Here is a 55,028-nt window from a genome sequence, read left to right on the forward strand (position 1 = left end):
GGAAAGCCGGCTCCCACGGGTTCCCCACCGTCCTCAAGTTCTGTGGGGTACCTGTGGGAGCCGGCTTGCCGGCGATAGGGCGGGCAGCCACTTCATACAATCGTTGCAGCCCCAATGCCCCCAATCCCCCATCTAGTCCAGCGCATCATCGAACTGCTCAAACGCTACCCCGGCATCATCGCGCTCGGCGGCTTCCTCTCCGGTATCGGCAGCTTCATCCTGGTCGACCGCCAGGCCGGCCTGGCCAGCTGGGTCGCCATCCTGATGCTGGTCAGCTGGATCTGGCTGATGCTGGAGAACACCCTGACCGGCCTGTTCGCCCGCACCTTCAAGCGCGAAATCCCGCAGCCGCTGCTGCGCTACGCGACGCAGATGATCCACCAGGAAAGCCTGTTCTTCGTCCTGCCGTTCTTCTTCATCACCACCACCTGGAACAGTAGCCAGCTGGTGTTCACCGGCCTGCTCGGCGCCGCCGGGCTGATCTCGATCGTCGACCCGCTGTACTACAAGTGGCTGGCCCCACGGCGCTGGCTGTTCCTGGCGTTTCATACCCTGACGCTGTTCGCGGCACTGCTGACCGCGCTGCCGATCATCCTGCACCTGACCACTGCGCAAAGCTTCAAGCTGGCGTTGATCGCGGCAATGGCGCTGTCGTTCCCGAGCCTGGTCAGCAGCTTCCCGGTCAATACCTGGCGCCGGGGCGTGGCGCTGGTGCTGGTGACCCTGGCGGTCGGTGGCGGTGGCTGGCTGCTGCGCTCCTGGGTGCCACCCGCCACCTTGTGGATGACCGAGGTGGCGGTGAGTACCGAAGTGTTGAATCGCCAGCCGGGCAAATCGCTGGATGAAATTGCCGCCAGCCGGATCCGCAGCAGCGGCTTGTATGCCTATACCGCCATCAACGCACCGCGGGGGCTCAACGAACGCATCTATCACGTGTGGCAGAAGGACGGCCAGGAGGTCGACCGCATTGCCCTGGATATTCATGGCGGGCGCAAGGAAGGTTATAGGGCCTGGACCCACAAGCAGAACTTCCCGCCCAACCCGGTCGGCAAGTGGCAGGTGCGAGTGCTGACCGAGGATGGTCAGGTGATCGGGGTGCTGCGGTTCGAGGTAATCGACGACGCAGCGGCGAAGTGAGCGAGAGGGGCTGCTTTGCAGCCCATCGCCGGCAAGCCGGCTCCTACAGGTACACCACAGTTCTCAAGGGCAGTGAGATACCTGTGGGAGCCGGCTTGCCGGCGATGGGGCCAAGACAGACTCGCTGCGCTATGATCAGCCTCTACGCCCCCCGCGCGCAGTCAGATGCATGGAGCCTATGACCACCCCCAGCGCCACCCTGGACACCACCTGCCAGCCAGCCTGCCTGCGTATCGCCGGTGACTGGACCCTGGCCCACTACGCCAGCCTCAGGCGCGACAGCGAGCAGCTGCGCGCGCAAGCCACCAGCGACGCCATCGCCGACCTCAGCCAACTGGGCAACCTGGACACTGCCGGCGCCTCGCTCTTGGCCGAGCTGCTGGGCGCCGAGCGCCTGTCGCACTGTACCGAAGACCTGCCCGAAGCCAGCCGCGCCCTGCTCAAGACGGTCTACTGCTCGGTGCAGGACTACTGCATCCCGGTCAAGGCACCCGAGCGCAATGTGCTGCTTCTGCTGCTGGAGCGCATCGGCAGTGCGGTCGACACGCTCTGGCAGGATTCCCTGCAGTTGCTCGGCTTCGTCGGCCTGATCCTGGAAACCCTGGTGCGCCGGCTGTTCCAGCCCCACCGCTGGCGCGTCACGCCGGTGGTCGCGCACATCGAGCAGACCGGCCTGGACGCCGCCCCCATCGTTGCCTTGCTGACCTTTCTGGTGGGCGCGGTGGTGGCCTTCCTCGGCGCCACGGTGCTGGCCGCGTTCGGCGCGACCATTTTCACCGTCGACCTGGTGGCGTTTTCGTTCCTGCGCGAATTCGCCGTGCTGCTGACCGCCATCCTCATGGCCGGCCGCACCGCCAGTGCCTTCACCGCGCAGATCGGCTCGATGAAGGCCAACGAAGAAATCGACGCCATCCGCACCCTTGGCCTGAACCCCATGGAGCTGCTGGTGGTGCCGCGGGTGCTGGCACTGCTGATATCACTGCCACTGCTGACCTTCGTCGCGATGATCTGCGGCATCGTTGGCGGCGCGGTGGTCTGCGCCCTGACCCTGGACATTTCGCCGGCGATGTTCCTCTCGCTGCTGCAGAGCGACATCGGCGTGCAGCACTTCCTCGTGGGCCTGGCCAAGGCGCCGTTCTTCGCCTTCCTGATCGCCGCCATCGGTTGCCTGGAAGGCTTCAAGGTCAGCGGCAGCGCCGAGTCGGTGGGCGCCCACACCACCTCCGCCGTGGTGCAATCGATCTTTGTGGTCATCGTGCTGGATGCCGTGGCCGCGCTGTTCTGCATGGAGATGGGCTGGTGAGCGGCCGGGAAGCAGTGATCGAAGCGCGCGGTATCTGCAACCGCTTCGGCAGCCAGAGCGTGCACGAACAGCTCGACCTGGACCTCTACCGTGGCGAGATCCTCGCCGTGGTGGGTGGTTCGGGCAGCGGCAAGTCGGTACTGCTGCGCAGCATCATCGGCCTGCGGCGGCCGAACGAAGGGCTGATCAAGGTGTTCGGCGAGGACCTCGCCAGCTTGCGCGACGAACAGCGCTCGCAGGTCGAGCGGCGCTTCGGCGTGCTGTTCCAGAAAGGCGCGCTGTTTTCCTCCCTGACCGTCACCGAGAACGTGGCCCTGCCATTGATCGAGCATGCCGGCCTGTCGCGCGACGATGCCGAGCACCTGGCCGGGGTCAAGCTGGCCCTGGCAGGTTTGCCGCTGTCGGCCGCCGACAAGTACCCGTCGTCACTGTCCGGCGGCATGATCAAGCGCGCAGCCCTGGCCCGGGCGCTGGCCCTGGACCCGGATATCCTGTTCCTCGACGAACCCACCGCCGGCCTCGACCCCATCGGTGCCGCCGCCTTCGACCAGTTGATCCTGACCTTGCGCGATGCCTTGGGCCTGAGCGTGTTCCTGATTACCCACGACCTGGACACCCTCTACACGATCACCGACCGCGTCGCCGTGCTGTCGCAGAAAAAAGTGCTGGTCGCCGGCCCCCTGGCCGAGGTCGAGCAAACCAACGACCCGTGGATTCACGAATACTTTCACGGCCCTCGCGGGCGAGCGGCCGAACACGCCGCCGCCAGCGCCGGGCAGGAGCGCTGAACGATGGAAACCCGAGCTCATCACGTTCTCATTGGCCTGGTCACCGTCGTGGTGGTCGTCGGTGCCATGCTGTTCGGTCTGTGGCTGACCAAGTCCAGCGTCGACGACGCGTTCAAGGACTATGAGGTGATCTTCAACGAGGCCGTCTCGGGCCTGTCCCGTGGCAGCCCGGTGCAATACAACGGCATCAAGGTCGGCGACGTGACCAGCCTGCGCCTGGACCCCAAGGACCCGCGCCGAGTGCTCGCCCGGGTGCGCCTGAGTGGCGACACCCCCGTCAAGGAAGACACGCAGGCCAAGCTGACCCTGGCTGGCGTCACCGGCAACTCGTTCATCCAGCTCAGCGGCGGTACCCCGCAAAGCCCGGAGCTCAAGAGCAAGAGTGGCAAGCTGCCGGTGATCGTCGCCTCGCCATCGCCGATCTCGCGACTGCTCAATGACAGCAGCGACCTGGTGACCAACATCAACCTGCTGCTGCACAACGCCAACGCGATGTTTTCGGAAAAAAACATCGAGCGCCTGAGCAACACGCTGGCCAACCTTGAGCAGACCACCGATGCCTTCGCCAACGAGAAGGGCGGTATCGGCGTTGCCATCGAACAACTGGCGCAGGTCGGCAAACAGGCCAATGCCACCCTGGCCGAGACCCAGGCATTGATGCGCAACGCCAACGGCCTGCTCGGTACCCAGGGCAAGCAGGCTATCGACAGCGCCGAACAGGCCATGCAGTCGTTGGCGCAAAGTACCGAAACCATCAACAGCTTGCTGCAGGACAACCGCCAGTCGATCGACGACGGTGCGCAAGGGCTCAACCAGCTGGCCCCGGCCATCCGCGAGCTGCGCGAGACCCTCAACTCGCTCAAGGGCATCTCCCGGCGCCTGGAGGCTGACCCGAGCGGCTACCTGCTTGGCCGCGACAACACCAAGGAGTTCCAACCATGAATCCGTCGCTGCGCCTGCTGGCCCTGACGGCTGCACTGAGCCTGGTCACCGCCTGCTCGATCCTGCCCAAGGGCGAGCCTGTGGACCTCTACCGGCTGCCAGTCAACCAGGCCAGCCGCCAGGCCACGCCGGTGGACTGGTCACTGCGCCTGAACAAACCGCTGGCCAGCGAGGTGCTGGCCGGCCCGCGCATCGCCGTGATTCCCCAGGGCGACGTGGTCAGCAGCTACAAGGGCGCGCGCTGGAGCGATCCAACGCCGTTGCTGGTACGTAACCGCCTGCTCGACGGTTTTCAGCGTGACGGCCGTGTACAGCGCCTGAGCGCCGACGACAGCAACCTGCAGGCCGACTACGAGCTGGTGGGTGAATTGCAGGCGTTCCAGAGCGAGTACCGCGCAGGCGGCACGCTGGAGGTGGTGATCCGTTATGACGCGCGCCTGGTGCAGGGGCGCAGCCAGCGCATTCTCGCCAGCAAGCGCTTCGAGGTGCATCAGCCGCTGGCCGACCAGCAGGTCGCTGCAGTGGTCGCAGGCTTTGGCGCGGCCAGCGACCAGCTAGCCGGGCAGGTAATCAACTGGACCGTTGCCCAGGGCACCCAGGCTCAGGCGAAGAACCAGTAGCAGATGCAGATGGCCGCAATCACCCCGGACAGCTCGGCCAGCAAGGCGCAGCCGACAGCGTGGCGCACACGCTGGATACCTACCGCGCCGAAGTAGACGGCCAGTACGTAGAAGGTGGTTTCGGTACTGCCCTGGATGGTCGCGGCCACCAGCGCCGGGAAGCTGTCCACGCCGTGGGTCTGCATGGTCTCGATCAACATCGCGCGCGCGGCACTGCCGGAGAACGGCTTGACCAAGGCCGTCGGCAGGCCCTCGACGAAACGTGTGTCCATGCCCAGCCAGTTCACGGCGTGGCGAATACCGTCCAACGCCAGCTCCAGGGCCCCGGAGGCCCGCAGTACGCCGACTGCCACCAGCATCGCCACCAGGTAGGGCAGCAGGCTCTTGGCCACGTCGAACCCTTCCTTGGCCCCTTCGACGAAGGCTTCATACACCTTCACCCCCCTCAGCGCGCCAATCACCAGGAACAGGATGATCACGCCAAACAGGGTGAGGTTGCCGAGGATCGACGACAGGCTGGCCAATGCGGCTGCCGACAGGGTGCCGAGGAACGCCATGAAACCGCCCAGCAGCAGCGCCCCCGGAATCATGTAGGCGAGCACCACCGGGTCCCACAGGCGCAAGCGCTGCATGACCGCCACCGACAGCAGGCCGACCAGGGTCGACACGCTGGTGGCCAACAGGATGGGCAGGAACACCAGCGTGGGGTCGGTGGCGCCTTGCTGCGCCCGGTACATGAAGATGGTCACCGGCAGCAAGGTCAGGGACGAGGCGTTGAGCACCAGGAACAGGATTTGCGCATTGCTTGCCGTGGTGCTGCTGGGGTTGAGCTCCTGCAGGGCGCGCATGGCCTTCAGGCCGATCGGCGTGGCGGCGTTGTCCAGGCCCAGGCCATTGGCCGCGAAGTTCATGGTGATCAACCCCAGGGCAGGGTGGCCGGGCGGCACCTCGGGCATCAGCCGGGCGAACAACGGGCCCAGCACCTTGGCCAGCCATTCGACGATGCCGGCTTTTTCGGCAATCTTGAGAAAGCCCAGCCACAGGGTCAGGGTGCCGAACAGCAGGATCATGACCTCCACCGACAGCTTGGCCATGGCGAAGATGCTCTCGACCATCGCGGCGAAGATATCGGCGTTGCCACCCACCAGCCATTGGGTCAGGGCGCAGACGGCCGCCACCAGGAAAAAGCCGAGCCAAAGGCCGTTGAGCATCCGTGTGTTCCCCCTGAAAAATGCCTGAATGATAACGGAGATTGCAGGCGAGGGCTGCGCCCTCGATTCGCGGGACAAGCCCGCTCCCACAAAGGTTCGGCGCACCTCTTGAGGCAGACGGAGATCCTGTGGGAGCGGGCTTGTCCCGCGAACAGGCCCTTACAGACAACAAAAAACCCCGACAGGTCGGGGTTTCTTGTTCAACAGATCAGTTTCAGCGCTTGGCGTGCTCGCCAACCACAGCCGCTTCCTGCTTGCCCGCCATCAGCGAGGCATAGTACTGCTCGCCCTTGGCAGCGTCGTACATGCCTTCCCAACGTGCGATCACCAGCGCGGCCAGGGCGTTGCCGATCACGTTCAGGGCGGTACGCGCCATGTCCATGATGCGGTCGACACCGGCGATGAAGGCCAGGCCTTCCAGCGGGATGCCTACGCTGCCCAGGGTCGCCAGCAGGACCACGAACGATACGCCCGGTACACCGGCGATACCTTTGGAGGTGACCATCAAGGTCAGCACCAGCAGCAGCTGCTGGCTCCAGGACAGGTCGATGCCGTACAGCTGGGCGATGAAGATCGCCGCGATGCTCTGGTACAGGGTCGAACCGTCGAGGTTGAACGAGTAGCCGGTCGGTACCACGAACGAGCAGATCGACTTCGGCGCACCGTACTTCTCCATCTTCTCGATCACGCGCGGCAGCACGGTCTCGGAGCTGGAGGTGGAGTAGGCGAGGATCAGCTCATCTTTCATGATGCGCATGATCTTGATCACCGAGAAGCCGAACAGGCGAGCCACCAGGCCCAGCACCATGAAGGCGAAGAAGGCGATGGCGAAGTACACCAGCAGCACCAGCTTGGCCAGCGGCAGCAGCGAGCTGAAGCCGAAGTTGGCGACGGTCACGGCGATCAGGGCGAAAACGCCGATCGGGGCGTAGTTCATGATCATGTGGGTGACCTTGAACATGGTCTCCGACACGCCCTGGAAGGTACGCACCAGCGGTTCGCGCAGGTCGGCCTGCAGGCTCGACAGACCGAGGCCGAACAATACCGAGAAGAAGATGATCGGCAGCATTTCGCCACGCATCAGCGCTGCGAAGATGTTCGACGGGATCAGGTTGAGCAACGTCTCGATGAAGGCATGCTCATGCTGCACTTCGGCCGCAGTGGCCTGGTACTTGGAGATGTCGACGGTCCCCAGGGTGCTCATGTCGATGCCGGCGCCCGGGTGGAACAGGTTGGCCATCACCAGGCCGACAACGATGGCGATGGTGGTCACCACCTCGAAATAAACGATGGTCTTCAGACCGATGCTGCCCAGTTTCTTCGCGTCGCCAACCCCGGCGATGCCCACGATCAGCGACGAAATCACGATCGGGACGACGATCATCTTGATCAGGCGAATGAAGATGTCACCGGCGGGCTGGAGAACGTTGCTGATCCACCATGCCTTTTCCGCACTGAAGTGGTTCAGCAGCGCGCCGATTGCAACGCCCAGGACCAGACCGATGACGATCTGCCAGGCGAGGCTCAGTTTTGCCTTCTTCATGTCTTTACCCTTTGTTCTAGTGGTCACGGGCACCGACCGGAAAAGCGCGTAACAGAGCCGTTGGCAACGTCACGGGCAGCATACAGCTTCCGTCCGGAGACCTCATGTAAGGACACCGCGAGCGAGCGACAGGGCGCTCGGGCCAGCGAAAAGGCGGCAACTATTGCGATGGGAAAGGATGAAATCTAATGCCGGAAGCGTATACCCCATACCGATTACGCATACTGATCTGCGTCAAAATGAGGCGTTTGCAAGTCATTGATTTATAACGTTCGGAATCCCGAACAAGACCAAACCGCCATTTTTAGGCAGATTTGGCAGGGTAGGAAAGGGGTTGGAGATGGCTTGTTCGACAATCCGAATGGCCAAAATGGCACTTGCTTAACTGAACGCACGTTCGAAAAAAAGTTGATGTACGGTCAAGACAAAATGTGTCCTGACAGCAAAAAGCGAAAAGTAGACACGAAAAAGAGATGGCGCCTCGGAAGCCAGGCCTGATTGCCATGGCGTGAAACACGCCTGGCCTGAAGCTTCCGATTCTGCCTTTTCCTGACCCGGCCCAATCCTGGAGGCACTCCCTGTACCCCTAGGCCACTCCGATCCTGCAACAATCAGAACAGCCCGGCCCCTTGGTCATGTGTCGCCCCTCCTCGGGGCGGCGCATCATAGAAGCGTGAAAGATAGAAAGGTTCCGCTTCTATTACATGACAGCGCGCGACCGCTCGTCGGTGACGCTCAATACCACTTCGGATCGCGCTTGAGTTGCTCCTGCAACATCGTCTTCATGCCTTCGTCCGGTTTACCCAGCCAACGGTACTGCGCGTGGCGGGTGGGCGACTTGTCACTGGGCAAGCCCTCGGGTACTTCAACGAGCATCCCGTAGGCATCGTCCTTGTCCCAACTGAACGCCACGATCAGGCGTTTGTAGGTGCAGTTTTCCTGGGATTCGCACAGTGGACCGACCAGGTACTTGTCGCCATCTTCAGTCACCGCCGACATTTGTTGCTCGGCGCTGCCCGTGAGGTTGATCACCCAGTCGGGCAGGCGTTCCTCGCCTTTGAGTGCGTCCTGCCAGGTTTCCTGGTACTCAGGGTCCGAGCCGAGCAGCTGATCGACTCGGACCTGGCCGTCATTGGCCGCCATGGCTCCCGCGCTACCCGTCAATACCAGGGCGGCAGCCAACGTCGTGCAAAGCTTCCTGCCCATCGTCAACCTCGACCACGTCCAAAGAAGAAGGAGGCTACGAACAGGACCAGGAAGACAATGAACAGGATCTTCGCGATACCCGTAGCGGCGCCAGCGATACCACCGAAGCCAAGTACGGCGGCGATGATGGCGATGATGAGGAAAGTGATAGCCCAGCTAAGCATGATGCTTCTCCTTTCTTTTTTGAGATCGATCCAGCCTGACCGTCAGAACACCCAGCGTTCCTGGGGCACGACATTTGCCACGGTGGCCGGCGAGGTATTGGCTGCTGGCAGCGGTTGGGCTGCCTTCACCAAGGTGTTGGCACGCGTTGCCTGAATGTGCGTCAGCAACGCGGTTTGCGCCGCGACCTGATCGGCCAGTCGGGCGGTCTGCCAGCTGTAGTAGAAGAGACCGGCAGCCAGCGTCAGCAGCATCGCCATCCCGAGTAACAGGATTTGGCGCAGGGGGAGTGCGACATTTTGCGAGCGGTTGACGGATTGGCGGTTCATGCCGGTTCTCCTGCTGTAATTTTTCTATTCAAACCTGAAGAGGTAATTGCAGCCTGCATGCCAGCCATTTAATTCAAATAAAATCCTTATGAATCAATAACTTAACCGAATCCCATATCACCCTTGAGGACGTATCCTGCACGATGGCACCTTTGTCGTCGTGCGAATTGCACGATTCAGCCCTCGACCTTGGTGGCCACTTTCAGCAGGTCAGCATCCACGCCACGCACCCCGATGATCTGCCGGGCAATCTCTACTGCGATGGTTTTCTGCTCACTGCTGAGCACCTCGCCTGACAGCCGCACCATGCCTTCTTCACTGGCCACCTTTATATTCAGGCCGTCCAGATTGCGGCTGAAGCGGAAGCTGTTCTGGATCTTGTCGATCACCCAGCTGTCACTGGGTTGTGGCCCTGTGGGCGCATCGACCGGGGTTTCCCGCGCCTTGGCCATGGCCACGGTATCCAGGCTGACCAGGTTGTTCACCAGGTGCACCCCATCGGTGCTCCGCGCCACCACCCCAGCCAACTCCTTGGCCTCGGTACTGTCGACCTTGCCGCGCAAGGTCACCACGCCATCGCTGCTTTGCACTTCGATGGCGGCCTTTTCCGTGATACGGCTCCACAGCAGCCGAGCGCGGATCACCGCGGCCAGGGTTTCATCCGTCAGGCGCTGGGCATAGGCACGCAGTTCGAGTGGGCGCTCGACCAGTGCGGCATTGACCCGCAGTTGGTTGTCGACCTGCTGGATGCCTCGGGTAGCCAGGGCCACCTGTTCGGCCAACTGGCGCTCGACCTCGTTTTCCACTTCACCCGAAAGGCGCGCCTGCGGCCCTTCGACCTCGACATCTATTCGAAACGGATTGAGCATCTGGTTGAGCGAAAGCGCCGTTTGCAACGAGCCCTGCAGGCGAGCGTCCTGGATCGGGTCGGCCATGGCCGAGGTGCAAATGGAGAGGAGGCTGACCGTCAGCGCGGCCATTCGGATGGAAAAGGGCATGACTGCACTCCTTTTATGGGCAAAATCCGTAAATCGTCGCAACCAATGTGCCAGCGCGTAGCTCTAAGGAAATCATCGATATATCAGTGATCAGGGCCGCTATTTGGCCATTGGCTAGCATGCAAAGGACAGAATCCTTCAGAATTGACCATGCAACTTGCCCGATTTTTCCCACACTAATTGAAGAGCTATCCTAAGGAGCGCAGGAAAATGGAATCAGCCCAGGACAACCAAGGCCGCATTCTGCTGGTGGACGATGAGTCCGCTATCCTGCGCACCTTCCGCTATTGCCTGGAAGACGAAGGCTACAGCGTGTCCACCGCCAACAGTGCCGCTCAGGCCGAAGCCTTGTTGCAGCGCCAGGTGTTCGACCTATGTTTCCTCGACCTGCGTCTGGGTGAGGACAACGGCCTGGATGTACTGGCGCAGATGCGTATCCAGGCACCCTGGATGCGCGTGGTGATCGTGACCGCGCACTCAGCGATCGATACCGCGGTCGATGCCATTCAGGCGGGGGCCGCCGATTACCTGGTCAAACCCTGCAGCCCCGACCAATTGCGCCTGGCCACCGCCAAGCAACTGGAAGTTCGCCAGTTGTCGGCACGCCTGGAAGCGCTGGAAGGCGAAGTACGCAAACCCAAGGACGGCCTCGACTCGCACAGCCCGGCCATGATGGCGGTGCTGGAAACTGCACGGCAGGTGGCCACCACCGACGCCAACATCCTCATCCTTGGCGAATCGGGCACCGGCAAGGGCGAGCTGGCCCGGGCCATTCATGGCTGGAGCAAACGGGCGCGCAAGGCCTGCGTGACCATCAACTGTCCATCGCTGAATGCCGAATTGATGGAGAGCGAGCTGTTCGGCCACACCCGTGGCGCCTTTACCGGTGCCAGCGAGAGCACCCTTGGGCGCGTCAGTCAGGCTGACGGCGGCACGCTGTTTCTCGACGAAATCGGCGATTTCCCACTGACCTTGCAGCCCAAGCTGCTGAGGTTCATTCAGGATAAAGAGTACGAGCGCGTCGGCGATCCGGTGACCCGCCGCGCCGATGTGCGCATCCTCGCCGCGACCAACCTGAACCTTGAAGAAATGGTGCGCGAAAGCCGTTTCCGCGAAGACCTGCTGTACCGCCTGAACGTCATCACCCTGCACCTGCCGCCGCTGCGCGAGCGCAGCGAGGACATCCTGACCCTGGCCGACCGCTTCCTGGCACGCTTCGTCAAAGAGTACTCACGCCCGGCCCGCGGTTTCAGCGACGAGGCCCGCGCGGCGCTGCTCAACTACCGCTGGCCCGGCAACATCCGCGAACTGCGCAACGTAATCGAGCGCGCCAGCATCATCTGCCCGCAGGAGCGCGTGGAGATCAGCCACCTGGGCATGGGCGAGCAACCTGCCAGCAATGCCCCCCGAGTGGGCGCGGCACTGAGCCTGGATGAGCTGGAGCGCGCCCACATCGGTGCGGTGCTGGCGACCAGCGACACGCTCGACCAGGCTGCCAAGACGTTGGGCATCGATGCCTCGACGCTGTATCGCAAACGCAAGCAGTACAACTTATGAGATGGCCCATGAAGCTGCGCACGCGGCTTTTCCTCAGTATCTCAGCGCTGGTCACCGTTGCCCTGCTGGGCTTGATGCTGGGCCTTGTCAGTGTGTTACAGATGGCCACGGTGCAGCAGCAGTCGGTGCGCGATACCACCCAAGCCCTGGAAACAGGCCTCAAGTTGCGGCAGAACCTGGGCGAACAACTGACGCTGATTCTCGATGAGGATACCGCCCCGGAAAACCTCCAGACATTGCAGGAGAGCTTTCAGAGCCTGCTGCATCAGGGGCTCGAACAAGGCGGAGAGCGCACCGGCTTCAGCAAGGCCAACAGCAACTACCAGGCCTTCCTCCAGGCTTACCGCGACAGCCCGACACCGGCACGCAGCATGGGTGTCGAGCAGCCACTGGGCGCCGCGTTCAATCAGGTTCGCACCGACCTGATCGATTCCCACAAGCAAGCCCTCGAACAGATCACCCGCAGTGAAGAACGCACGCGCGACCGCGCCTTGCTGGTCAGTGGCGTGCTCGGCCTGATGGGTTTGGTGGTGGTGATCCTGGGCTTCATCACCGCGCACAACATCGCCCGTCGCTTTGGCCAACCGATCGAAGCCTTGGCCAAGGCGGCCGACCAGCTTGGCCAAGGCAACTTCGACGTTACCTTGCCGGTGACCCAGGCCATCGAGCTCAACCAACTGACGCGTCGTTTCGGCTTGATGGCCGATGCCCTGCGCAAGCACCAGGCCACCAATGTCGATGAGCTGTTGGCCGGCCAACAGCGCCTGCAGGCGGTGCTCGACAGCATCGACGACGGTTTGCTGATCATCGACCGCCAAGGCCGCCTCGAACACCTCAACCCGGTTGCCCAGCGCCAGCTGGGCTGGAGTGACAGCCGCGTCGGCAGCGGCCTGGCCGAAGCCCTGCAGCGACCGGAACTGGAGCAACAGCTGCGCCAGGTGTTGCGCGGTGGCAGCCTGGATCGCCCACCTGACGACCTGAGCATCGAGGTCGATGAAGAGTCACGTCTGCTGACGTACAGCCTGACCCCCGTCAGCCATCCGCAAGGGCCGATTCTGGGGGCCGTGATGGTGTTGCATGACGTCACCGAACAACGCGCCTTCGAGCGTGTGCGCAGCGAGTTCGTGCTGCGCGCCTCGCATGAGCTGCGCACCCCGGTCACCGGCATGCACATGGCCTTTGGCTTGCTTCGCGAGCGCATCAAGTTCCCACCTGAAGCGCGCGAGAGCGACTTGCTGGAAACCATCGGCGAAGAAATGCAGCGCCTGACCCAGTTGATCAACGACCTGCTCAACTTCTCGCGTTATCAAAGCGGGCTGCAGAAGCTCGACCTCGCACCTTGCGCCATCGATGCGTTGCTCGAACGTGCCCAGTCACGCTTCAGCGAACCGGCCTCAGCCAAGCAGATCGAGCTGCTCAAGGAGCTGGATACGCCGCTGCCTCGCATACAAGCCGACATCGCCCAACTCGACCGCGTGCTCGACAACCTGCTGCACAACGCCATCCGCCACACCGCCAGCGGCGGGCGCATTCGCCTGCATGCGCGGCGGCATGCGGAGCGGGTGATCATCAGCGTCGAAGACAACGGCGAAGGCATTGCCTATGGCCAGCAGGGGCGGATCTTCGAGCCGTTCGTGCAGGTCGGGCGCAAGAAAGGCGGGGCAGGGCTGGGGTTGGCGTTGTGCAAGGAAATCGTCCAGCTGCATGGCGGGCGCATGGGGGTATTTTCGCGACCAGGGCAGGGCACGCAGTTCTACATGGCGCTGCCCGTCTAAGGCTCATCATCGATTCGCTGCCGCCTGACTTGCCGGCCGCGGGTCACCAGCTCGGCGAACTGCCGTGCATTCAACGGGTGGGCAAACAACCAGCCTTGGCCGTAGTTGACCCCTTCGCTGTTGAGCAGCACCGCCTGCGCCTCGCATTCGATACCTTCGGCGATCACCCGCAGATGGAGGTCATGGGCCATGCGGATAATGTGCGGTGCCACGCCACTGCTGGCCGCATCGTGCCCCAAGGCATCGATGAACGCCTTGTCGATCTTCAGGCAGTCGACCGGCAAGGTCTGCAGGTAGGCCAGGCTGCAGTAGCCGGTGCCGAAATCATCGATCAGTACCTGATGGCCTACAGCACGCAGTGCTTGCAGGTTGTCACGGGCCACGACCACATCGATCAGCCCGCGCTCGGTCACCTCGAAGGCGATCTGGCTGGCCGCGACCCGGTGCAGCGCCAACAACCGCGCCGCCACCCGGCCGATGCGCGGCGCCATCACATCGCAGGCGGCGAGGTTCACCGAAATGTACAGGTTGCGGTGCGAACGCAATAACTGCCCCAGCTGTTCCAGCACGCGCTGCAGGACAAAATCGGTGATCTGGCGGATCTGGCCGGTGTTCTCGGCCAGCGGAATGAACAAGTCCGGGCTGGTCAGCGTGCCATCAGGTCGCCGCCAGCGCACCAGCGCTTCGGCCCCCACACACCGCCGGCTGTCGAGTTCGATGATGGGTTGGTAGAGCACCTGCAACTCGCCGCGACGCAGCGCATTTTGCAGCTCCGAGCTCATCGAGCGACGCTGCAGGATCAGTTGCAGCACCAGCCACCCGATGCAACAGGCCGCCAGCACGCTGCCGGGGAACAACAGCCAGAGCATGCCGTTCATCCTCAGCGGCAGGCTGGCCCGGGGCGCGATCAGGACGAGCTGGTAGTCCGGTGATTTGGTCGGCATGCGATAGACCAGGCGGTCATGCAGTTCGAACAGCGAATTGCCGCTGGGTGGCGGCCAGCTGTTGGCAGGCGGCCAGACTTGCGGCGGGCCCAGCACCGGAATAGCACGCGTGCCATTGTCGAGCACTACCAACAGGCTGCCGCCGGGTGGCAGGTCGACCACATCGGTCAGGTGCCCGCGCGAAGTGGAAACCAGGAAATTGCCCCGCGCGAGCATCAGCGCGGCGAGGTTTTCGTTGGGCTCGGTGGTGGTGTTGAGCCAGTAGCTGTAGGTCGGGCCCTGGATATCCGGCGCCCGTGTGGGCACGAAGGCCCTGGCGCCGCCGCGATTGGAACAGGCGACATTGACGTCGACGTAGGCCGCCTCGTAGATGAAGCGTGAACCTAGCCCAACCTGTTGCAGCAACGCCAACATCGCCGGGCTGCAGCCTCGAAGCGGCTGCCCCTGCAGCTCATCGACACCCTCACGCAGCTGGCCGAACACCTGCTCCAGGCGATCGAGAAAGCGCTCGCCCTGGGCGTTCATCTGCGCGCTCTCGCTTTCCTTCATCTGCTGCAGGGCAATGCCGATGCTGGCAGTCAGCAATACTGCGGCGCTGGCTACCGCTGCCAAGGCAGCCAGCATCCAGGGTCGGTAGAAAAATTGGCGCAGTGCAGTTATTAGGGCCGACATGGGCAGCATCCGGTTGATATACAAGATATAGCAACTGAAGCGTGGATTAGCCTGGCCGTTGGGCGGAGGAATTACCGCATGCGGTTGAGCACCTGCAGCATCGCCGCCGTCTGCGCATCGGGCGTGCCATCGAAACGCTGCGGACGGAAGCGCATCTGGAAGGCGGCGATGACATGGCGCGTGGCCACATCCAGCTGCCCTGTCTGTTCAATAGCGTAGCCAAAGCGGGCCAGTTCTTGCTGATACCAGCCGATGGTTGGCGGGTTGACGTTGAAGTAGGCCTGCTGCCGGGCCACCGCGTTGGCGTCGGGCCAGATGCCAATCCCCGCTTCAGCCAGACGCTTCCAGGGGAACAGCGGCCCCGGGTCAAGCTTGCGCAACGGCGCAATGTCACTGTGACCGATGATGTGCCGCGGTTCGATGTTGTTGCGTTTGACGATGTCCTTGAGCAAGGCGATCAGCGACTGGATCTGCGCTTCGGTGTAGGGGTACCACACACGGCCATTGGGGGTGTCATCGAATCCTGGATTGACGATCTCGATACCGATGGAGCTGGAGTTCAGCCAGGTCCGGCCCTGCCACTGGCTTTCGCCGGCATGCCAGGCGCGACGGTTTTCGTCGATCAGCTGATAGACCGTGGCCGGGCCGTCGCCGATCAGGTAATGGGCGCTGACCTCACCGTGGGTGAGCAACTCCAGTGAGCGCTCCAGCGAGGCATTCGTGTAATGCAGAACGACGAACTGGATGCGGTCGTCCTGGTTGGCCGAGGGATGGCTGCGGTCGATGCGCAGGCCCGTGGAGCAGCCTGCCAGGACGATCAGCAGCAATGCAGAAAACAGCGCTTTCATAGGGGAAGCCAGGTGATGAGCCGGTAACGCATCAGCATAACGTATGCGCGCCCAGCCCACCCGCTCAGCTTTGTTCCACCCGATTGCGGCCTTGGCCCTTGGCCCGGTACAGCGCCGCATCGGCGCGCTTGAGTACCTGGTCGCCACGCTCGCCGGAACGGAAAGCGCTCAGGCCAATGGAGGTGGTGATGACCACGCGTTCGCCTTTGAAATGGAACGGGCAGGCCTCGATGGCGGCGCGCAGCACCTCGGTGACCTGGGCTGCAGCTGCAGGTGAGGTCTGCGGCAGCAGGACGACGAATTCCTCGCCACCGAACCGGGCGATGAAATCGCGAGCCCGTAGGCGCTTGCGCAACTGCTCGGCGACGATCTTCAACACCTTGTCGCCAGCCAAGTGCCCATAGTTGTCGTTGATGCGCTTGAAGTGATCCAGGTCGAGAATCGCCATCGCCAGATGTCCCCCCTTGTCCTGCCAATCGAGCATCTCGCGCTCGACCTGCTCGCTCCAGGCGGCGCGATTGGGCAGGCCGGTCAGCGGGTCGATCAGGGCCTTCTGGCGCTGCTCTTCCAAGTGCTCGCGATAGCCAAGGGCCTCCTGCTCCATGCTCGCGACCCGTTCGGCCAGGCCCTGCAGGCGTCCGGCCAGCTCCTGTTCGCGGCGGGCACGTACCTGCTGGTGGTCGTCCATGGTCGCCAGCAGGCCTTCCAGCCGGCTTTCCAGGATGTGCTTGAGGCTGCCCACATCGGCCGCCCCCTGCACGCTGCTGTGCAGGCCATCGACCTGCTCGCGCAGCTGGCTGTCCAGTTCGCGTGCGGCAGTACTGTTGTCGGCATGACCGGCGCTGGCTTCGTGCAAGTGACTCTGGAAACTTTCCAGGCGCTCGTTGAGCTGCTGCAGGTAGGTTTCGAATTCGTGCTGGCCGCTGTCGGTGATGGCCAGCATGAGCACGGCCAGGTCATCGAGCACCGGAATCAGTTCGTACCAGTTCAGCCCGCGCGCCACGCGCTCGCGCATCGCCAGGGCCTGAGCCTTGTGACGCTCCGGCAGGCTGAGGTCATCGAGCAGGCCGAGCAGCGTCTGCTCGATGTGCGCGGCAACCTGGCTGTAGGGCGGCTCGACGGCGTCCGGGAGCGAGTAGGGGCCATCTTCGCCGAAGGTTTGCTCAAGGCTCGCCAGATCTTCGGTCTCGGCTATCCGCTCTTGAGACGGTGCTGTCGATTCTGCAGATTCGCCAGCAACGGGCTCGACATCCGACACCTCAGGCGATGGCTGGCCTGGGTCAGTTTCCGGCGACGACACAAGCGGGCGCAGCTCGTCTGCATCGAGTGGCGGCAAGTCCACCAGAACGGGGCCATCAGGCAATGGCCGAGACGGTGTGTCGGCCTGTGCATCGGCTACCGGAGGCGCCGGTTCGCAAGCGTCCTTCGTCTCAGGGTCGCTGTCACGATTACCGAACAACCGCTGCAGGAACCCTGACCTGGCGTGTTCATCCGGCTTGCTCAGCGATGTCAGCGCGCGCCCCTGCAGCCCGCTGAGCTCACCCAGCAAGGGCGGCAATTCGCGCGACTGGCTGACGCCACCATCGAGTTTCTTCGCCAGCTTCTTCAGCGGGCGGGAAACATCACCGGGCAGCGGCAGGCCTTGAAGCTGGGTAACCAGCGCAGTCAGCGCATCGCTGACCTGGCTCATGCGCGTATCCCGGCGCTGCTCGGAGTCCAGCACGGCCTGTTCCAGGCGCGGGATCAAACCGGCAAGGCCGGCGTCCATGTTGTCGGTGCGGATGACTTCGCGCATTTCCTTCATGCATTCGTCGACAACCTTGTCGCTGCCCTCGGCGGCGAGGGAGCTGCGCACCAGGCCCCGACGCAGCAAATCGAGCCGGGCGGCCCAGCGGCGTTCGAGCTTTTCCTGCTGTTCGATGCTTTTGAGGTATTTTTCTTTCCAGCGCTCGGCTTCTTCGGTCATGCCTGGATCCGCGACGGGTGATGCATCTGTGGGACGTGAATACAGGCTGTCGGCGCGTACCTCGAACACTTGAGGGTGCAAGAGGCGTTAGCTGATCTAGCGCAAGACCGGCAGCGTATCCACAGTCAGTGCATCAGGCAATCGGATCTCCACGGCGACCGGGAGGTGGTCGGAAATCGGCTGCGCCAGCACCTCGACCCGCTCCAGGGTCAGGCTCGAGCTGAGCAGGATATGGTCCAGGCAGCGCTGCGGGCGCCAACTGGGGAAGGTCGCTTCGACCTGAGGGGCGATCAGGCCCAGGTCGCGCAAGGGGGAATGGTCGAGCAAGTCGGTGGCATGGGTATTCATGTCGCCCATGAGAATCTGATGGCGGTAGCCGCCGATCAGCTCACGAATGTAGGCCAGCTGCCGGGCGCGGGTCTTGGCGCCCAGCGCCAGGTGCATCATGACCACGATCAGCGCATCCTCACCTTCGCCGAAGCGCACCAGGATCGCGCCGCGACCCGATGGGCCGGGCAGGGGATGGTCTTCGAGCAGTTGTGGCTTGAGACGGCTGAGCACGCCGTTGCTGTGTTGGGCAAAGCGCCCGAGGTTGCGGTTGAGCTGCTGGTACCAGTAGGGGAAGGCGCCCAGATGGGCGAGGTGCTCCACCTGGTTGACGTAGCCCGAGCGCAGGCTGCCGCCATCGGCTTCCTGCAAGGCCACCAGGTCGAAGTCGTTGAGCAGGTCGCCAATCTTCTGCAAGTTGCCCGCCCGCCCGTTGTGCGGCAGCAGGTGCTGCCAGCTGCGGGTCAGGTAATGGCGGTAGCGCTCGGTACTGATGCCGACCTGGATGTTGAAACTGAGCAGCCGCAGGCGACCATCCTCGGGCAGGCCGGAAGCCTGCAGGTGATGCTCGTTGACCTGCGGCTGGTGCAGGCCAATGCCACGCGCGGATCTGAAACGGCGCATGGGTACGCCGCTTACTTAGCGGCGCGCTCCTTGGCGATCAGTTGGTCGGCGACGTTCAGCACGCCTTCCGGCCCTTGGGCGGTGCCAAGGTCAAAGCGGTATTTGCCGTTGACTACCATGCTTGGTACGCCGGTGATTTCGTACTTCTTCGCCAGTTCCTTGGCCTGGTTGACCTGGCCCTTGATGGCGAAGGAGTCGAAGGTGGCGAGGAACTTGTCCTTGTCGACGCCCTGGGTGGCCAGGAAGTCGGCCATGTCGTTCTTGTCAGTCAGGCGCTTGCGCTGGTTCTGGATGGCATCGAACACCGCCGCGTGAACCTTGTGCTCGACGCCCATGGCTTCAAGGGTCAGGAACATCTGGCCGTGGGCATCCCAGGGACCGCCGAACATGGCAGGCACGCGCTTGAAGTTGACGTCCTTGGGCAGTTTCTCAACCCATGGGTTGATCACCGGCTCGAAGGTATAGCAGTGAGGGCAGCCGTACCAGAACAGTTCGACCACTTCGATCTTGCCGGGGACGGATACCGGAACAGGGTTGCTCAGCTCGAGGTATTCCTTACCGGCCGTAATAGGCTCTGCGGCCTGGACGGCGGCCATACCGAACACGCTGGCAGCGACCAGCGCGGCGCTGAGAATCAGTTTACGCATGCTTTACTCCTGAGCAGTCATTGGTCGCCTCGACACGACCCGTTCTGAGACAAGTCGGGAAGGGCCCGAGTTCTGTAGTGTAACGGCAGCGGACAGAAAAAAGGGCGGTCCGCGCCGCCCTTTCATCTTTACCGTTGACGCATTAACCGAATGTTAATGCAGACCCTGGATGTAGCTGGACAAGGCCTCGATGTCTTTGTTGCTCAGCTTGCCGGCAATGGTGCGCATGGTCATCGCATCGCCATCGTTGGTGCGGTTGCCTTCGCGGAAGTCAGTGAGCTGCTTGGTCACATACTGCGAATGCTGGCCGCTCAGATGCGGGAAACCGGCCAGTGCGAGACCCGCGCCATTGGGCGAGTGGCAGCCGGTACAGGCAGGCATGCCTTTTTCCAGGTCACCCCCATTGAACAAGGCCTTGCCCCGCTCGACCAACTTGGGATCGGCAGCGCCGACGCTACCCTTCTGGCTGGAGAAATAGGCGGCAATATCGGCCATATCCTGGTCGCTGAAATTGGCCAGCATGCCGGTCATTTCCAGCACGGTACGCTTGCCCGACTTGATGTCGTGCAGCTGTTTTTCCAGGTAGCGCTGGCCCTGGCCGGCCAGTTTCGGGAAGTTCGGCGCCAGGCTGTTGCCGTCGGGGTTGTGGCAGGCTCCACAAACGGCCGTTTTGGCCTGGCCGGCGGCGGCATCGCCTTTGATGGGGTCCGCAGCAGTGGCTGCACCGGCGACACCCATGGTCAACAGCAGACTCACGACTAGTTTGTTCATCAGCTAATCCAACACGGCTAAGGGTGAAATGTTATGTATCGGGACTGCCGCTCATCCAAAGGATGACCAAACGGTAGTCCTCGGCACTGCAGTCCATGCACAATCCACGCGGCGGCATAGCCTTGAAACCCTGGGTAACATGCGTCTGGAGTAACTCCATGCCTTTCGCCAGCCTTGGCTCCCACGCTGCCCGGTCGCCCTTCTTGGGTGCCTGTGGCAACTGCCCGGCGTGACAGGCCGCACACGTGCGGTTGTACAACGCCTCGGGATCCTGTGTAGCCTGTGCGCTGAAAAACGGCAGGAACATACCGACAGCAAGCAGCCATTTCGCCATGCGAAACGACCTGACAGGGTTGGGGGACGCGCTGCGTTCTGATGCGCGAGCTATTGTTCGACACCCCATGCCCGTTCTCCTTCGCTGGGAGAATGAGCACACAAAAACTGGGGCATTATATACTTCCGCCATCCAAACGGAAACGACACCGCTTGCCGGCCTAGGCTTTGGCAACACCCACATCGGATATCCCATGCAAGTCAAGAACCCCATCCTCGGCCTCTGCCAGAAAGCCAAATTCGCCCTCAGCGCTGCCAAGGTCGAACAATGCCCGGACGATCAGGGTTACGAGGTGGCTTTCGCCGGCCGTTCCAACGCCGGCAAATCCAGTGCCCTCAATACCCTGACTCATGCCAGCCTGGCGCGTACCTCGAAAACTCCAGGGCGCACCCAGCTGTTGAATTTCTTCAGTCTGGACGATGAACGGCGTTTGGTCGACCTGCCGGGCTACGGATATGCAAAAGTCCCGATTCCGCTCAAGCAACACTGGCAGCGCCACCTGGAAGCCTACCTGGGCAGCCGCGAGTGCCTGCGCGGGGTGATCTTGATGATGGACGTGCGCCATCCCATGACCGACTTCGACAAGATGATGCTCGACTGGGCCAAGGCCAGCGGCATGCCGATGCACATCCTGCTGACCAAGGCCGACAAGCTGACCCACGGCGCGGCCAAGAACACGCTGCTCAAGGTGCAGTCGGAGATTCGCAAGGGTTGGGGGGATGGCGTGACCATCCAGCTGTTCTCGGCACCCAAGCGTTTGGGGCTGGAAGAGGCCTACAAAGTGCTGGCCGACTGGATGGAGCTGGAAGACAAACCAGTAGCCTGAGGTGGCTTCATCGCCGGCAAGCCGGCTCCCACAGGGTGGCCCCACCGACCTTGTGGGAGCCGGCTTGCCGGCGATAGGGCCAGCACCGCCTACCCAAATTCCGGGCAAAAAAAACCCCGGACTTCGTATGGGGAGGGGGAAGTTCGGGGTCCAAGTCCGGACCGCTAGGGCGGGGTCCGGGTATCTGCCAACACTTAACACAACATAGGAGCATCGAAGGGCTTCACCAGCCATTCAGTTACTCTGAGTTCCGCTTCACCCATTTAGTTCCGAAGCCCTGAAAACTATTTGCGATAGTTTCATGAAACTTCAGAACCAGTGGCATAGGGCCACTGCAGGATCCGCGTCACTACGCCGCAGATCCTACACAGCTTTCCCTGCTCAATCAGTGAGCTTCGTCCCAATTCGCGCCAATACCCACTTCGACCAGCAGCGGCACATCCAGTTGCGCGGCACTGCTCATGTGCCCACGAATTTCATCTTTCACCTGCTCGACCAGGTCTGCACGCACCTCCAGCACCAGTTCGTCGTGTACCTGCAGGATGACGCGCGCGTCCAGGCCGCTCTGGCTGAGCCAATTGTCGACGTTGACCATCGCCCGCTTGATGATATCGGCGGCGGTACCCTGCATCGGCGCGTTGATCGCGGTGCGCTCGGCGCCCTTGCGCAGGGCCGGGTTCTTGGCGTTGATGTCCGGCAAGTACAGGCGACGGCCGAACAGGGTCTCGACGAAACCTTGCTCCGCAGCCTGGGCGCGGGTGCGCTCCATATAGGCCAGCACGCCCGGATAGCGGGCGAAGTAACGGTCGATGTAGTCCTGCGACTGCTTGCGGTCGACGCCGATCTGCTTGGCCAGGCCGAAGGCGCTCATGCCGTAGATCAGGCCGAAGTTGATGGCCTTGGCGCTGCGACGCTGGTCGGTGGTGACCGCTTCCAGGGCCACGCCGAATACTTCCGCCGCGGTGGCACGGTGCACATCGAGGTCATTACGGAAGGCGTGCAGCAGGCCTTCATCCTTGGCCAGGTGGGCCATGATGCGCAGCTCGATCTGCGAATAGTCCGCCGCCAGCAGCTGGTAGCCCGGGCTGGCCACGAAGGCCTGGCGAATGCGCCGGCCCTCAGCGGTACGGATCGGGATGTTCTGCAGGTTCGGGTCGCTCGACGACAGACGACCGGTGGCCGCCACCGCCTGCTGGTACGAGGTGTGGATGCGCCCGGTGCGCGGGTTGATCTGGCCCGGCAGCTTGTCGGTGTAGGTACTCTTGAGCTTGCTCAGGCTGCGGTACTGCATCAGTACCTCAGGCAGCGGGTAGCCCTGCTCGGCCAACTCGTCGAGTACCGCTTCGGCGGTGGACGGCTGGCCTTTGGCGGTCTTGCTCAGCACTGGCATGCCCAGCTTGTCGTAGAGGATCGAGCCGAGCTGCTTGGGCGAACCGAGGTTGAACTCTTCACCGGCCAGCTCGTAGGCGCGACGCTCCAGGTCGGCCATTTTCACGCCCAGCTCACCGCTCTGCACCTGCAGCAAGGCGGCATCGACCAGCGCACCCTGGCGCTCGATCTTGGCCAGCACCGGCACCAGCGGCATCTCGATGTCCATCAGCACCGGCTGCACGCTCGGCGTCTTGGCCAGACGCGCCTGCAGCGCCTGGTGCAGGCGCAGGGTGATGTCGGCATCTTCGGCCGCGTAAGGGCCGGCCTTGTCCAGGTGGATCTGGTTGAAGGTCAGCTGCTTGGCGCCCTTGCCGGCGATGTCCTCGAACGAGATGGTCGCGTGGTCGAGGTACTTCTGCGCCAGGCTGTCCATGTCGTGACGGGTGGCGGTGGAGTTGAGCACGTAGGATTCGAGCATGGTGTCGTAGGCCACGCCGCGCATCTCGATGGCCGGAATGCCATTGGCCAGGATGTTGATGTCGTACTTGGCGTTCTGCCCGACCTTGGCCTTGGCCGGGTCTTCCAGCAGCGGTTTCAAGGCCAGCAGCACGGCTTCACGGTCCAGCTGAACGGGCGCTCCTTCGTAGTCGTGGGCCAGCGGCACATAGGCGGCTTCATGGGCTTGCACGGCGAAGGACAGGCCGACCAGCTGCGCCTTTTGCGCATCCAGGCTGGTGGTCTCGGTATCGAAAGCGAACAACGGCGCCTGGCGCAGTTTCTCCAGCCAGGCGTCGAAACGGGACTGGTCGAGGATGGTCTCGTACTTCGGCTCGACCTTGGCCGCAGGCTCCTCGACCGGCGCGATCTCAGCGCCAGCCTTGGCCGCGTCACGCTGAACATCAGCGACCCAGCTCTTGAACTCCATCTCGGTGTACAGCGCCAGCAAGGCTTCGCGGTCCGGCTCGCCACACACCAGCGCGTCCACTTCGATATCGAGCGGCACGTCGAGCTTGATGGTCGCCAGCTCATAGGACAGGAACGCCGCGTCGCGGTGCTCTTCCAGCTTGGCGGGCAGGGTCTTGGCGCCACGGATGGCCAGCGTCGGCACCTTGTCGAGGTTGGCGTAGAGGTCGCTGAGACCACCGCCGATACCGGTCAGCAGGCCTACTGCCGTCTTTTCACCAACGCCCGGTACGCCAGGAATGTTGTCGACCTTGTCGCCCATCAGGGCGAGGAAATCGATGATGTGTTCGGGACCAACGCCAAACTTCTCGTGCACGCCAGCGACGTCCAGCACGCTGCCGGTCATGGTATTGACCAGGGTAACGTGGCCGTCCACCAGCTGCGCCATGTCCTTGTCGCCGGTCGAGATGATCACTGGCCGGCCCTGGGCGGCACTGCTACGCGCCAAGGTACCGATCACGTCGTCGGCCTCCACGCCCTCCACGCACAGCAGCGGGTAGCCCAGTGCCTTGACGCTGGCGTGCAACGGCTCGACCTGGACCCGCAAGTCGTCCGGCATGCTCGGGCGGTTGGCCTTGTACTCGGCGAACATGGCATCGCGGAAGGTGCCGCCCTTGGCGTCGAACACCACCGCGAAGAGGCTGTCAGGGTATTGTTTGCGCAGGCTCTTGAGCATGTTCAGCACACCCTTGACCGCGCCGGTGGGCATGCCCTTGGAGGTGGTCAGCGGCGGCAGTGCGTGGAAAGCGCGGTAGAGGTAGGAGGAACCGTCCACCAGGACGAGAGGCGCTTGGCTCATGAGGAGAATCAACCTTTTCGGCGGGTCCGGGGCTAGAATAGCCGGATCAATGACGACAAAGGGACAAGGTTATCATGCGTACACTCAATCGCCTGTTAGTGCTCGGTCTGTTGGCAACCATGCCAGTCGTCACCCTGGCGGCGGACGACGCCCCCTCGGCCGATCCCGAGGTGACCATTCGCACGGAAGGCGATAAAACCATCCAGGAATACCGCCAGAACGGCTTCCTGTATGCGATCAAGATCACGCCGAAAAACGGCAAACCTTATTTTCTGGTACGCGCCGATGGCTCTGATGGCAATTTCATTCGTTCCGACCAGCCGGACATGCTGATTCCGTCCTGGAAGATCTTCGAGTGGTAATCTGACGCGTATCGTTCACATCAACCCGGCACTTCCCGGCGGAAGTGCCCGTATGGGCATCTTTTCATCATGTCAGTCTTCACCCCCGTGACCCGGCCTGAGCTGGAAACCTTTCTGGCGCCTTACGAGCTGGGCCGTCTACTCGACTTCCAGGGCATTGCCGCCGGCACCGAAAACAGCAATTTCTTCGTCAGCCTCGAACAGGGGGAGTTCGTCCTGACGCTGATCGAGCGCGGGCCCAGCGAGGACATGCCGTTCTTCATCGAACTGCTCGATACCCTGCACGCCGCCGACATGCCGGTGCCCTATGCCCTGCGTGATCGCGACGGCAACGGCCTGCGCGAGCTGTGCGGCAAGCCTGCCCTGCTGCAGCCACGGCTGTCGGGCAAGCACATCAAGGCGCCGAACAACCAGCACTGCGCCCAGGTCGGCGAGCTGCTGGCGCACATTCACCTGGCCACCCGCGACCGCGTGATCGAGCGCAAGACCGACCGCGGCCTGGACTGGATGCTGGCCTCCGGCGCCGAGCTGATGCCGCGCCTGACCCCCGAGCAAGTGGCGTTGCTGCAGCCGGCACTGGACGAAATCACTGCGCACAAGGCCCAGATCCTCGCCTTGCCGCGAGCCAACCTGCATGCCGACCTGTTCCGTGACAACGTGATGTTCGAAGGCACCCACCTGACCGGTGTGATCGACTTCTACAACGCCTGCTCCGGGCCGATGCTGTATGACATCGCCATCACCGTGAACGACTGGTGCCTGGATGAGCAAGGTGCGATCGATCTGCCACGCGCCCAGGCGCTGCTGGCGGCCTACGCGGTGTTGCGACCGTTCACGGCGGCCGAGGCCGAGCTGTGGCCGGAAATGCTGCGGGTAGGGTGTGTGCGCTTCTGGCTGTCGCGCCTGATAGCGGCGGAGTCGTTTGCCGGGATGGATGTGATGATCCATGACCCGAGCGAGTTTGAAGTGCGTCTGGCGCAGCGCCAGCAGGTGGCTTTGCACTTGCCGTTCGCCTTGTAACCGAGGCGACCCCTTCGCGGGACAAGCCCGCTCCCACAGGTTCTCCACGGCACTTGAGTGCTCCGCTGTACCTGTGGGAGCGGGCTTGTCCCGCGAAAGGGCCAGCACAACATTAAAGCTGCTCCAGGCACCCCGCCAGATCACCGCCCAGCTTCTCCAGCAAGCGCTCATACCCCTTGGCATCCACCGGGTCGGCGCCACCCAGTGCATCCAGCTCGGCCAACCGCACCGGCAGCCCCGCCGTCAGCGTCTCAGCCAGACGCGGCCGCAACGGCGGCTCGCTGAACACACACGTCTTGCCCACTTCCTGCAGGCGCTTGCGCATGGCGGCGACATGCTGCGCGCCAGGCTGCACCTCCGAGGCCACGCTGAACACACCGGTGTGCTTCAGCCCATAGGCCGACTCGAAGTAGTCGAACGCTTCGTGGAACACGAAGTAGGGCTTGTCGGCGATACCCGCCACACGCGCCTTGATGCGTGCATCCAAGCCGTCGAGACGCTCGCTGAACGCCTTCAGGTTGCTCTGGTAGCGCGCCGCGTTGGCCGGGTCCGCCGCCGCCATGTCCGCCGCCATCTTCGCCGCGATCACCCGCGCATTGGCCGATGACAGCCACAGGTGCGCATCCAGGCTGCCCGGGCGGTGATCGTGGTCATGCTCGTCGTGGCCGTCTTCCTCGTGGGACTGGCTGTCCTCGCCGAAGTGGCGCAGTTGCAGGCCTGTCAGCGACTGCACGGCGACCGTGGGCTTGCTGCGGCTGCCGAGCACCCGTGGCAGGAAGCTCTCCATGTCCGGGCCGATCCAGTACAGCAGGTCGGCATCGCCCACTCGCCGCACGTCCGAAGGGCGCAGTGCGTAGTGGTGCGGCGAGGCGCCGGGGGGCAGCAGCACGTCTGGGCTGCCCACGCCGTCCTGCACGGCGGCGGCAATCTGCTGCAAGGGCTTGATACTGGTCAGCACGCGCACGTCGGCCTGCGCCGAGCAGGCGATGAATGCGACAAAAAGCACAAGGAATCGGGACACGTTGAATACTCGACTCGTCAGAAACAGGTAACATAATAACGTCTCCATCCAGAACCGTCGCTGACCATGTCCATCACGCCGCTGGCTCACCGCCCCCACGATCACTCCCATTGCGTGCACAGCGCCCTGGCCGAAGCCGACGCCTTGTGCACCCGCCAAGGCCTGCGCCTGACCGCACTGCGTCGCCGTGTACTGGAACTGGTGTGGCAGAGCCACAAGCCGCTGGGCGCCTACGACATCCTCGCCGTGCTCAGCGAGCAGGACGGCCGCCGCGCCGCCCCGCCCACGGTGTACCGCGCACTCGATTTCCTCCTGGAAAACGGCCTCGTGCACCGCATCGCCTCGCTCAACGCCTTCATCGGCTGCAGCCACCCGGAACACGCGCACCATGGCCAGTTCCTGATCTGCCGCGTGTGCCACGTGGCCATCGAGCTGGAGCAGGACAGCATCAGCGACGCCATCGTCACCAGCGCCAAGGGCGTGGGCTTCACGGTCGAGACCCAGACGGTGGAAATCGTTGGCCTGTGCGGCAACTGCCGGGGCACAGCATGAGCGACGCCCTGATCCGCCTTGAGCAGGTCGGCGTCACCTTCGGCGGCGAGGCGGTGCTCGACAGCATCGACCTGTCGGTGGCACCCGGCCAGATCGTCACCCTGATCGGCCCCAACGGCGCCGGCAAGACCACCCTGGTGCGCGCCGTACTCGGGTTGCTCAAGCCGCACCGCGGCAAAGTGTGGCGCAAGCCGAAGCTGCGTATCGGCTACATGCCGCAGAAGATCCAGGTAGATGCCACGCTGCCGCTCTCGGTGCTGCGCTTTCTGCGCCTGGTGCCCGGCGTAGACCGCGCGGCAGCCCTGTCGGCGTTGCAGGAAGTCGGTGCCGAACAAGTGATCGACAGCCCGATCCAGACCATTTCCGGTGGTGAGATGCAGCGCGTGCTGCTGGCCCGAGCACTGCTGCGCGAACCCGAGCTGCTGGTGCTGGACGAGCCCGTGCAGGGCGTCGACGTGGTCGGCCAGACCGAGCTGTACAACCTCATCACCCGCCTGCGCGACCGCCACCGCTGCGGCGTGCTGATGGTTTCGCATGACCTGCACCTGGTGATGAGCGCCACCGACCAGGTGGTCTGCCTCAACCGTCACGTGTGCTGCTCGGGCCACCCCGAGCAGGTCAGCAACGACCCGGCCTTCGTCGAGCTGTTCGGCCAGAACGCCCCGAGCCTGGCCATCTATCACCACCACCATGACCACAGCCACGACCTGCACGGTTCAGTCGTTGCCCCTGGCGCCCATGTTCACGGAGAGCACTGCAAGCATGGCTGATTTTCTTCTCTACGCCTTGCTTGCGGGTCTTTCCCTGGCGCTGGTGGCGGGCCCGCTTGGCTCGTTCGTGGTGTGGCGGCGCATGGCCTATTTTGGCGACACCCTGTCCCATGCCGCGCTGCTGGGCGTGGCCCTGGGCTTCGTGCTGGACGTCAGCCCGGCGCTGGCGGTAACCGTCGGCTGCCTGTTGCTGGCCATCCTCCTGGTCACCCTGCAACAGCGCCAGCCGCTGGCCTCGGACACCCTGCTCGGCATCCTCGCGCCGAGTACCCTGTCGCTGGGCCTGGTGGTGCTGAGTTTCATGAAGGACGTGCGCATCGACCTGATGGCCTACCTGTTCGGTGACCTGCTGGCCATAAGCCCCGGCGACCTGGGCTGGATCCTTGGCGGCAGTGCGCTGGTCTTGCTGCTGCTGGCTGCATTGTGGCGGCCACTGCTGGCGATTACCGTGCATGAAGAACTGGCCATGGTCGAAGGCTTGCCGGTGGCCGGCCTGCGCATGGCGCTGATGTTGCTGATTGCCGTGGTGATTGCCGTGGCCATGAAGATCGTCGGTGTGCTGCTGATCACCTCACTGTTGATCATCCCGGCTGCCGCCGCGCAACGCCATGCCCGCTCGCCCGAACAGATGGCGCTGGGTGCCAGCCTGCTGGGCGTTGCAGCCGTTTGCGGGGGCCTTGCCATGTCCTGGTTCAAGGACACCCCCGCCGGCCCATCGATCGTGGTCTGCGCGGCGGTGCTATTCTTGCTGAGCCTGGCCCTGCCAAAACGCTGAAAACCGGGGTACACGAGCGTGTGCCCTGCAACTTTTTCGCGGGTAAGGGGTCTGTAAGACCTGTTTTCGAGCGTGCGCACCTGGGTGTAGACTTGCTCGCTTTTTGCGCAAATAGAGAGTCGCAGGAATGAAGCCGTTCGCATCCCGTTATCTGCTTGTTGCCGCGTTTTCCCTGTTCCTGGCCGCCTGTTCCAGTGCGCCTGTCGATCAGGCCGATGCACCTGCCCAAGCCGATGCCTGGCAGCAGCTGCAGCAGAATATCGCCAGCAATGAGCTGGCCACCGCCGAAGACCAGCTGGCTGCCCTGCAGGCCCAGTCGCCCGATGACGCGCGCCTGGAGCAGTACCAGCGCCAGCTGGCCGAGGCCTACCTCAAGCGCAGCCAGATCGTCCTGCAGAAGGGCGATGTCAACGCAGCGGCGACCGCCCTGGCCCGAGCCCGTGCGCTGATGCCGCAGGCACCGGCCGTCACGGGCGGTGATGCAGTCTCCCAGGCACGCAAGGCCGAGCTTGAGAAAGCCGAAGCGGCCTTGAAGGCGGCCGAAGCCAAGCCGAAGGCGCGGGTGATCGACCCGACTGCGCCGAGCACGGTGATTGCGCTGAAAACCACGGATATTGCCGCCATGCGCCGCCAGCTCGATGAAATTGCCAAGGACGTGGTGAATTACCAGTGCGAGGTGGTGTTCCAGGTGCCGCGTACCGAGGATGCGCCTTGGTTGAAAAACCTGCTGGAGAAGCGGGTGCACAAGATCGACAGCGGCTTCAAGCTGAAGCAGAAGCATGAGATTCAGCGCAAGTTGCCGGCTCAGGTGGTATTGGTCCCGCATCAGCAGTGATGTTGATGGCCTCATCGCCGGCAAGCCGGCTCCCACAGGTAACCGTGTGGGAGCCGGCTTGCCGGCGATGAAGACGACACCGATCAGGCAGGAATAGCCTCTGCCGCCGCCTCCCGCTCCCACACCCGATGCCCTTCGACCGCTTTGACAAAGGCCTCCACGGTGTTCTGGTCATCCCCCAGCAACAACCCCTTGTCCTCCTTCAGCCCCAGGCCGCCCACCAGTGCCTTGGCCTCCTTGGCCAGCAGCATCGCCTTCAGGTGCTTGTAGCCCTCCAGCAGGAAATGCTTGGCCACGCCACTGGCCGCCAACGCATCGATCGAACCCTGCCCACCCGGAACGACGATCCCGTCGAACATGATCGACGGCATCCCCTCGATCGACGCCGCCACCGGCAGTGCCTTGCCATCCGCCGTCTTCACGGGCGCCGAAGTCGGCCCCAGCAGCATGGGCCGCGCGCTTTGCGCCTCAAGCGCCTTCACTAGCGCATCGACACGCGAAGCATCCACACCATCGGCCACCACGACCGCGATCTTGCGTCCCTTGATGCCCACATCACCGGGGTGGTTCATCTGGCTCAAGGCCTTGGACTGCGCGGGTTTGCTGCCTTTTACCTGGACTGTGCCCTGCTTGGGCGCAGGCAGCCCGAGGTTGGCCGCCACCGCCGCCGCCAGCTTCAGGTCGATGTTGGCGAGGATCTCGTTCACCTCACGGATGCGAATCTCCTCACGCTCCACCTTGCCCAGCTCGAAGCTGTAGGCCTTGATGATGTGCTGCTGTTCGTTCGGACTCATGCTCTGGAAGAACAGCCGCGCCTGGGAAAAGTGATCGCCGAACGATTCGCTGCGCTGGCGGATCTTGTGCGCCTCGATGCGCTCCTGATAACTCTCGAAACCGCCATCCTGCGCGGCTGGCGGGGTTTCTTTCGGCCAGCCGCCGTCGATCGAATTGGGCTCGTAGGACGCACGACCCTTGTCGATGGTCATGCGGTGCATGGCATCGCGTTGGCTGCTGTGGTTCGGCGCCACCGGCCGGTTGATCGGGATTTCATGGAAGTTCGGCCCGCCCAGGCGACTGATCTGGGTATCGGTGTAGGAAAACAGCCGGCCCTGCAGCAAAGGGTCATTGCTGAAGTCGATGCCCGGCACGATGTGCCCGGGGCAGAAGGCGACCTGCTCGGTTTCAGCGAAGAAGTTGTCCGGGTTGCGGTTGAGCACCATCTTGCCCAGCAGCGTCACCGGCACCAGCTCTTCGGGAATGATCTTGGTGGGGTCGAGCAGGTCGAAGTCGAATTTATGCTCATCGGCCTCGGGGACAATCTGTACGCCCAACTCCCATTCGGGGTAGTCCCCTTTCTCGATCGCGTCCCACAGGTCGCGACGGTGGTAGTCGGTGTCCTTGCCCGCCAGCTTCTGGGCTTCGTCCCAGAGCACCGAGTGCACGCCCTGGCGCGGCTTCCAGTGGAACTTGACGAAGCTGGCCACGCCTTCGGCGTTGATCAGGCGGAAGGTGTGCACGCCAAAGCCTTCCATCATCCGCAGGCTGCGCGGAATGGCCCGGTCGGACATCGCCCAGATGACCATGTGCGCCGACTCCGGCACCAGCGAGACGAAGTCCCAGAAGGTGTCGTGGGCCGAGCCGCCGGTGGGCATTTCGTTGTGCGGCTCGGGTTTCACCGCGTGCACGAAGTCGGGGAACTTGATCGCATCCTGGATGAAGAACACCGGCATGTTGTTGCCGACCAGGTCGAAATTGCCTTCATCGGTGTAGAACTTCACCGCAAAGCCGCGCACATCGCGCACCGTATCACCCGAACCGCGCGGCCCCTGCACGGTGGAAAAGCGCACGAATACCGGGGTGATTTTCTCAGGGTCCTGCAGGAAACCGGCCTTGGTCAGCTCGGCGTGGTTGCCGTAGCTCTGGAAATAGCCATGGGCCCCGGTACCGCGGGCGTGGACGATGCGTTCGGGTATGCGCTCGTGGTCGAAGTGGGTGATCTTCTCGCGCATGATGAAGTCTTCGAGCAGCGACGGCCCCCGGGCCCCCGCCTTCAGGGTGTTCTGGTTATCGGCAACTTTCACCCCTTGGTTGGTACGCAGCGCCTGGCCGGTGGCATCGCTGCGAAAAGCCTCCAGGCTCTGCAATTTGGCATTGGTATTGGCCCGGTCAGGGGTCTGGGTGCCGGCGGCCTCACTGTGCTTGGGCGCGTCCGTTTTCTTGCTGGGCATGGTCGGCTCTCCTCATCAGTCTTCAGGCGTGCCCGTAGCGGGCTTGTTCCACTAGTGACTGGAAGGCTTTGCCGAGCGTTCAATCGGGATTACCAGTTGTCGCGTTATGCCCGATGGATTGGAGCATTACGAAATAAATGCTAAGAACAGCTATGGGAAAAGGCTAAAATGCGCCACCCCAGCTAACCGCTGACCCCAAATTCCATGCGCCCCACAAGGTTCGCTACGTGATCGAGTTCCAACATGTACACAAGACCTACCGCGTCGCCGGTAGGGAAATCCCCGCCCTGAATCCGACCAGCCTGACCATCGAAGACGGCCAGGTGTTCGGCCTGATCGGCCATTCCGGCGCTGGCAAAAGCACCATGCTGCGCCTGATCAACCGCCTGGAAGAGCCTTCCGGTGGCAAGATCATCGTCGACGGCGAAGACGTCACCGCGTTCAACGCCAACCAGCTGCGCGGCTTCCGCCAGCAGGTCGGGATGATCTTCCAGCACTTCAACCTGCTGGCCTCCAAGACCGTCGCCGACAACGTCGCCCTGCCGCTGACCCTGGCCGGCGAACTGTCGCGCCGCGAGATCGACCAGCGTGTCAGCGAGCTGTTGGCCCGCGTGGGCCTGCAAGACCACGCCAGGAAGTACCCGGCCCAGTTGTCTGGCGGCCAGAAGCAGCGCGTCGGCATTGCCCGCGCCCTGTCCACCAACCCGAAGATCCTGCTGTGCGACGAGGCCACCAGTGCCCTCGACCCGCAGACCACGGCGTCGGTCCTGCAACTGCTGGCCGAGATCAACCGTGAGCTGAAACTGACCATCGTGCTGATCACCCACGAAATGGATGTGATTCGCCGGGTCTGCGACCGCGTGGCCGTGATGGATGCCGGGCTGATCGTCGAGCAGGGCTCGGTGGCCGAAGTGTTCCTGCACCCGCAGCATCCGACCACCAAGCGTTTCGTCCAGGAAGACGAGCAGGTCGACGAAGGCGAACAACGCGACGACTTCGCCCATGTACCGGGCCGCATCATCCGCCTGACCTTCCAGGGCGATGCCACCTACGCGCCGCTGCTGGGCACCGTGGCCCGCGAAACCGGTGTGGACTACAGCATCCTCGCCGGGCGTATCGACCGCATCAAGGATGTGCCCTATGGGCAGCTGACCCTGGCCGTCACCGGCGGCGACATGGAAGCGGCGTTCGACCGCTTCAAGGCAGCTGACGTACATATGGAGGTACTGCGTTGATGGACGCCCTGAATTTCTTCGCCAACGTCGACTGGGCCGAAATCTGGCTGGCCACCGTCGATACCATGATCATGCTGTTCGGCTCGCTGTTCTTCACCGTACTGCTCGGCCTGCCGCTGGGCGTGCTGCTGTTCCTCTGCGGCCCGCGTCAGATGTTCGAGCAGAAGGGCGTGTATGCGCTGCTGTCGCTGATCGTCAACATCCTGCGCTCGCTGCCGTTCATCATCCTGCTGATCGTGATGATCCCGATCACCGTGCTGATCACCGGTACTTCGCTGGGTGTGGCCGGGGCCATCCCGCCGCTGGTGGTAGGTGCCACGCCGTTCTTCGCGCGCCTGGTGGAAACCGCCCTGCGTGAAGTGGACCGCGGCATCATCGAGGCCACCCAGTCGATGGGGGCCACCACCCGCCAGATCATCACCAACGCGCTGCTGCCAGAAGCCCGCCCGGGCATCTTCGCCGCCATCACCGTCACGGCCATTACCCTGGTGTCGTACACCGCGATGGCCGGTGTGGTCGGTGCCGGCGGCCTGGGCGACCTGGCCATCCGCTTCGGCTACCAGCGTTTCCAGACCGACGTCATGGTGGTCACCGTGGTGCTGTTGCTGATACTGGTTCAAGTCCTGCAGAGCGTGGGCGACAAACTGGTCGTGCATTTTTCCCGTAAGTAACCCCAATGGGGTCGGCCCGGCCGACCCGTTCGGGGGCCGTCGCGGCCCTCACAAGGAGTGATTCATGAAGAAGCTGCTTGCTGTTGCTGCCGCCGTTGCGGCCTTCTCGGTTCATGCCGGTGACCTGACCGTCGCCGCCACCCCGGTGCCGCACGCCGAGATCCTCAACTTCGTCAAACCTCAGCTGGAAAAAGAAGGTGTGAACCTGAAGGTGAAGGAATTCACCGACTACATCCAGCCGAACGTGCAAGTGGCCGAAAAGCGCCTGGACGCCAACTTCTTCCAGCACCAGCCGTACCTGGATGAGTTCAACAAGGCCAAGGGCACCCACCTGGTGAGCGTGGCCGGCGTGCACATCGAGCCGCTGGGCGTTTACTCGACCAAGATCAAGAAGCTCGACGAGCTGTCCTCCGGCGCCACCGTGGTCATTCCCAACGACGCCACCAACGGCGGCCGTGCCTTGCTGCTGCTGGACAAGGCCGGCGTGATCAAGCTCAAGGACAACAAGAACATCCTGTCGACCGTCAAAGACATTACCGGTAACGACAAGGGCTTGAAGTTCCGCGAGCTGGAAGCAGCCACCATCCCGCGCGTGCTGACCCAGGTCGATATCGCCCTGATCAACACCAACTATGCGCTGGAAGCCAAGCTGAACCCGGAGAAAGACGCGCTGGCCATCGAAGGCAGCGACTCGCCTTACGTGAACATCCTTGTTGCCCGCCCGGACAACAAGGACTCGGAAGACATGAAGAAACTGGCGGCAGCGCTGCACTCGCCAGAGGTGAAGCAGTTCATCGTCGAGAAGTACAAGGGCGCTGTCGTTCCGGCGTTCTAAGCCGCAGCATCGCGTTGCCCCCATCGCCGGCAAGCCGGCTCCCACAGGTACAGCGCAGTTCTCTGGCTGCGCACGATCTCTGTGGGAGCCGGCTTGCCGGCGATGCTTTTGAAGCCTGCATCAATCCCGCTTGACCAGCCCCGGCAGCTGCGCCACCAGCTTCTGGTTATTGAACGGCGCGCGAATGAACCCACGCTGACGCCCATCCGGCCCGACAACGGCCAGGTTGCCGCTGTGATCCACGGTATACCCAGGCTTGCTGGTATCGGCCGGAATGAACGGAATGCTCAAAGCATTGGCGAGCTTCTGGGTATCCTCGATCGACCCCGCCACCCCCACGAAATCCTTGTCGAAGTAGCCCAGGTACTGCTTGAGCTGGTTCGGCGTATCGCGATTCGGGTCCACGCTCACCAGCACCACCTGCAAACGGTCCACGGCCTCCTTCGGCAGCTCGCTCTTCACCTGGCGCAGCTGGGCCAAGGTGGTCGGGCAGATGTCCGGGCAGTAGGTGTAGCCGAAGAACAGCAGCGACCATTTGCCCTTGAGATCGTCCAGCTGCACCGGCTGGCCATCCTGGTTGGTCATGGTCACATCGGCCACCGTGCGGCTCTGCGGCAGGAGGATGATGCCGGCGTCGATCAGCTCGGTCGGGTTGGGCTGATCGTGGCCATTGAGCACCTTGTTGACGGTCAGGCCCAGGATCAGCGCGACGACGGCAACGAGGATGAAGACGGTTTTCTGGGTTCTGGTCATAGGCTCAGCAACAGGTAGTGATCAACGAGCAACGCGACGAACAGCGCGAACAGGTAGCCGATAGAGTACTTGAAGGTGCCGATCGCCGCGTGCGGCCGGCTGCCACGGTACAACACCCAGGCCCAGTGCAGGAAGCGCAGGCCCAGGGCGAGAGCACAGGCCAGGTAGAGCGGGCCGCTCATGTGGATGGCATAGGGCAGCAGGGTCACCGCCAACAGAATCAGGCTGTAGAGCAGGATATGCAGCTTGGTGTAGCGCTCGCCGTGGGTCACCGGCAGCATCGGGATATCGGCCTTGGCGTATTCGGCCTTGCGGTGCAGGGCCAGGGCCCAGAAGTGCGGGGGCGTCCAGGCGAAGATGATCAGCACCAGCAGCAATGGCTCGGCGCTGATATGCCCGCTCACCGCTACCCAGCCGAGCAACGGCGGGGCCGCCCCGGCCAGGCCGCCGATGACGATGTTCTGGGGAGTCGCCCGCTTGAGAAAGCCGGTGTAGAGCAGCGCATAACCGAGCAGCGAGGCCAGGGTGAGCCAGGCGGTGAGGGCATTGGTGAACACCAGCAGCAAGGCCATGCCCAGTAGCGCCAGGGCAAGCGCGAACAACAGCGCCGGCAGCGGCTCGACCCGCCCTTGGGCGACAGGGCGTTTGTGGGTGCGCGCCATCAGCGCGTCGATACGCCGGTCCACCACGTGGTTGACCACTGCCGCACCGCCCGCGCACAGGCCGATGCCCAGGTTGCCGAACAGCAGCACGTTCCAGCTCACGCCCGCCCGGGTCGCGAGCAGCATCCCCACCAGCGAGGTGATCAGCATCAGCAGCACGACCTTGGGCTTGGTCAGCTCCAGGTAGTCGCGCCAGCCGGCACGCCAGGCATTCAGAAGCGTCGCCACGAGCCGTTCCTCATGTGTTGGGAGATGGCCACGCCAGCGACTGGCCGCAGGCGCCAACCCTGGCCGACACCCATGCGCACCTTGTCGACCACGCGGATGCGGTAGTTGACCAGCACCATGCTCAGCAGCAACAGGGCGCCACCGGCGTTGTGCGCCACCGCCACGGCCAGCGGCAACTGGAACACCACGTTGCTGATGCCCAGGCCAACCTGCAGCGCCAAGGCGCACAGCACCAGGCGCGCCAGGCCTTGCAGGCCACAGCGATACAGCTTCCAGCTGAGCATCAGCAGCACGCAGGTGACCAGCAGGGCACCGAGGCGATGGCTGATATGGATGGCCGTGCGCGCATCGCTGTCCAGCTGCCCGCCCAGGTAGTTGGGGCCGACGTGCTGGGTCAGGTGGAAGCCGTTGCTGAAGTCCGCTGCCGGCCACCACTGGCCATGGCAAGTGGGCAAGTCGATGCAGGCGACCGCCGCATAGTTGGCACTGACCCAGCCGCCCAGGGCGATCTGGCCGATGACCACCAGCAACGCCAACGCAGCGATCCGGCGCAGGCTCAAGGGCAACTTCGGCAAGGGCGCAAAGGCCCGGGATAGACGCAGGGACAGCAGCAACAGCAGGCTCAGGGTGGTGAAGCCGCCGAGCAGATGCGCGGTGACCACCTGCGGCCACAGCTTCAGCGTCACCGTCCACATGCCGAACGCCGCCTGGGCCAGCACCACGCCCAGCAACAGCACGGGCAGGCGGTAGGGCTGACCGTCGCGGGCATGGCGCCGAACAGCCTGCAAGGCCAGCAGGGCAATCACCAGTGCCAGGGTCCCGGCGAAGTAGCGATGAACCATCTCGGCCCAGCCCTTGGCTTCTTCCACCGGGTGCTCGGGGAAGTGCAGCTCGGCATGGGCCAGCTGGGCATCGGTCTTGGGCACGCTGATGAAGCCATAGCAACCCGGCCAGTCGGGGCAGCCCAGGCCGGCATGGGTCAGGCGGGTGTAGGCACCGAGCAGGACGACCAGCAGTGCCAGCAGGGTGGCGAACACAGCAAGGCGAAATCCAGGTCTAGCCATGGCAGGCTCCTAGCCGATGTTGGACAGCTTGAGCAGGTGGCGCAGGTCGTCCAGCACATGTTTGCCATTGACCTTGCCGTCATAGCGCAGCACCAGGTTGCCGTGCGGGTCGACGATCCACAGCTGCGGACCGGGCTCGCCGACCTTCTGCACGTAGTGCGGGGCATCCAGTGGATAACGTTGCAGCTGCGGGTACTCCCGCCCCAGCAGCTCCTGGTAATCCGCGCTCAACGGCTGGGAAGCGGCCAGGGCATGGCTGGCGCGGCTGGCGTCACGGCCCAGGCCGACCTGGATCTGCCGCGCCAGGTACACCAGGCGCTGGCAATCCTCGGCACAGGCCTCGGGTGCAGCGACCAGCAGCTGCCAACGTGCGTCCTCGCCCGCGATACCGATATCGGCGCGTGTCTGGCCGTTGCCGACCATCGCCCCGTGATAGCTGCGCCCGTCCGGTACCCAGAACTTGAGCTTGTACATGCTGGTGGCCAGGATCATCGGCCCAAGCACCACCAGGAGGATCAGGATCAGCTGCAAACGCCCGCGGGCTCTGGGTTTGCCACGTTCAGGCGCGTCCAGTGGAGTGGTGGCGGCGGCCATGGTGATTCTCCTTTTTCTTGTTGTGCCAACCAAAGTAGAGGTAGAGCAGCACCAGGGCGCCGGCCAGGGCAAACCACTGCACGGCGTAGCCCAGGTGCTTTTCCGGGCCCATGGCGACGACCGGCCAGTCCAGGCGGTAGCTGGCCGGGCCGGGCTGCAGGCGCAGCTCATAGGCAAAGCCCTCGCGGTCGAGCTGCTGCCACAGCTGTTCGGGGTGTATGGCCGTCAGCAGGTGCGGCCACTGGCCGCCCGCCGGGTCGGGGTGCAACTGGAAGGTGCTGCCCGGCGCCACGTACACCGAGGCATCCAGGGCCAACGCCTGGCTGGGCGTGTCGAAATGCACCGGCACACGCCGGTCGGGCCACGCCAGCCAGCCACGGTTGACCAACAGCCACAGGCCGCTGGGCTGATCGTGGAACGGCTGCAGCAGCTCGACACCGGCCTGCCCGTCACGTATGCGGTTGTCCAGCAGCAGGCTGTGCTCGGCATCGAAACGGCCATACAGGTGGACCTGGCGGAAGGCCGGATCGCTGCTTTGCTGCAAGCTGGAAATGGCCAGCGGCGCATCAGCACTGCGCTGGGCGTAGGTAGCCAGGAGCGCGCGCTTCTCGTCGGCCCGGCCAAGCTGCCAGCAGCCCAGCGCAACCAACCCCGGTAGTAGCGCGAGCACCACCAGGGTTGGTATCCAGCCTGGGCGAAAGGGCCTCATCGAAGGCTCGTCGGGTCAGTCGCTATACTTGTATTCATCACTGCATTCCCCCGGAGTTGTCGCCATGCTCAAGGCCGCGATTGTCCTGCTGCTGTTGGCCACGGTTGCCAGCCTGTTCAGTGGCCTGGTGTTTCTGGTCAAGGACGATGAGAACTCGACCCGCCTGCTGAAGGCGCTGACCGTGCGTGTCACCTTGGCCAGCCTGACCATTGGCCTGGTGGCGTATGGCTTCATCAGTGGCCAGCTTGTCTCGCATGCTCCCTTCTGAATTCGTACTGACCCTATCGCCGGCAAGCCGACTCCCACAGGGTTCAGCGCCGCTCTTGAAAGCTGTGGTGAACATGTGGGAGCCAGCTTGCTGGCGATAGGGCCCTAAAGCACATACACAAAGATGAACAACCCCACCCACACCACATCGACGAAGTGCCAGTACCAGCTGGCCGCTTCGAAACCGAAGTGTTTCTCGGGGTTGAAATGCCCGCGCAGGATGCGCGCGAACATGACGATCAGGATGATCGTGCCCAGGGTCACGTGGGCACCGTGGAAGCCCGTGAGCATGAAGAACGTCGCGCCGTAGATCCCCGAACCGAGGGTCAGCCCCAGCTTGGTATAGGCCTCGTGGTACTCGTAGGCCTGCAACGTGATAAAGCTGATGCCCAGAATGATGGTCAGCGCCATCCACAGCTTCAGCGCACCGCGATGGTCACGGCGCAGGGCGTGGTGGGCGATGGTGATGGTCACGCTGGAGCTGACCAGCAGAATGGTGTTGATCAGCGGCAGGTGCCACGGGTCGATGACTTCCTTGGGCGGCGGGAACAGCTTGGGGTCTGGCGTGTGCAGCAGTGGCCAGGCGAATTCGAAGCTGGGCCAGAGCATGTGCGCGACCCCCTTGGCACCCTCGCCACCGAGCCACGGCCCGGCCAGCACGCGCACATAGAACAGCGCGCCGAAGAAGGCCATGAAGAACATCACTTCAGAGAAGATGAACCAGCTCATGCCCCAGCGGAACGAGCGGTCGAGCTGCGAGCTGTAGAGCCCGGCTCGGCTTTCCTTGACCACCGCCCCGAACCAGCCGAACAGCATGTAGACCAGGAACAGCGCACCGACGAAGAAGATCAGCGGCCCGTGGGAGTCGGGGTGGCCGGCCTTGAGGTCGTTGAACCAGGTACCCAGGCCGAACACGGTGATGAACATGCCGATGGTGGCGATGATCGGCCACTTGCTCTGCGCCGGAACATAGTAGTGCTCGTGACTTGCCATTGCTGTTCTCCTTCCCTTAACGGGCGCCCTGGACGTCCTGGGCCGCGTTGTGGGCGACCGGCGGGTGGCGAGCGGTGATGTCGAACAAGGTGTAGGCCAGTGTCAGGTGCTTCACGCTGGCCGGCAGGTCGCGGTCGACGATGAAGCGCACCGGCATTTCGATGCGTTCGCCGGGCTGCAGCACCTGCTGGGTAAAGCAGAAGCACTCGGTCTTGTGGAAGTACGCCGCGGCTTCGGCCGGGGTGATGCTCGGTATGGCCTGGGCACTCATGGGCCGGTCGGTCGGGTTGTGGGCGATGAAGATCATCTGGTTGACCGCCCCCGGGTTGACCTCGATCTGGTCGGCGGTGGAATAGAAGTCCCAGACCATGTCACCGGCATTGGTCGACATGAACTGCACCCGCACCGAACGCGTCGGGTCGCTGACCTGGCTGCCTTCGTATTGCCCACCGGTCTTGCCATTGATGCCGAAGGCCTTGCACATCACGTCGTAGATCGGCACCAGGGCGAAGCCGAAGGCGAACATCACCACCGTCAGCATCAGCAGGCGCAGCACCAGGCGTTTGAGCGGTTGGCCGGTCATGGCGGTTCCCTATTTCACTTCCGGTGGCGTCTGGAAGGTGTGGTAGGGCGCAGGCGAGGGGATCGACCACTCCAGGCCCTCGGCACCGTCCCACGGCTTGGCCGGTGCCGGCGCGCCGCCGCGGATGCACTTGATGACGATGAACAGGAAGAAGATCTGCGTGGCGCCGAACATGAAGGCACCGATCGACGACACCATGTTGAAGTCGGCGAACTGCAGGTTGTAGTCGGGGATGCGCCGTGGCATGCCGGCCAGGCCAACGAAATGCATGGGGAAGAAGGCCATGTTCATGCCGACGAACGACAGCCAGAAGTGCAGCTTGCCGAGGGTTTCGTCGTACATGTGCCCGGTCCACTTCGGCAGCCAGTAGTAGGCCGAGGCGAAGATGCCGAAGATCGCCCCCGGCACCAGCACGTAGTGGAAATGCGCCACCACGAAGTAGGTGTCGTGGTACTGGAAGTCGGCGGGAGCAATCGCCAGCATCAGCCCGGAGAAGCCACCGATGGTGAACAGGATGACAAAGGCGATGGCGAACAGCATCGGTGTCTCGAAGGTCAGCGAGCCTTCCCACATGGTGCTGACCCAGTTGAACACCTTCACCCCGGTGGGCACCGCAATCAGCATGGTGGCGTACATGAAGAACAGCTCACCGACCACCGGGATGCCGACCACGAACATGTGGTGGGCCCAGACGATGAACGACAGGAAGGCGATGGCCCCGGTGGCATAGACCATCGAGGTGTAGCCGAACAGTGGCTTGCGCGAAAACGCCGGGATGATCGAACTGACCGCGCCGAAGGCCGGCAGGATCATGATGTACACCTCGGGGTGGCCGAAGAACCAGAACACGTGCTGGAACAGCACCGGGTCGCCGCCGCCGGCGGCGCTGAAGAAACTGGTGCCGAAGTGGATGTCCATCAGCATCATGGTCACCACGCCGGCCAGCACCGGCATCACCGCAATGAGCAGGAACGCGGTGATCAGCCAGGTCCAGACGAACAATGGCATCTTCATCAATGTCATGCCGGGTGCGCGCAGGTTGAGGATGGTGGCGATCACGTTGATCGCGCCCATGATCGAGCTGATGCCCATCAGGTGAATGGCGAAGATGAAGAAGGTGACGCTGGCCGGTGCGTAGGTGGTCGACAGCGGCGCATAGAAGGTCCAGCCGAAGTTGGGCCCGCCGCCCGGGGTGAACAAGGTCGAAACCAGCAGCAGGAAGGCCGCCGGCAACAGCCAGAAACTGAAGTTGTTCATCCGCGGCAGGGCCATGTCCGGCGCGCCGATCATCAGCGGGATCATCCAGTTGGCCAGGCCGACGAAGGCCGGCATCACCGCGCCGAACACCATGATCAGGCCGTGCATGGTGGTCATCTGGTTGAAGAACTCAGGTTGCACGATCTGCAGCCCGGGCTGGAACAGTTCGGCGCGGATCACCATGGCGAACGAGCCGCCGAGCAGGAACATGATGAAGCTGAACCACAGGTACATCGTGCCGATGTCCTTGTGGTTGGTGGTCAGCACCCAGCGCATCAGGCCCTTGGCCGGGCCATGTGCGTGGTCATGGCCGTGGGCGTGGTCGTCGATCACTGCACTCATGTCCTGTCTCCTGCAATCCATTGATTGCCGCGAGTAACCCGGTTCATTGCGCTTCTGCCTGCTTGAGCGCCAGCACGTCCTTCGGCGTGACCATGTCGCCCTTGTTGTTGCCCCAGGCGTTGCGCTCGTAGGTGACCACGGCGGCGATGTCGACTTCCGACAGCTGCTTGCCGAATGCAGCCATGGCAGTGCCAGGCTTGCCATGGAAGACGATGCCCAGGTGGCCTTCCTTCGGCCCGGTAGCGATCTTCGAGCCCTTGAGCGCCGGGAACATCGGCGGCAGGCCCTGGCCTTCGGCCTGGTGACAGGCGACGCAGGTGGTGTGGTAGACCTTGTCGCCGCGCTCGACCAGCTCTTCGAGGGTCCATTCCTTGCTGGTCAGCTCCTTGAGCTTGGCCGCCTCGGCCTTGCGCTCGGCGAGCCAGGTGTCGTAGTCGGCCTTGGACTTGACCTCGACCACCACCGGCATGAAGCCGTGGTCCTTGCCGCACAGCTCGGTGCACTGGCCGCGGTAGATGCCGGGCTTCTCGATGCGCGTCCAGGCTTCGTTGACGAACCCCGGGATAGCGTCACGCTTGACCGCGAAGGCCGGTACCCACCAGGAATGGATCACGTCGGCGGCGGTCACCAGAAAGCGCACTTTCGCCCCCACCGGCAGCACCAGCGGCTGGTCGACTTCGAGCAGGTAATGTTCGTCCTTGGCGGCCTTGTTGTGGATCTGATCGGCAGGGGTAGCCAGGTTGCTGAAGAACTCCACGTCCTGGCCCAGGTATTTGTAGTGCCATTTCCACTGGTAGCCGGTGACCTGAATGTCGATATCCGACTCACTGGCGTCGTAGATGTCGATCAGGGTCTTGGTGGCGGGAATGGCCATGGCCACGAGAATCAGGAAGGGGACCACGGTCCAGAGGATTTCCACCCAGGTATGCTCGTGGAAATGCGCGGCCTGCTGGCCAGTGGAACGCCGGTGCAGGACCATGGACCAGAACATCGCGCCGAACACCACGACGCCGATGATCACGCAGATCCAGAAGATGGTCATGTGCAGGTCGAACACGGCGTTGGAGACTTCCGTCGCCCCTGGCGCCATGTTCACGGTCCAGGCGGCGTTGGCCTGACCGAAAACCGACCACAACAGAAGGCCCATCCAGACATGTGGATGTCGCATCATTGCGGGTTCCCCTTCTAGTTCTTGTTGTCCCGAAGGCGTGGCCTGCGGCAAGCGGGAACGGCGGTCAAGACTGCCTGACTTCGACGACCGAGCCCCCTGCGAAAGCAGACGGGCCTCATCAACGAATCACGTTCAACCCGAGTATAGACACCGACCAATGGCACGCAACGCGAGGGGAGAAATGAACTGCATGAAATTGTGAAATGACGCGCAAGCCGCGCGCTAGATAGGGTCTGGCATAATGGTGGCACTTGGTTATACCCAACAGCGCACACGTTTGCGAGATTTATAACAAATGAGTCTTAGGTATTCGGTATACCGAGCTAATTTAGTGTCTTCCGTTTGAAACGTCTTGTCCCTGGAGTTGTCATGAACATCGCTGCTGTACGCGAGCAAATTAGCCAAGCCCACGATCACGAAGGCCGTACCGGTCAACTGAAAGAGCGTCTCGAGCTGCAACTGCCACACCTGCACCCCTCGATCCAACTGCCTGAGCAGGACGCCCAGGGTACTTTGGCGCGCTTCGTCAGCGCTTACATCGACCAGGTTCCGGAGCTGATCGAGGCTGCCCATGAGGTGGCCCGCGAAGCCGGTATCGAGTCGCAGATCAAACCGGTTCTGAAGATCGCCGAGGCCTATTTCCTGCAACCACCGAGCGTGATGCAGGGGCAGGTTGGCCTAGACTGCCTGCTGGATGAAGCCTACCTGGCGCATCGCCTGGTGGAAGAAGTGAACGACCTGTACATCCGCCATTTCCAGCAGCCGCTGATTCCTTTCGATACCACCCTGGCCAACCTGATCGCGCATCAGCTGATCGGCGAGACCTTTGCCAACCAGCTGGATGAGGTTGTGCACCATTCGGTGGATGAGATGCTCAACGACGAAAGCTTTGCGGCAGAGTCGGTGGAGGCCTATCGCGAGGCCCTGTGCAGCCCGGAAACCGGCGCCGCCTGGAAGCGCTGGCCATGCCTGTCGCGCCAGCTGGGCGTGGAGCTGGGCCAGCCCGCCTGATTTCGACGTTGATGGTGTCTGAGCTGGCCTCTTCGCGGGACAAGCCCGCTCCCACAAGTACGGTGTTGCTCTGAAGAGCAGTACATAACCTGTGGGAGCGGGCTTGTCCCGCGAAGAGTCCAGCTCAGTCTACGAAAATGGTCGCAACTAGGCGCCAATCCCAGCAGAAGTGCGCATCCGCCCCTCGATCCGCCGCTTCAACCGCCGCTGCTCGATCACCAACCGCGACCCATGGGCGGCATTGCTCCGGCTCCAGTCCTCAAGCAATTCAAGGCAAGAGTGGTCGATATAGCTGAGGTTGCCCAACGGCACATGCAGCGTGGTCCCCGCCGGTACGGTATCCAGCACCTGGGTCAGCGCAGGCACCTTGAGGAACGTAGCAGCACCTCCCAGGCGCAGTTCCATATGCCCGGGCTGGTCCAGGCTCACCAGGTTGATCTTCAGGCGTGCCGCCTTGAAGGCCAGTTTCAGCAGCGTCAGGGCAAAGCCCAGCAGCACCCCCGTCAGCAGATCGGTAAAGATGATCGCCAGCGCAGTCGCCGCGTAGGTGAACATCGGCATCCGCCCATAGCGCCCCAATCCACGCAACGCCTTCACATCCACCAGCTTGATCCCCGTGAACACCAGCACGCCCGCCAGGCTGGCCACCGGAATCTGCTGCAGCACACTGCTGAGCACCACGACGAAGGCCAGCAGCCACAGACCATGGAAGATGGCTGAAGCGCGGGTCTGCGCACCGGCCTGCACGTTCGCCGAGCTGCGCACGATCACGCCGGTCATCGGCAAGGCGCCAAGCACACCGCAGAGCATGTTGCCGATCCCCTGGGCCGACAGCTCGCGGTCGAAGTCCGAACGCTGGCCGCTGTGCATGCGGTCCACGGCGGCGGCCGACAGCAAGGTTTCGGCACTGGCGATGAAGGCCAGGGCGAAGGCCGCCACCAGCAAGGTGGGGTCGGCGAGCTTGAGCAGGTCATCCGGGCGTATCCAGTCGATGGCTTGCGAGAGGTCCGCCGGAACCTGCACCCGGTTCACCGGCAGCGCCAGCCACAGGCTGATGGCCGTCATGGCCGCCACGCCCAACAGGGCACCGGGAATGAAGCGCAGCTTCTGCGGCCGCAGCCGCTCCCAGGCCCACATCACGGCGATGGTGCCCAGGCCAAGTGCCCCGGCCTGCCAGCCTGCGCCTTCGCTTTCCAGTGGCAAGGCAGCGGCGACGGTCGCGGGGAACGCCAACAGGTTCTGCATGCCGGAGGGCTGCGGCGCCGTGTCGAACATCACGTGCACCTGTGACAGCACGATCAGCACGCCAATACCGGCCAGCATGCCGTACACCACCGCTGGCGCCGTGACGCGGAACCAGCAACCCAGGCGCAAGCGCCCGGCCAGCAACTGCAAGACCCCGGCCAGCAGCAGGATCGGCCCGAGCATGGCCACGCCATGCTGGCGCACCAGCTCGAATACCAGCACCGCCAGGCCTGCGGCGGGGCCGCTGACCTGCAGGGGCGAGCCTGCCAGGAAGCCCACCACGATACCGCCGATGATGCCGGTAATCAGGCCCTTCGCCGGCGGCATGCCCGAGGCGATCGCGATACCCATGCACAACGGCAGGGCGACCAGGAAGACCACCACCGACGCCAACAACTCACGCGGCAGGGCCGCTTTCAACTGTGTCATGTTCACCGTATTTCTCCTTTCTCAGTCACACGGCCATTCCTCTGGCCGTGGGCACGTTGGCCCCTGACACGCGCCCAGGCGCAAGCCGCCAGCGAGAATGCCGGCAGGGCAATCAGGGAATTCAAGGCAGCAGAAGGCCGCGCCACACCCTAGTGGGTGCAGCCGGCTATCAAGGTTCTAGCGTGGGACGGGTCGCTTAGTAGCGGCCTCTCGGAGTGGCGCAGGGGACCGGCTCGCCAGCGGCCAAAGGCAGGAAGCTGTCGCTGAGGGCGTCGTAGGCTTCGATCTTGCTGGTTTCGATGTCGTACACCCAGCCGTGGATGTACAGCTCGCCAGCCGCCAGGCGCGAAGCCACGGACGGGTGGGTGCGCAAGTGGTGCAGCTGGGCGATGACGTTTTCCTTGGTCAGCACCTGCATGGTTTCATGCTCGCTGCCGCAGGAGCAGTTGTTCTCGACCACGGTGCGTGCCACTTCGGCGTGACGCAGCCAGGCGGAAACGGTCGGCATCTTGGCCAGCGACTGCGGGTTGAGCACCGCGCGCATGGCACCGCAGTCGGAGTGACCACAGATGATGATGTGGTGCACCTTCAGCGCCGAAACCGCGTACTCGATGGCGCTGGAAACACCGCCGTTCATCTGCCCATAGGGCGGCACCACGTTGCCGACGTTACGGGTCACGAACAGGTCGCCTGGCGAGCTCTGGGTGATCAGCTCGGGGACGATGCGCGAGTCGGCACAGGTGATGAACATGGCGCGTGGGGTTTGCGCCGTGGCGAGCTTCTTGAACAGCTCTTGTTGCTCGGGAAAGACGTCATGGTGAAAACGCAGGAAGCCGTCGACGATGTGCTTCAGTGCGGCATCGGCGCTTTCCGCCGGGGCCTGCGGAATGACCTTGGATGGGTCCTTGACGGGCATGATTCATCCTCTTGACGGTGTTTTGGTAAATCCAGTTTACCGGTGAAAGATTCTGGCTATGCAGGGTTTTAGATGACACGCACGAGCCATAGATCACAGTCTTCGTGGACTGGTTTCCTACGCTAGCGGGGAAAACTTAACTGAAACTTAATTCGAAGGCTCTAGAACGGCTGTTCCAGAAGAGAAAGGCGGGATCTGAATAATAGCAAAAAAGCATCAACTGCCAAGAGCCCTGAATGAAATTATGAGCTTGGATTAGTTGGATTGAAGGATCAGAACAGCGCCATCTGCCCCCCAGGTGGACAGAATGCCGAACAATCCAGTGCCTGCGCTTCCCGCCCTTCGAACTGCAAGCGCCGCATCGCCTTGGCAAAGCGCTGCGCCAGCAGCTCGGCGAACACACCTTCTCCCCGCATTCGCGCGCCGAACCGGCTGTCATACAGCTCGCCACCCCGGCTTTGCCGAATCAGGCTGAGCACGTGGGTTGCCCGCTGGGGGTAATGGTCCTTCAGCCACTGCTCGAACAACGGCGCCACTTCCAGCGGCAGGCGCAGCATCATGTAGGCCGCGCTTTGCGCGCCAGCCTCCCTGGCCGCTTCGAGCAGGCGCTCCAGTTCGCTGTCATTGACCATCGGAATCATCGGCGAACACAGCACGCCCACCGGTACGCCTGCCTCGCGCAACACCCGGATCGCTCTCAGCCGCGCCTTGGGCGACGCCGCGCGCGGCTCCAGTACCCGCTTGAGGTCATCGTCCAGCGTGGTCAGGCTGATCATCACCCGCGCCAGCCGCTGGCTGGCCATCTCGGACAACAGGTCGAGATCGCGCAACACCAGCGAGCCCTTGGTGACGATGGTCACCGGGTGGCGAAAGCGCAGCAGCACTTCGAGCAGGCGCCGGGTCAGTTGCTGCTCGCGCTCGATGGGTTGGTAGGGGTCCGTGTTGGAGCCCAGGTTGATCGGCGCGCAAACGTAGCCCGGCTTGCTCAGCTGCTGCGCGAGCACTTCGGCGGCGTTGGTCTTGGCGATCAGCTTGGTTTCGAAGTCCAGGCCCGGAGAAAGGTCCCAGTAGGCATGGGAAGGGCGGGCATAGCAGTAGATACAGCCATGCTCGCAACCGCGATAGGGATTGATGGAGCGGTCGAAGGGCAGGTCGGGCGAGGTATTGCGGGTAATGACCGTCTTGGCCGTCTCGATGCGCACCTCGGTGCCCTGGGTGAGCGGCACTTCCTGGTACCAGCCGTCATCCTCCGCCACCGAATGGCTCGGGGCAAAACGGTTGTGCGGATTGTGCGCCGTGCCACGGCCCTTTTGCGGTGCTGGAGGAATCATCGCTCACCCCGATACTGTACTCATATACAGTATCGCGACAAGGAGGATTCTTCCAGCGCCTCTGGTCAGCCAACGGAGCGCTTAGTCGGCCGGTTTCTTCAGCTTCGGATTGGGGAAGAACTGCACCGTCTGCACCTTGGCCGGGGCAGCCTTGGGCGCCAGGTGGTTGACCCGGGTGCCCAGCTCCTTGGGTACCGACAGGCCCTGTTCGTTGAGGGTGTCGGTGAAGCCGCAGGCGACGCACTCACGGTGCGGCACGTCATCCTCGCTCCACATCATCAGCTTGTCCGGCTCGCTGCACGCCGGGCAGACCGCCCCGGCGATGAAGCGCTTCTTGGTCTTGTTCACAACTACCTCGCTCATGCCGCCGCGACCTCGCTCAGGCCGCAGTGGCGCAACAGTGCATCGATGGAAGGTTCGCGGCCGCGGAAGTCGACGAACAGCACCATCGGTTCGCGGGAACCACCACGGGCCAGAATCGCCTCACGGAAGGCGCGGCCGGTTTCAGCATTGAGCACACCTTCTTCCTCGAAGCGCGAGAAGGCATCCGCCGACAGGACTTCGGCCCACTTGTAGCTGTAGTAGCCCGCCGCGTAACCGCCGGCGAAGATGTGCGCAAAGCTGTTGGGGAAGCGGTTGTACGCCGGTGGACGCATGACCGACACCTCGTCGCGCACGCCTTCGAGCACCTGCAGCACACTGCGGCCATCGCCATGGCTGGCATGCAGCTCGAAGTCGAACAGCGAGAACTCCAGCTGGCGCACCATCATCATGCCCGACTGGAAGTTCTTCGCCGCCAGCATCTTGTCCAGCAGGTCCTGGGGCAGGGCGGTGCCCGTCTCGTAGTGGCCGGAGATCAGTGCCAGGCCTTCCGGCTCCCAGCACCAGTTTTCCATGAACTGGCTCGGCAGCTCGACCGCATCCCAGGCCACGCCATTGATACCGGAAACACCGGCATGCTCGATGCGGGTCAGCAAGTGGTGCAGGCCGTGGCCGAACTCGTGGAACAGGGTGGTGACTTCATCATGGGTCAGCAGCGCAGGCTTGCCGGGCGCGGCTGGGGTGAAGTTGCACACCAGGTTGGCCACCGGGCTCTGCAATGCGCCTTCGGCAGTGCGGCGACGGTCGCGGGCGCCGTCCATCCAGGCGCCGCCACGCTTGTTGGCGCGGGCATAGAGATCGAAGAAGAAGCGGCCGACGTGCTGGCCGTTTTCCTTGATCTCGAACAGGCGCACGTCCGGGTGCCAGCTGTCGAAGCCCTTGAGTTCGGCGATTTCGATGCCGTACAGGCGCTGGACGATGCTGAACAGGCCGGACAGCACCTTGTCGATCGGGAAGTACGCGCGCAGGGTTTCCTGCGACACGCTGTAACGCTGTTCGCGCAGTTTCTCGCCAAAGTAGCCGGCGTCCCAGCTGGCCAGCTCGGCGCAACCTTGCTCGGCGGCGTAGGCCTTGAGCTGCTCCAGGTCCTGGGCGGCGAAGGGTTTGGAACGCTTGGCCAGGTCACGCAGGAAGCTCAGCACCTGGTCGCTGGATTCGGCCATCTTGGTGGCCAGGCTCAGTTCGGCGTAGTTCTTGTAGCCCAGCAGGGCGGCCAGTTCCTGACGCAGGTCGAGGATCTCGTGCATCACCGGGCCGTTGTCGAACTGGCCGGCATTCGGGCCCTGGTCCGAGGCACGGGTGCAGTAGGCGGCGTACAGCTCTTCACGCAGGGCGCGGTCGCTGGCGTAGGTCATCACCGCGTAGTAGCTGGGGAATTCCAGGGTGATCAGCCAGCCTTCGAGGCCCTTGGCCTGGGCAGCGGCGGCCATCTGCGCCTTGGCCGAATCGGTCAGGCCGGCGAGGGCCGCTTCGTCAGTGACGTGCTTGGTCCAGGCCTGGGTGGCGTCGAGCAGCTGGTTGGAGAAACGGCTGCCCAGCTCGCTGAGCTTGCTCTGCACCTCGGCATAGCGCTGCTGCTGGTCGGCCGGCAGGTCGATACCCGACAGGCGGAAGTCACGCAGGGCATGTTCGAGGATAGTTTTCTGCGCCACGTCGAAGCCTGCGGCCTCCGGGCTGTTGATCAAGGCCTCGTAGGCTTCGAACAAGGCACGGTTCTGGCCCAGTTCGGTAGAGTAGGCACTCAGCGCCGGCAGGCAGGACTCATAGGCCTCGCGCAGCGCCGGGCTGTTGCACACCGCATTGAGGTGGCTGACGGGGCTCCAGGCGGCGCCCAGGCGGTCGTTCAGTTCGTCCATGGCCAGCACCAGGCCAGCCCAGGTGGGGTTCTTGCCTTGCTTTTCGAGGATCTCGGCAATGGCCTTGCGGTTATCGGCCAGGATCTGTTCGATGGCCGGCAGCACGTGTTCGGCACGGATCGCCGAGAAGGGCGGCAGATCATAGGATTGCAGAAGCGGGTTGTTGGCACTCACGGTTTGGATACCTTGGCAGAAGAAACACTTCCCCATCTTAATTACAATCGACGCCGACCGCAGCAGGCAGCCTGCCTATCGGCACAGATGAGAGACGCTATCATGGCCATCCGACGCTTCCAGCAACACACTCCGAAAGTTGCACCACGGGCTTTTGTCGACCGTTCGGCGGTGGTGCTGGGCGACGTGGAAATCGGCGAGGACAGCTCGGTGTGGCCGCTGACCGTGGTGCGCGGCGACATGCACCGTATCCGCATCGGTGCGCGCACCAGCGTGCAGGACGGCAGCGTGCTGCACATCACCCATGCCGGCCCGTTCAACCCGGACGGTTTCCCGCTGATCATCGGCGACGAGGTGACCATCGGTCACAAGGTCATGCTGCACGGTTGCACCTTGGGCAATCGCATCCTGGTCGGCATGGGCAGTACCATCATGGACGGTGCCATCGTCGAGGACGAGGTGATCATCGGCGCCGGCAGCCTGGTGCCGCCAGGCAAGCGCCTGGAAAGCGGCTACCTGTATGTGGGCAGCCCGGTGAAGCAGGCCCGTCCATTGACCGACAAGGAGCGCGCGTTTTTCCCCTACAGCGCCAGCAACTACGTGAAGCTCAAGGACCAGCACCTGGCCGAAGGCTACGACCAACCTGAATGACTTGAGTGGAACCTCATACATGCACCAGCAGAACATCCTTTTCGACCTTGACGGCACCCTGACCGACCCACGCCTGGGCATCACCCGCTCGATCCAGTTCGCCCTGGCCAAACTGGGCATCGACGAGCCGGACCTGACGCGGCTCGAGCACTTCATCGGGCCGCCCCTGCTGCAGGCTTTCATGCAGTTCTACAGCTTTGACGAAGCCAAGGCGTGGGACGCGGTGAACTTCTACCGGGAACGTTTCCGCGTCACCGGCCTGTACGAGAACCTGGTGTTCGATGGCGTGCCGGAGCTGCTCCAGGCGCTGAACGACCAGGGCCGCACCCTGTACATCGCCACTTCCAAACCTTGGGAATTTGCCCGCGAGATCGCCCGGCACTTTGCCTTCGACCATCATTTCAAGGTCATCTACGGCAGTGAGCTGGACGGTACGCGCACCAACAAGGTCGAACTGATCCGCCATTTGCTGGATGAGGAAGGGTTGGACCCGGCGCAGACGCTGATGATCGGCGATCGCAAGCACGACCTGATCGGCGCGCGGAGCAATGGGGTGCAGGCGGTGGCGGTGGGGTATGGGTTTGGTAGCGAGGAGGAGTTGAGGGCCCACACGCCAGAATTTCACTTCGCAACCGTGGCCGAGATGCATCAGGCTTTCATCAAAGCCTAGGGCGCAATGGGGCTGCTTTGCAGCCCATTCGCGGGACAAGCCCGCTCCCACAGGTACCCCACCGCTTTCAGTGTCAGTGCAATACCTGTGGGAGCGGGCTTGTCCCGCGAATGGGCCGCAAAGCGGCCCCAAAATCTCACTGACTAACCAGCAATCGCGCCAACGCCGCCTTGCGCTCCTCAACCGACAACCGCCCCAACCCCTCAACCCGCTCGTAGAACCGCGCCCAGTCCCCCCCAACCTCCCGAAACAGCGCCGCAAACGCCGGCACCCACTGGTCATACAGCCCAAACGGCAGCAACTTGGCATTGTTCATCGGTCCATAGATCCAGGCGTCGTAGCGTTTATCCCCGCCCCATTCACGGTCACGCACCTCACGGTACTCGCGCCGCAAACGCTCGAACTCCGCCTGTTTGGCCGCACGCTTGTGCGCATCATCCAACGGCCCGGCATAAATCCCCTGCAGCCGCTCACGGCTCGCCAGCACCAGCCGGGTGAACTGCTCGCGCTGCCCGGCCTGGCTATCGTCAATCGCCGCAAGCCCGCGCGCCGCACGCCATTGCCGCGTTCCTTCCTGCTCGACGAAGGTGGCGAATGACTCGTTGAACGCGGTGTCGTCCTGCAGGTAGAAACGCTGGTGGGCCAACTCATGAAAGATCAGCGTCGCCAGGCGCTCGTCTCCCCAGCCGAGCATCGTCGACAGGATCGGGTCATCAAACCAGCCCAGGGTCGAGTAGGCCTCCACACCGCCCACGTACACGTCCATGCCGTCCTGGCGCATCAACGCCGCCGCACCACGGGCCGCGCCCTTCTGGTAATAGCCGCGGTAGGCGACGCAGCCGGCAATCGGGAAGCAGTGGGTCACCGGCTGCAGCGACAGCTCAGGCGTGGCGAACACGTTCCACACCACGTAGGGCCGCCCCAAGTCGGCATACACCCGGTAGCTGCGGTTGTCGGGTAGGGCCAGGTGCCGGCTGGCGAATGCCCGCGCCTGCACGGCGTGCTCCAGGCGGGCTCGCAATTGCGCGCTGCTGGCCGGGTCGGCAATCACCTTTTCTACCGGCTGGCGCGCCCGCAGCAGTTGCCATTGGCCCTCGGCCAACTGGCCGTAATAGCCAAGGCTGCTGCAACCGTTCAGCAGAAAAACGCCCAAAACGGGAACCAAAGCGCTGAAAACGCGGTCGAGTGGCCCAGGGCCTGAGCGCTTCAAAAGAAAAAACCAAACCATCTTGGGCTGTCCAACTCGCTCACGGCCGATACGCTCCAAGACTATCTCGCCAATGGGGAGTTTCGCCATGCGTGCACTGTTCGTCGCCGGCTCACTGTTACTGGTATCGGCCTGTTCGACCTTGCCCAACCCGGACCCGAACCAAGCCTGGATCGACCTGACCCCGCACGACAACACCTCCCTGCACGCCGTCCAGGTTGACGAACGTGAATGGGCCGAAAGCCGCTATTTCGAGGTTCAGCCAGGCAGCCACGAGCTGACCGTGCGTTACCAGTTCCCGGTCACACCGAGCAATATCGGCCCGGACGCCGAGCCGCTGTGGCGCGACTGCCAACTCAACCTGACCTTCAAGGATTTCAGCGCTGGCCAGCGCTACCAGCTGCAGGCGGGCAGCATCGGGTTCCGGCCGTGGATCAAACTCTATGACGACCAGCAGAAATTGCTCGGCCAGGGCATACCGGCAGGCTGCCAACGCACCTGAACGGCGCAAACGGCGCTATGCTTGTAGCTTGTGAGTCGCAAGTGGGAGTTTCACCATGCGCCAGCCCATGATGCTGATCGCCCTCAGTGCACTGGGGGCTTGCGCCAGCCCCTTGCCGCCCGTCGACCCCAAGCAGGCCTGGATTGACCTCTACACCATGACCCCAGGCCGGGTCATCATGGCCGACCGCCTCGACGGCAAACGGCTGGATGACGGCCGCTACTTTCAGGTCACGCCGGGCAAGCACGAACTGGTGGTACGTTTCGATTACGAGATCTACGCCGGCGGCATGCTGACATCGCCGAAAGACCGCACCTGCTACCTGACCGTACGCTTCGACGACTTCAAGGCCGGCGAACGCTACCGCCTGGAAGCCCGCGCACCGGTGATGGAGCCGCAAGTGCTGTTGTATGACGCCAGCCGCAAGGTGCTGGTGAACGAGCCCAGCAACGTATTCTGCATCCCTTAGCATGCGGGGCCGCCACGCGGCCCCAATCAGCTACCGGCCATTCTTCTGGTAGATGATCTTCCTGGTCCCGCCATCACAGCTGCCAACGACCATGTTCTGATCCTTGACCTCGCTGTTGGGCACGATCTCCAGGGTATAGGTCTGTACGCCCTGTGCCTGGATCTTGGCTTCGATCTCGGCTTTCAGTTCCTCGCACGGTTTGACCGCCGCCAGTGCAGATGTGGCCAGCAGGGACGCCAGCACGGCGATTGCTACGCGGATCATGGAACGGCTCCTGGAAGGGCAGCTGTGCTGCCGACACCTCTTAGACTACAGGAAACCGCTCCCGTTGCGCCGCTTAGCCCACCAGCGTGGCGTCCAGGCTGATAGTGGCGTTCAGCACCTTCGATACCGGGCACCCAGCCTTGGCCTTGTTGGCGATTTCGAGGAACTGCGCTTCGCTGGCCCCCGGCACCTTGGCCTTGAGGATCAGGTGCACGGCGGTGATGGCAAAACCATCGGGCTGTTTGTCGAGGCTGACTTCGGCGATGGTGTCGATCCGCTCTGCGGTCAGGCCCGCTTCGCCAAGCATCATCGACAGCGCCATCGAGAAGCAG

The 55,028-nt window shown here is 63.2% G+C and carries 56 protein-coding genes (1 of these 56 running past the window's edge); 23 read left to right on the forward strand and 33 right to left on the reverse strand.

The window, feature by feature from the left end; all coding sequences use genetic code 11:
* Nucleotides 1-114 precede the first annotated feature (114 nt).
* From PMI38_RS06700 to PMI38_RS06720, 5 genes are all read left to right on the forward strand, one after another.
* On the forward strand, nt 115-1,137 hold the full coding sequence (locus PMI38_RS06700; protein WP_008092046.1) for a DUF5924 family protein: 1,023 nt from the start codon (nt 115-117) through the stop codon (nt 1,135-1,137).
* Nucleotides 1,138-1,306: 169 nt separating this feature from the next.
* Entirely contained in the window at nt 1,307-2,440 is a 1,134-nt protein-coding gene (locus PMI38_RS06705; protein ID WP_008092048.1) for an ABC transporter permease, read from the forward strand.
* Nucleotides 2,437-3,228, forward strand: coding sequence for an ABC transporter ATP-binding protein (locus PMI38_RS06710; protein ID WP_008092049.1), 792 nt, complete (start codon nt 2,437-2,439; stop codon nt 3,226-3,228). The genes PMI38_RS06705 and PMI38_RS06710 overlap by 4 nt, the downstream gene beginning before the upstream one ends.
* Before the next feature lie 3 nt (nt 3,229-3,231).
* Nucleotides 3,232-4,170, forward strand: coding sequence for an MlaD family protein (locus PMI38_RS06715; RefSeq protein ID WP_008092051.1), 939 nt, complete (start codon nt 3,232-3,234; stop codon nt 4,168-4,170).
* Nucleotides 4,167-4,790: an ABC-type transport auxiliary lipoprotein family protein gene (locus tag PMI38_RS06720; protein ID WP_008092053.1), complete on the forward strand. Its 624-nt coding sequence runs from the start codon at nt 4,167-4,169 to the stop codon at nt 4,788-4,790. Before PMI38_RS06715 ends, PMI38_RS06720 begins: the two co-directional genes overlap by 4 nt.
* Here PMI38_RS06720 and PMI38_RS06725 read toward each other — a convergent pair.
* From PMI38_RS06725 to PMI38_RS06750, 6 genes are all read right to left on the reverse strand, one after another.
* Entirely contained in the window at nt 4,772-6,001 is a 1,230-nt protein-coding gene (locus tag PMI38_RS06725) for a nucleoside recognition domain-containing protein (protein ID WP_008092054.1), read from the reverse strand. The two genes, PMI38_RS06720 and PMI38_RS06725, sit on opposite strands and share 19 nt — an antisense overlap.
* A 214-nt stretch (nt 6,002-6,215) precedes the next feature.
* On the reverse strand, nt 6,216-7,544 hold the full coding sequence (gene gltP, locus PMI38_RS06730; RefSeq protein ID WP_008092057.1) for a glutamate/aspartate:proton symporter GltP: 1,329 nt from the start codon (nt 7,542-7,544) through the stop codon (nt 6,216-6,218).
* A gap of 735 nt (nt 7,545-8,279) precedes the next feature.
* Nucleotides 8,280-8,750 (reverse strand): inhibitor of vertebrate lysozyme family protein, encoded by a 471-nt coding sequence (locus PMI38_RS06735; protein WP_008092058.1) that lies wholly within the window; start codon nt 8,748-8,750, stop codon nt 8,280-8,282.
* Nucleotides 8,751-8,752: 2 nt separating this feature from the next.
* Nucleotides 8,753-8,914, reverse strand: a complete 162-nt coding sequence (locus PMI38_RS26500; RefSeq protein WP_008092060.1) for a DUF1328 domain-containing protein — start codon at nt 8,912-8,914, stop codon at nt 8,753-8,755.
* 42 nt (nt 8,915-8,956) lie between these two features.
* The gene (locus tag PMI38_RS06745) at nt 8,957-9,241 is read right to left on the reverse strand and encodes a hypothetical protein (RefSeq protein WP_008092062.1); all 285 of its coding nucleotides are present in this window, start codon (nt 9,239-9,241) and stop codon (nt 8,957-8,959) included.
* Nucleotides 9,242-9,417: 176 nt separating this feature from the next.
* Nucleotides 9,418-10,239 carry a BON domain-containing protein gene (locus tag PMI38_RS06750; RefSeq protein WP_008092063.1) on the reverse strand — a complete coding sequence of 274 codons (822 nt, stop codon included), beginning with the start codon at nt 10,237-10,239 and terminating at the stop codon, nt 9,418-9,420.
* Nucleotides 10,240-10,449: 210 nt separating this feature from the next.
* On the opposite strand from PMI38_RS06750, the gene algB reads away from it, so the two are divergent.
* Nucleotides 10,450-11,796 (forward strand): sigma-54-dependent response regulator transcription factor AlgB, encoded by a 1,347-nt coding sequence (algB, locus tag PMI38_RS06755; protein WP_008092065.1) that lies wholly within the window; start codon nt 10,450-10,452, stop codon nt 11,794-11,796.
* Complete coding sequence (locus PMI38_RS06760; protein WP_043273175.1) at nt 11,793-13,571, forward strand: KinB sensor domain-containing domain; 1,779 nt, start codon at nt 11,793-11,795, stop codon at nt 13,569-13,571. Before algB ends, PMI38_RS06760 begins: the two co-directional genes overlap by 4 nt.
* Here PMI38_RS06760 and PMI38_RS06765 read toward each other — a convergent pair.
* The 7 genes from PMI38_RS06765 to PMI38_RS06795 form a co-directional block, all read right to left on the reverse strand.
* The gene (locus PMI38_RS06765) at nt 13,568-15,187 is read right to left on the reverse strand and encodes an EAL domain-containing protein (RefSeq protein ID WP_008092068.1); all 1,620 of its coding nucleotides are present in this window, start codon (nt 15,185-15,187) and stop codon (nt 13,568-13,570) included. The genes PMI38_RS06760 and PMI38_RS06765 overlap by 4 nt on opposite strands.
* Before the next feature lie 71 nt (nt 15,188-15,258).
* Entirely contained in the window at nt 15,259-16,035 is a 777-nt protein-coding gene (locus tag PMI38_RS06770; protein ID WP_008092070.1) for an N-acetylmuramoyl-L-alanine amidase, read from the reverse strand.
* Nucleotides 16,036-16,099: 64 nt separating this feature from the next.
* A complete protein-coding gene (locus PMI38_RS06775; RefSeq protein WP_008092071.1) occupies nt 16,100-18,001 on the reverse strand; it encodes a GGDEF domain-containing protein in 1,902 nt (633 codons plus the stop codon).
* Nucleotides 18,002-18,097: 96 nt separating this feature from the next.
* The gene (locus PMI38_RS06780; protein WP_008092073.1) at nt 18,098-18,952 is read right to left on the reverse strand and encodes an endonuclease/exonuclease/phosphatase family protein; all 855 of its coding nucleotides are present in this window, start codon (nt 18,950-18,952) and stop codon (nt 18,098-18,100) included.
* An 11-nt stretch (nt 18,953-18,963) separates the two neighbouring features.
* A complete protein-coding gene (gene dsbA, locus PMI38_RS06785; protein ID WP_008092074.1) occupies nt 18,964-19,599 on the reverse strand; it encodes a thiol:disulfide interchange protein DsbA in 636 nt (211 codons plus the stop codon).
* Nucleotides 19,600-19,752: 153 nt separating this feature from the next.
* Nucleotides 19,753-20,370 carry a c-type cytochrome gene (locus PMI38_RS06790; RefSeq protein WP_008092075.1) on the reverse strand — a complete coding sequence of 206 codons (618 nt, stop codon included), beginning with the start codon at nt 20,368-20,370 and terminating at the stop codon, nt 19,753-19,755.
* A 31-nt stretch (nt 20,371-20,401) separates the two neighbouring features.
* The gene (locus tag PMI38_RS06795) at nt 20,402-20,704 is read right to left on the reverse strand and encodes a c-type cytochrome (RefSeq protein WP_043273178.1); all 303 of its coding nucleotides are present in this window, start codon (nt 20,702-20,704) and stop codon (nt 20,402-20,404) included.
* Nucleotides 20,705-20,897: 193 nt separating this feature from the next.
* Here PMI38_RS06795 and yihA point away from each other — a divergent pair, with 193 nt between their 5' ends.
* The gene (yihA, locus tag PMI38_RS06800; protein ID WP_008092077.1) at nt 20,898-21,530 is read left to right on the forward strand and encodes a ribosome biogenesis GTP-binding protein YihA/YsxC; all 633 of its coding nucleotides are present in this window, start codon (nt 20,898-20,900) and stop codon (nt 21,528-21,530) included.
* 385 nt (nt 21,531-21,915) lie between these two features.
* Here yihA and polA read toward each other — a convergent pair whose 3' ends face one another.
* On the reverse strand, nt 21,916-24,663 hold the full coding sequence (polA, locus tag PMI38_RS06805; RefSeq protein WP_008092079.1) for a DNA polymerase I: 2,748 nt from the start codon (nt 24,661-24,663) through the stop codon (nt 21,916-21,918).
* Nucleotides 24,664-24,737: 74 nt separating this feature from the next.
* Between polA and PMI38_RS06810 the strand changes: the two genes are divergently transcribed.
* Together PMI38_RS06810 and PMI38_RS06815 are read left to right on the forward strand one after the other, a co-directional pair.
* Nucleotides 24,738-25,025, forward strand: a complete 288-nt coding sequence (locus PMI38_RS06810) for a DUF2782 domain-containing protein (protein ID WP_008092081.1) — start codon at nt 24,738-24,740, stop codon at nt 25,023-25,025.
* Nucleotides 25,026-25,094: 69 nt separating this feature from the next.
* Complete coding sequence (locus PMI38_RS06815) at nt 25,095-26,045, forward strand: homoserine kinase (protein ID WP_008092082.1); 951 nt, start codon at nt 25,095-25,097, stop codon at nt 26,043-26,045.
* 112 nt (nt 26,046-26,157) lie between these two features.
* Here PMI38_RS06815 and PMI38_RS06820 read toward each other — a convergent pair whose 3' ends face one another.
* Nucleotides 26,158-27,114, reverse strand: a complete 957-nt coding sequence (locus PMI38_RS06820; RefSeq protein WP_008092083.1) for a zinc ABC transporter substrate-binding protein — start codon at nt 27,112-27,114, stop codon at nt 26,158-26,160.
* An 18-nt stretch (nt 27,115-27,132) separates the two neighbouring features.
* Here PMI38_RS06820 and zur point away from each other — a divergent pair, with 18 nt between their 5' ends.
* The 4 genes from zur (at nt 27,133) to PMI38_RS06840 (ending at nt 29,998) form a co-directional block, all read left to right on the forward strand.
* A complete protein-coding gene (gene zur / locus PMI38_RS06825; protein WP_008092084.1) occupies nt 27,133-27,618 on the forward strand; it encodes a zinc uptake transcriptional repressor Zur in 486 nt (161 codons plus the stop codon).
* Nucleotides 27,615-28,388, forward strand: coding sequence for a zinc ABC transporter ATP-binding protein ZnuC (gene znuC, locus PMI38_RS06830; RefSeq protein WP_008092085.1), 774 nt, complete (start codon nt 27,615-27,617; stop codon nt 28,386-28,388). The genes zur and znuC overlap by 4 nt, the downstream gene beginning before the upstream one ends.
* Nucleotides 28,381-29,163, forward strand: a complete 783-nt coding sequence (gene znuB / locus PMI38_RS06835; protein WP_008092086.1) for a zinc ABC transporter permease subunit ZnuB — start codon at nt 28,381-28,383, stop codon at nt 29,161-29,163. The genes znuC and znuB overlap by 8 nt, the downstream gene beginning before the upstream one ends.
* A 127-nt stretch (nt 29,164-29,290) precedes the next feature.
* Nucleotides 29,291-29,998 (forward strand): PA5502 family lipoprotein, encoded by a 708-nt coding sequence (locus tag PMI38_RS06840; RefSeq protein ID WP_008092087.1) that lies wholly within the window; start codon nt 29,291-29,293, stop codon nt 29,996-29,998.
* A gap of 83 nt (nt 29,999-30,081) precedes the next feature.
* Here the strand turns inward: PMI38_RS06840 and katE are convergent, their stop codons facing one another.
* Nucleotides 30,082-32,226, reverse strand: a complete 2,145-nt coding sequence (gene katE, locus PMI38_RS06845) for a catalase HPII (RefSeq protein ID WP_008092088.1) — start codon at nt 32,224-32,226, stop codon at nt 30,082-30,084.
* Nucleotides 32,227-32,453: 227 nt separating this feature from the next.
* Here katE and PMI38_RS06850 point away from each other — a divergent pair, with 227 nt between their 5' ends.
* The 3 genes from PMI38_RS06850 (at nt 32,454) to PMI38_RS06860 (ending at nt 34,967) form a co-directional block, all read left to right on the forward strand.
* Entirely contained in the window at nt 32,454-33,461 is a 1,008-nt protein-coding gene (locus tag PMI38_RS06850) for a methionine ABC transporter ATP-binding protein (RefSeq protein WP_008092089.1), read from the forward strand.
* Nucleotides 33,461-34,132 carry a methionine ABC transporter permease gene (locus tag PMI38_RS06855; RefSeq protein WP_008092090.1) on the forward strand — a complete coding sequence of 224 codons (672 nt, stop codon included), beginning with the start codon at nt 33,461-33,463 and terminating at the stop codon, nt 34,130-34,132. Before PMI38_RS06850 ends, PMI38_RS06855 begins: the two co-directional genes overlap by 1 nt.
* A gap of 64 nt (nt 34,133-34,196) precedes the next feature.
* Nucleotides 34,197-34,967 carry a MetQ/NlpA family ABC transporter substrate-binding protein gene (locus PMI38_RS06860; RefSeq protein ID WP_008092091.1) on the forward strand — a complete coding sequence of 257 codons (771 nt, stop codon included), beginning with the start codon at nt 34,197-34,199 and terminating at the stop codon, nt 34,965-34,967.
* Between the two features lie 120 nt (nt 34,968-35,087).
* Here PMI38_RS06860 and PMI38_RS06865 read toward each other — a convergent pair whose 3' ends face one another.
* From PMI38_RS06865 to PMI38_RS06885, 5 genes are read right to left on the reverse strand one after another with little or no spacing between them, the layout of a single operon-like run.
* Entirely contained in the window at nt 35,088-35,720 is a 633-nt protein-coding gene (locus PMI38_RS06865; protein ID WP_008092092.1) for an SCO family protein, read from the reverse strand.
* The gene (gene cyoE, locus PMI38_RS06870) at nt 35,717-36,610 is read right to left on the reverse strand and encodes a heme o synthase (RefSeq protein WP_008092093.1); all 894 of its coding nucleotides are present in this window, start codon (nt 36,608-36,610) and stop codon (nt 35,717-35,719) included. The genes PMI38_RS06865 and cyoE overlap by 4 nt, the downstream gene beginning before the upstream one ends.
* Nucleotides 36,595-37,674, reverse strand: coding sequence for a COX15/CtaA family protein (locus tag PMI38_RS06875; protein WP_008092094.1), 1,080 nt, complete (start codon nt 37,672-37,674; stop codon nt 36,595-36,597). Before PMI38_RS06875 ends, cyoE begins: the two co-directional genes overlap by 16 nt.
* Nucleotides 37,675-37,683: 9 nt before the next feature.
* Nucleotides 37,684-38,268 (reverse strand): hypothetical protein, encoded by a 585-nt coding sequence (locus PMI38_RS06880; RefSeq protein WP_008092095.1) that lies wholly within the window; start codon nt 38,266-38,268, stop codon nt 37,684-37,686.
* A complete protein-coding gene (locus PMI38_RS06885; protein WP_008092097.1) occupies nt 38,234-38,977 on the reverse strand; it encodes an SURF1 family protein in 744 nt (247 codons plus the stop codon). The genes PMI38_RS06880 and PMI38_RS06885 overlap by 35 nt, the downstream gene beginning before the upstream one ends.
* A gap of 64 nt (nt 38,978-39,041) precedes the next feature.
* Here PMI38_RS06885 and PMI38_RS06890 point away from each other — a divergent pair, with 64 nt between their 5' ends.
* Nucleotides 39,042-39,245, forward strand: coding sequence for a twin transmembrane helix small protein (locus PMI38_RS06890; RefSeq protein WP_008092098.1), 204 nt, complete (start codon nt 39,042-39,044; stop codon nt 39,243-39,245).
* Nucleotides 39,246-39,349: 104 nt separating this feature from the next.
* Here PMI38_RS06890 and PMI38_RS06895 read toward each other — a convergent pair whose 3' ends face one another.
* From PMI38_RS06895 to coxB, 4 genes are read right to left on the reverse strand one after another with little or no spacing between them, the layout of a single operon-like run.
* Nucleotides 39,350-40,237 (reverse strand): cytochrome c oxidase subunit 3, encoded by an 888-nt coding sequence (locus tag PMI38_RS06895; protein ID WP_008092100.1) that lies wholly within the window; start codon nt 40,235-40,237, stop codon nt 39,350-39,352.
* Nucleotides 40,238-40,253: 16 nt separating this feature from the next.
* Nucleotides 40,254-40,820 (reverse strand): cytochrome c oxidase assembly protein, encoded by a 567-nt coding sequence (locus PMI38_RS06900; protein WP_008092102.1) that lies wholly within the window; start codon nt 40,818-40,820, stop codon nt 40,254-40,256.
* A gap of 9 nt (nt 40,821-40,829) precedes the next feature.
* Nucleotides 40,830-42,419 (reverse strand): cytochrome c oxidase subunit I, encoded by a 1,590-nt coding sequence (gene ctaD / locus PMI38_RS06905; RefSeq protein ID WP_008092103.1) that lies wholly within the window; start codon nt 42,417-42,419, stop codon nt 40,830-40,832.
* A 43-nt stretch (nt 42,420-42,462) separates the two neighbouring features.
* Nucleotides 42,463-43,590, reverse strand: a complete 1,128-nt coding sequence (gene coxB / locus PMI38_RS06910; protein ID WP_008092105.1) for a cytochrome c oxidase subunit II — start codon at nt 43,588-43,590, stop codon at nt 42,463-42,465.
* A gap of 369 nt (nt 43,591-43,959) precedes the next feature.
* On the opposite strand from coxB, the gene PMI38_RS06915 reads away from it, so the two are divergent.
* Nucleotides 43,960-44,601 carry a hypothetical protein gene (locus PMI38_RS06915; protein WP_008092107.1) on the forward strand — a complete coding sequence of 214 codons (642 nt, stop codon included), beginning with the start codon at nt 43,960-43,962 and terminating at the stop codon, nt 44,599-44,601.
* 147 nt (nt 44,602-44,748) lie between these two features.
* On the opposite strand, the gene PMI38_RS06920 is transcribed toward PMI38_RS06915, so the two are convergent.
* The 5 genes from PMI38_RS06920 to prlC all read right to left on the reverse strand — a co-directional run bounded on the left by PMI38_RS06920 (nt 44,749) and on the right by prlC (nt 50,933).
* The gene (locus PMI38_RS06920) at nt 44,749-46,275 is read right to left on the reverse strand and encodes a SulP family inorganic anion transporter (protein ID WP_162130461.1); all 1,527 of its coding nucleotides are present in this window, start codon (nt 46,273-46,275) and stop codon (nt 44,749-44,751) included.
* Nucleotides 46,276-46,471: 196 nt separating this feature from the next.
* Nucleotides 46,472-47,191 carry a carbonic anhydrase gene (locus tag PMI38_RS06925; protein WP_008092112.1) on the reverse strand — a complete coding sequence of 240 codons (720 nt, stop codon included), beginning with the start codon at nt 47,189-47,191 and terminating at the stop codon, nt 46,472-46,474.
* A 272-nt stretch (nt 47,192-47,463) separates the two neighbouring features.
* A complete protein-coding gene (locus tag PMI38_RS06930) occupies nt 47,464-48,522 on the reverse strand; it encodes a PA0069 family radical SAM protein (protein ID WP_008092113.1) in 1,059 nt (352 codons plus the stop codon).
* An 81-nt stretch (nt 48,523-48,603) separates the two neighbouring features.
* Nucleotides 48,604-48,885 carry a YheV family putative zinc ribbon protein gene (locus PMI38_RS06935; RefSeq protein WP_008092114.1) on the reverse strand — a complete coding sequence of 94 codons (282 nt, stop codon included), beginning with the start codon at nt 48,883-48,885 and terminating at the stop codon, nt 48,604-48,606.
* Nucleotides 48,882-50,933, reverse strand: coding sequence for an oligopeptidase A (gene prlC / locus PMI38_RS06940; RefSeq protein ID WP_008092115.1), 2,052 nt, complete (start codon nt 50,931-50,933; stop codon nt 48,882-48,884). Before prlC ends, PMI38_RS06935 begins: the two co-directional genes overlap by 4 nt.
* Nucleotides 50,934-51,035: 102 nt before the next feature.
* Between prlC and PMI38_RS06945 the strand changes: the two genes are divergently transcribed.
* On the forward strand, nt 51,036-51,584 hold the full coding sequence (locus PMI38_RS06945; RefSeq protein ID WP_008092117.1) for a gamma carbonic anhydrase family protein: 549 nt from the start codon (nt 51,036-51,038) through the stop codon (nt 51,582-51,584).
* Between the two features lie 19 nt (nt 51,585-51,603).
* Complete coding sequence (locus PMI38_RS06950; protein WP_008092119.1) at nt 51,604-52,254, forward strand: HAD family hydrolase; 651 nt, start codon at nt 51,604-51,606, stop codon at nt 52,252-52,254.
* A 136-nt stretch (nt 52,255-52,390) separates the two neighbouring features.
* Here the strand turns inward: PMI38_RS06950 and PMI38_RS06955 are convergent, their stop codons facing one another.
* A complete protein-coding gene (locus PMI38_RS06955) occupies nt 52,391-53,464 on the reverse strand; it encodes an aminopeptidase (protein WP_043273185.1) in 1,074 nt (357 codons plus the stop codon).
* A gap of 85 nt (nt 53,465-53,549) precedes the next feature.
* Between PMI38_RS06955 and PMI38_RS06960 the strand changes: the two genes are divergently transcribed.
* Together PMI38_RS06960 and PMI38_RS06965 are read left to right on the forward strand one after the other, a co-directional pair.
* Entirely contained in the window at nt 53,550-53,963 is a 414-nt protein-coding gene (locus tag PMI38_RS06960) for a PA0061/PA0062 family lipoprotein (protein WP_008092121.1), read from the forward strand.
* A gap of 55 nt (nt 53,964-54,018) precedes the next feature.
* A complete protein-coding gene (locus tag PMI38_RS06965; RefSeq protein WP_008092123.1) occupies nt 54,019-54,432 on the forward strand; it encodes a PA0061/PA0062 family lipoprotein in 414 nt (137 codons plus the stop codon).
* 30 nt (nt 54,433-54,462) lie between these two features.
* Here PMI38_RS06965 and PMI38_RS06970 read toward each other — a convergent pair whose 3' ends face one another.
* Nucleotides 54,463-54,696 carry a DUF1161 domain-containing protein gene (locus PMI38_RS06970; RefSeq protein ID WP_008092124.1) on the reverse strand — a complete coding sequence of 78 codons (234 nt, stop codon included), beginning with the start codon at nt 54,694-54,696 and terminating at the stop codon, nt 54,463-54,465.
* A 73-nt stretch (nt 54,697-54,769) separates the two neighbouring features.
* On the reverse strand, nt 54,770-55,028 hold the 3' portion of the coding sequence (locus tag PMI38_RS06975; protein WP_008092126.1) for an OsmC family protein. It continues 167 nt past the right edge of the window; only the last 259 of its 426 coding nucleotides appear in the window; its start codon lies off the right edge, out of view; the stop codon is at nt 54,770-54,772.

Origin of the sequence: Pseudomonas sp. GM84 (assembly GCF_000282535.1) — a bacterium.
GTDB lineage: Bacteria > Pseudomonadota > Gammaproteobacteria > Pseudomonadales > Pseudomonadaceae > Aquipseudomonas.

Bases quoted from the DNA above. Each gene is read 5' to 3' on its own strand.
- PMI38_RS06700 (WP_008092046.1), top strand. From the start codon at position 115: ATGCCCCCAATCCCCCATCTAGTCCAGCGCATCATCGAACTGCTCAAA.
- PMI38_RS06705 (WP_008092048.1), top strand. From the start codon at position 1,307: ATGGAGCCTATGACCACCCCCAGCGCCACCCTGGACACCACCTGCCAG.
- PMI38_RS06715 (WP_008092051.1), top strand. From the start codon at position 3,232: ATGGAAACCCGAGCTCATCACGTTCTCATTGGCCTGGTCACCGTCGTG.
- PMI38_RS06720 (WP_008092053.1), top strand. From the start codon at position 4,167: ATGAATCCGTCGCTGCGCCTGCTGGCCCTGACGGCTGCACTGAGCCTG.
- PMI38_RS06725 (WP_008092054.1), bottom strand. From the start codon at position 6,001: ATGCTCAACGGCCTTTGGCTCGGCTTTTTCCTGGTGGCGGCCGTCTGC.
- gltP (WP_008092057.1), bottom strand. From the start codon at position 7,544: ATGAAGAAGGCAAAACTGAGCCTCGCCTGGCAGATCGTCATCGGTCTG.
- PMI38_RS06735 (WP_008092058.1), bottom strand. From the start codon at position 8,750: ATGGGCAGGAAGCTTTGCACGACGTTGGCTGCCGCCCTGGTATTGACG.
- PMI38_RS26500 (WP_008092060.1), bottom strand. From the start codon at position 8,914: ATGCTTAGCTGGGCTATCACTTTCCTCATCATCGCCATCATCGCCGCC.
- PMI38_RS06745 (WP_008092062.1), bottom strand. From the start codon at position 9,241: ATGAACCGCCAATCCGTCAACCGCTCGCAAAATGTCGCACTCCCCCTG.
- PMI38_RS06750 (WP_008092063.1), bottom strand. From the start codon at position 10,239: ATGCCCTTTTCCATCCGAATGGCCGCGCTGACGGTCAGCCTCCTCTCC.
- algB (WP_008092065.1), top strand. From the start codon at position 10,450: ATGGAATCAGCCCAGGACAACCAAGGCCGCATTCTGCTGGTGGACGAT.
- PMI38_RS06760 (WP_043273175.1), top strand. From the start codon at position 11,793: ATGAGATGGCCCATGAAGCTGCGCACGCGGCTTTTCCTCAGTATCTCA.
- PMI38_RS06765 (WP_008092068.1), bottom strand. From the start codon at position 15,187: ATGTCGGCCCTAATAACTGCACTGCGCCAATTTTTCTACCGACCCTGG.
- PMI38_RS06770 (WP_008092070.1), bottom strand. From the start codon at position 16,035: ATGAAAGCGCTGTTTTCTGCATTGCTGCTGATCGTCCTGGCAGGCTGC.
- PMI38_RS06775 (WP_008092071.1), bottom strand. From the start codon at position 18,001: ATGACCGAAGAAGCCGAGCGCTGGAAAGAAAAATACCTCAAAAGCATC.
- PMI38_RS06780 (WP_008092073.1), bottom strand. From the start codon at position 18,952: ATGCGCCGTTTCAGATCCGCGCGTGGCATTGGCCTGCACCAGCCGCAG.
- dsbA (WP_008092074.1), bottom strand. From the start codon at position 19,599: ATGCGTAAACTGATTCTCAGCGCCGCGCTGGTCGCTGCCAGCGTGTTC.
- PMI38_RS06790 (WP_008092075.1), bottom strand. From the start codon at position 20,370: ATGAACAAACTAGTCGTGAGTCTGCTGTTGACCATGGGTGTCGCCGGT.
- PMI38_RS06795 (WP_043273178.1), bottom strand. From the start codon at position 20,704: ATGGCGAAATGGCTGCTTGCTGTCGGTATGTTCCTGCCGTTTTTCAGC.
- yihA (WP_008092077.1), top strand. From the start codon at position 20,898: ATGCAAGTCAAGAACCCCATCCTCGGCCTCTGCCAGAAAGCCAAATTC.
- polA (WP_008092079.1), bottom strand. From the start codon at position 24,663: ATGAGCCAAGCGCCTCTCGTCCTGGTGGACGGTTCCTCCTACCTCTAC.
- PMI38_RS06810 (WP_008092081.1), top strand. From the start codon at position 24,738: ATGCGTACACTCAATCGCCTGTTAGTGCTCGGTCTGTTGGCAACCATG.
- PMI38_RS06815 (WP_008092082.1), top strand. From the start codon at position 25,095: ATGTCAGTCTTCACCCCCGTGACCCGGCCTGAGCTGGAAACCTTTCTG.
- PMI38_RS06820 (WP_008092083.1), bottom strand. From the start codon at position 27,114: ATGGAGACGTTATTATGTTACCTGTTTCTGACGAGTCGAGTATTCAAC.
- zur (WP_008092084.1), top strand. From the start codon at position 27,133: ATGTCCATCACGCCGCTGGCTCACCGCCCCCACGATCACTCCCATTGC.
- znuC (WP_008092085.1), top strand. From the start codon at position 27,615: ATGAGCGACGCCCTGATCCGCCTTGAGCAGGTCGGCGTCACCTTCGGC.
- znuB (WP_008092086.1), top strand. From the start codon at position 28,381: ATGGCTGATTTTCTTCTCTACGCCTTGCTTGCGGGTCTTTCCCTGGCG.
- PMI38_RS06840 (WP_008092087.1), top strand. From the start codon at position 29,291: ATGAAGCCGTTCGCATCCCGTTATCTGCTTGTTGCCGCGTTTTCCCTG.
- katE (WP_008092088.1), bottom strand. From the start codon at position 32,226: ATGCCCAGCAAGAAAACGGACGCGCCCAAGCACAGTGAGGCCGCCGGC.
- PMI38_RS06855 (WP_008092090.1), top strand. From the start codon at position 33,461: ATGGACGCCCTGAATTTCTTCGCCAACGTCGACTGGGCCGAAATCTGG.
- PMI38_RS06860 (WP_008092091.1), top strand. From the start codon at position 34,197: ATGAAGAAGCTGCTTGCTGTTGCTGCCGCCGTTGCGGCCTTCTCGGTT.
- PMI38_RS06865 (WP_008092092.1), bottom strand. From the start codon at position 35,720: ATGACCAGAACCCAGAAAACCGTCTTCATCCTCGTTGCCGTCGTCGCG.
- PMI38_RS06875 (WP_008092094.1), bottom strand. From the start codon at position 37,674: ATGGCTAGACCTGGATTTCGCCTTGCTGTGTTCGCCACCCTGCTGGCA.
- PMI38_RS06880 (WP_008092095.1), bottom strand. From the start codon at position 38,268: ATGGCCGCCGCCACCACTCCACTGGACGCGCCTGAACGTGGCAAACCC.
- PMI38_RS06885 (WP_008092097.1), bottom strand. From the start codon at position 38,977: ATGAGGCCCTTTCGCCCAGGCTGGATACCAACCCTGGTGGTGCTCGCG.
- PMI38_RS06890 (WP_008092098.1), top strand. From the start codon at position 39,042: ATGCTCAAGGCCGCGATTGTCCTGCTGCTGTTGGCCACGGTTGCCAGC.
- PMI38_RS06895 (WP_008092100.1), bottom strand. From the start codon at position 40,237: ATGGCAAGTCACGAGCACTACTATGTTCCGGCGCAGAGCAAGTGGCCG.
- PMI38_RS06900 (WP_008092102.1), bottom strand. From the start codon at position 40,820: ATGACCGGCCAACCGCTCAAACGCCTGGTGCTGCGCCTGCTGATGCTG.
- ctaD (WP_008092103.1), bottom strand. From the start codon at position 42,419: ATGAGTGCAGTGATCGACGACCACGCCCACGGCCATGACCACGCACAT.
- coxB (WP_008092105.1), bottom strand. From the start codon at position 43,590: ATGATGCGACATCCACATGTCTGGATGGGCCTTCTGTTGTGGTCGGTT.
- PMI38_RS06915 (WP_008092107.1), top strand. From the start codon at position 43,960: ATGAACATCGCTGCTGTACGCGAGCAAATTAGCCAAGCCCACGATCAC.
- PMI38_RS06920 (WP_162130461.1), bottom strand. From the start codon at position 46,275: ATGACACAGTTGAAAGCGGCCCTGCCGCGTGAGTTGTTGGCGTCGGTG.
- PMI38_RS06925 (WP_008092112.1), bottom strand. From the start codon at position 47,191: ATGCCCGTCAAGGACCCATCCAAGGTCATTCCGCAGGCCCCGGCGGAA.
- PMI38_RS06930 (WP_008092113.1), bottom strand. From the start codon at position 48,522: ATGATTCCTCCAGCACCGCAAAAGGGCCGTGGCACGGCGCACAATCCG.
- PMI38_RS06935 (WP_008092114.1), bottom strand. From the start codon at position 48,885: ATGAGCGAGGTAGTTGTGAACAAGACCAAGAAGCGCTTCATCGCCGGG.
- PMI38_RS06945 (WP_008092117.1), top strand. From the start codon at position 51,036: ATGGCCATCCGACGCTTCCAGCAACACACTCCGAAAGTTGCACCACGG.
- PMI38_RS06950 (WP_008092119.1), top strand. From the start codon at position 51,604: ATGCACCAGCAGAACATCCTTTTCGACCTTGACGGCACCCTGACCGAC.
- PMI38_RS06960 (WP_008092121.1), top strand. From the start codon at position 53,550: ATGCGTGCACTGTTCGTCGCCGGCTCACTGTTACTGGTATCGGCCTGT.
- PMI38_RS06965 (WP_008092123.1), top strand. From the start codon at position 54,019: ATGCGCCAGCCCATGATGCTGATCGCCCTCAGTGCACTGGGGGCTTGC.
- PMI38_RS06970 (WP_008092124.1), bottom strand. From the start codon at position 54,696: ATGATCCGCGTAGCAATCGCCGTGCTGGCGTCCCTGCTGGCCACATCT.